The organism is Streptococcus sp. STR1/CE/0325 (assembly GCF_055386095.1).
In genome coordinates this window covers 733070-789809 of record NZ_AP045018.1, presented here as the reverse complement: position 1 = coordinate 789809, position 56740 = coordinate 733070, and the positions used below count along the sequence as shown (strand labels likewise).

The 56740-nt window shown below is 44.5% G+C and carries 58 protein-coding genes, 1 pseudogene and 1 riboswitch (2 of these 60 cut by a window edge); of the genes and pseudogenes, 11 read left to right on the top strand and 48 right to left on the bottom strand.

Annotated elements, in window-relative coordinates; all coding sequences use genetic code 11:
• The 11 genes from gtfA to ACZ49W_RS03870 form a co-directional block, all read right to left on the bottom strand.
• Positions 1-1106, bottom strand: partial view of an accessory Sec system glycosyltransferase GtfA gene (gene gtfA / locus ACZ49W_RS03920; RefSeq protein WP_464814028.1) — the 5' portion only. 397 nt of this gene lie to the left of the window's left edge; 1106 of the gene's 1503 nt are visible here — the first part of the coding sequence; it begins with the start codon at positions 1104-1106; its stop codon lies beyond the left edge, outside the window.
• A 23-nt stretch (positions 1107-1129) separates the two neighbouring features.
• Positions 1130-3514 (bottom strand): accessory Sec system translocase SecA2, encoded by a 2385-nt coding sequence (gene secA2, locus ACZ49W_RS03915; protein ID WP_464814027.1) that lies wholly within the window; start codon positions 3512-3514, stop codon positions 1130-1132.
• A 12-nt stretch (positions 3515-3526) separates the two neighbouring features.
• Positions 3527-4366: an accessory Sec system protein Asp3 gene (gene asp3 / locus ACZ49W_RS03910; protein ID WP_464814026.1), complete on the bottom strand. Its 840-nt coding sequence runs from the start codon at positions 4364-4366 to the stop codon at positions 3527-3529.
• Positions 4363-5928: an accessory Sec system protein Asp2 gene (gene asp2 / locus ACZ49W_RS03905; RefSeq protein ID WP_464814025.1), complete on the bottom strand. Its 1566-nt coding sequence runs from the start codon at positions 5926-5928 to the stop codon at positions 4363-4365. Before asp2 ends, asp3 begins: the two co-directional genes overlap by 4 nt.
• Positions 5918-7480: an accessory Sec system protein Asp1 gene (gene asp1 / locus ACZ49W_RS03900; protein WP_464814024.1), complete on the bottom strand. Its 1563-nt coding sequence runs from the start codon at positions 7478-7480 to the stop codon at positions 5918-5920. The genes asp2 and asp1 overlap by 11 nt, the downstream gene beginning before the upstream one ends.
• Positions 7481-7492: 12 nt before the next feature.
• Positions 7493-8707: an accessory Sec system protein translocase subunit SecY2 gene (gene secY2 / locus ACZ49W_RS03895; protein WP_464814023.1), complete on the bottom strand. Its 1215-nt coding sequence runs from the start codon at positions 8705-8707 to the stop codon at positions 7493-7495.
• A 19-nt stretch (positions 8708-8726) separates the two neighbouring features.
• The gene (locus ACZ49W_RS03890) at positions 8727-8906 is read right to left on the bottom strand and encodes a hypothetical protein (protein ID WP_464814021.1); all 180 of its coding nucleotides are present in this window, start codon (positions 8904-8906) and stop codon (positions 8727-8729) included.
• Positions 8907-9102: 196 nt separating this feature from the next.
• Positions 9103-10938: a thiol-activated cytolysin family protein gene (locus ACZ49W_RS03885; RefSeq protein ID WP_464814020.1), complete on the bottom strand. Its 1836-nt coding sequence runs from the start codon at positions 10936-10938 to the stop codon at positions 9103-9105.
• A 180-nt stretch (positions 10939-11118) separates the two neighbouring features.
• Positions 11119-13233, bottom strand: coding sequence for a type I DNA topoisomerase (gene topA, locus ACZ49W_RS03880; RefSeq protein WP_464814019.1), 2115 nt, complete (start codon positions 13231-13233; stop codon positions 11119-11121).
• Between the two features lie 104 nt (positions 13234-13337).
• Positions 13338-14180, bottom strand: coding sequence for a DNA-processing protein DprA (gene dprA / locus ACZ49W_RS03875; RefSeq protein WP_464814018.1), 843 nt, complete (start codon positions 14178-14180; stop codon positions 13338-13340).
• Positions 14181-14259: 79 nt separating this feature from the next.
• Positions 14260-14451 (bottom strand): hypothetical protein, encoded by a 192-nt coding sequence (locus ACZ49W_RS03870; RefSeq protein WP_464814017.1) that lies wholly within the window; start codon positions 14449-14451, stop codon positions 14260-14262.
• Positions 14452-14685: 234 nt separating this feature from the next.
• Here ACZ49W_RS03870 and spxB point away from each other — a divergent pair, with 234 nt between their 5' ends.
• Positions 14686-16464, top strand: coding sequence for a pyruvate oxidase (spxB, locus tag ACZ49W_RS03865; RefSeq protein ID WP_464814016.1), 1779 nt, complete (start codon positions 14686-14688; stop codon positions 16462-16464).
• A 55-nt stretch (positions 16465-16519) separates the two neighbouring features.
• Here the strand turns inward: spxB and ACZ49W_RS03860 are convergent, their stop codons facing one another.
• Positions 16520-17296 (bottom strand): ribonuclease HII, encoded by a 777-nt coding sequence (locus ACZ49W_RS03860; RefSeq protein WP_464814015.1) that lies wholly within the window; start codon positions 17294-17296, stop codon positions 16520-16522.
• Complete coding sequence (ylqF, locus tag ACZ49W_RS03855) at positions 17283-18137, bottom strand: ribosome biogenesis GTPase YlqF (protein WP_464814014.1); 855 nt, start codon at positions 18135-18137, stop codon at positions 17283-17285. Before ylqF ends, ACZ49W_RS03860 begins: the two co-directional genes overlap by 14 nt.
• A gap of 147 nt (positions 18138-18284) precedes the next feature.
• Here ylqF and ACZ49W_RS03850 point away from each other — a divergent pair, with 147 nt between their 5' ends.
• A complete protein-coding gene (locus ACZ49W_RS03850) occupies positions 18285-19115 on the top strand; it encodes a LysR family transcriptional regulator (RefSeq protein WP_464814013.1) in 831 nt (276 codons plus the stop codon).
• On the opposite strand, the gene ACZ49W_RS03845 is transcribed toward ACZ49W_RS03850, so the two are convergent.
• From ACZ49W_RS03845 to ACZ49W_RS03830, 4 genes are all read right to left on the bottom strand, one after another.
• On the bottom strand, positions 19112-19567 hold the full coding sequence (locus tag ACZ49W_RS03845; RefSeq protein ID WP_464814012.1) for a flavodoxin family protein: 456 nt from the start codon (positions 19565-19567) through the stop codon (positions 19112-19114). The genes ACZ49W_RS03850 and ACZ49W_RS03845 overlap by 4 nt on opposite strands.
• Before the next feature lie 91 nt (positions 19568-19658).
• Positions 19659-20258 (bottom strand): recombinase family protein, encoded by a 600-nt coding sequence (locus tag ACZ49W_RS03840; protein ID WP_464814011.1) that lies wholly within the window; start codon positions 20256-20258, stop codon positions 19659-19661.
• 87 nt (positions 20259-20345) lie between these two features.
• Positions 20346-21257, bottom strand: a complete 912-nt coding sequence (locus tag ACZ49W_RS03835; protein WP_464814010.1) for an alpha/beta fold hydrolase — start codon at positions 21255-21257, stop codon at positions 20346-20348.
• A 65-nt stretch (positions 21258-21322) separates the two neighbouring features.
• Positions 21323-22426 (bottom strand): alpha/beta hydrolase, encoded by a 1104-nt coding sequence (locus ACZ49W_RS03830; protein WP_464814009.1) that lies wholly within the window; start codon positions 22424-22426, stop codon positions 21323-21325.
• A gap of 208 nt (positions 22427-22634) precedes the next feature.
• On the opposite strand from ACZ49W_RS03830, the gene ACZ49W_RS03825 reads away from it, so the two are divergent.
• Entirely contained in the window at positions 22635-23018 is a 384-nt protein-coding gene (locus ACZ49W_RS03825) for a phosphate-starvation-inducible PsiE family protein (RefSeq protein ID WP_464814008.1), read from the top strand.
• 47 nt (positions 23019-23065) lie between these two features.
• Here ACZ49W_RS03825 and ACZ49W_RS03820 read toward each other — a convergent pair whose 3' ends face one another.
• The 5 genes from ACZ49W_RS03820 to ACZ49W_RS03800 all read right to left on the bottom strand — a co-directional run bounded on the left by ACZ49W_RS03820 (position 23066) and on the right by ACZ49W_RS03800 (position 26031).
• Positions 23066-23974: a TDT family transporter gene (locus ACZ49W_RS03820; protein ID WP_464814007.1), complete on the bottom strand. Its 909-nt coding sequence runs from the start codon at positions 23972-23974 to the stop codon at positions 23066-23068.
• A gap of 304 nt (positions 23975-24278) precedes the next feature.
• Positions 24279-24578 carry a bacteriocin immunity family protein gene (locus ACZ49W_RS03815; RefSeq protein WP_464814006.1) on the bottom strand — a complete coding sequence of 100 codons (300 nt, stop codon included), beginning with the start codon at positions 24576-24578 and terminating at the stop codon, positions 24279-24281.
• On the bottom strand, positions 24562-24918 hold the full coding sequence (locus ACZ49W_RS03810) for a hypothetical protein (RefSeq protein ID WP_464814005.1): 357 nt from the start codon (positions 24916-24918) through the stop codon (positions 24562-24564). The genes ACZ49W_RS03815 and ACZ49W_RS03810 overlap by 17 nt, the downstream gene beginning before the upstream one ends.
• Positions 24919-24962: 44 nt before the next feature.
• Positions 24963-25211 carry a hypothetical protein gene (locus tag ACZ49W_RS03805; RefSeq protein ID WP_464814004.1) on the bottom strand — a complete coding sequence of 83 codons (249 nt, stop codon included), beginning with the start codon at positions 25209-25211 and terminating at the stop codon, positions 24963-24965.
• Positions 25212-25458: 247 nt separating this feature from the next.
• Entirely contained in the window at positions 25459-26031 is a 573-nt protein-coding gene (locus tag ACZ49W_RS03800) for a TMEM175 family protein (RefSeq protein WP_464814003.1), read from the bottom strand.
• 145 nt (positions 26032-26176) lie between these two features.
• Between ACZ49W_RS03800 and ACZ49W_RS03795 the strand changes: the two genes are divergently transcribed.
• A complete protein-coding gene (locus ACZ49W_RS03795) occupies positions 26177-27106 on the top strand; it encodes an FAD:protein FMN transferase (protein ID WP_464814002.1) in 930 nt (309 codons plus the stop codon).
• A 61-nt stretch (positions 27107-27167) separates the two neighbouring features.
• A pseudogene (locus ACZ49W_RS03790) lies at positions 27168-27362 on the top strand (NAD(P)H-dependent oxidoreductase); the annotation flags it as partial.
• Between the two features lie 72 nt (positions 27363-27434).
• Here the strand turns inward: ACZ49W_RS03790 and ACZ49W_RS03785 are convergent.
• The 4 genes from ACZ49W_RS03785 to ACZ49W_RS03770 all read right to left on the bottom strand — a co-directional run bounded on the left by ACZ49W_RS03785 (position 27435) and on the right by ACZ49W_RS03770 (position 31337).
• A complete protein-coding gene (locus tag ACZ49W_RS03785; protein ID WP_464814001.1) occupies positions 27435-27773 on the bottom strand; it encodes an ATP cone domain-containing protein in 339 nt (112 codons plus the stop codon).
• A gap of 110 nt (positions 27774-27883) precedes the next feature.
• A complete protein-coding gene (locus tag ACZ49W_RS03780; protein ID WP_464814000.1) occupies positions 27884-28960 on the bottom strand; it encodes an aspartate-semialdehyde dehydrogenase in 1077 nt (358 codons plus the stop codon).
• A 132-nt stretch (positions 28961-29092) separates the two neighbouring features.
• Positions 29093-30619: an ABC transporter permease/substrate-binding protein gene (locus ACZ49W_RS03775; protein WP_464813999.1), complete on the bottom strand. Its 1527-nt coding sequence runs from the start codon at positions 30617-30619 to the stop codon at positions 29093-29095.
• Positions 30612-31337, bottom strand: coding sequence for an ATP-binding cassette domain-containing protein (locus ACZ49W_RS03770; protein WP_464813998.1), 726 nt, complete (start codon positions 31335-31337; stop codon positions 30612-30614). The genes ACZ49W_RS03775 and ACZ49W_RS03770 overlap by 8 nt, the downstream gene beginning before the upstream one ends.
• Positions 31338-31500: 163 nt before the next feature.
• Here ACZ49W_RS03770 and ACZ49W_RS03765 point away from each other — a divergent pair, with 163 nt between their 5' ends.
• Entirely contained in the window at positions 31501-32154 is a 654-nt protein-coding gene (locus ACZ49W_RS03765; RefSeq protein WP_464813997.1) for a hypothetical protein, read from the top strand.
• A gap of 57 nt (positions 32155-32211) precedes the next feature.
• Here the strand turns inward: ACZ49W_RS03765 and ACZ49W_RS03760 are convergent.
• The 3 genes from ACZ49W_RS03760 to ACZ49W_RS03750 form a co-directional block, all read right to left on the bottom strand.
• Positions 32212-33554 (bottom strand): IS3 family transposase gene (locus tag ACZ49W_RS03760; protein ID WP_464813996.1). Its coding sequence is split into 2 segments (ribosomal slippage): positions 32212-33104 and positions 33104-33554, totalling 1344 coding nucleotides; the frame shifts between segments, so codons are not numbered across the junction.
• 72 nt (positions 33555-33626) lie between these two features.
• The gene (locus ACZ49W_RS03755; protein ID WP_464813995.1) at positions 33627-33983 is read right to left on the bottom strand and encodes a DUF1304 domain-containing protein; all 357 of its coding nucleotides are present in this window, start codon (positions 33981-33983) and stop codon (positions 33627-33629) included.
• A gap of 31 nt (positions 33984-34014) precedes the next feature.
• Positions 34015-36300, bottom strand: coding sequence for a YhgE/Pip family protein (locus ACZ49W_RS03750; RefSeq protein WP_464813994.1), 2286 nt, complete (start codon positions 36298-36300; stop codon positions 34015-34017).
• Positions 36301-36434: 134 nt separating this feature from the next.
• On the opposite strand from ACZ49W_RS03750, the gene ACZ49W_RS03745 reads away from it, so the two are divergent.
• On the top strand, positions 36435-36980 hold the full coding sequence (locus ACZ49W_RS03745; RefSeq protein ID WP_464813993.1) for a TetR/AcrR family transcriptional regulator: 546 nt from the start codon (positions 36435-36437) through the stop codon (positions 36978-36980).
• A gap of 30 nt (positions 36981-37010) precedes the next feature.
• Here ACZ49W_RS03745 and ACZ49W_RS03740 read toward each other — a convergent pair whose 3' ends face one another.
• Entirely contained in the window at positions 37011-38057 is a 1047-nt protein-coding gene (locus ACZ49W_RS03740) for a serine hydrolase (protein ID WP_464814950.1), read from the bottom strand.
• 200 nt (positions 38058-38257) lie between these two features.
• On the opposite strand from ACZ49W_RS03740, the gene ACZ49W_RS03735 reads away from it, so the two are divergent.
• Genes ACZ49W_RS03735 through ACZ49W_RS03725 form a run of 3 tightly spaced genes read left to right on the top strand, consistent with a single transcriptional unit; the run spans position 38258 to position 40501 of the window.
• Positions 38258-38995 carry an ABC transporter ATP-binding protein gene (locus ACZ49W_RS03735; RefSeq protein WP_464813992.1) on the top strand — a complete coding sequence of 246 codons (738 nt, stop codon included), beginning with the start codon at positions 38258-38260 and terminating at the stop codon, positions 38993-38995.
• A complete protein-coding gene (locus tag ACZ49W_RS03730; protein WP_464813991.1) occupies positions 38988-39653 on the top strand; it encodes a methionine ABC transporter permease in 666 nt (221 codons plus the stop codon). Before ACZ49W_RS03735 ends, ACZ49W_RS03730 begins: the two co-directional genes overlap by 8 nt.
• Positions 39654-39658: 5 nt before the next feature.
• The gene (locus ACZ49W_RS03725) at positions 39659-40501 is read left to right on the top strand and encodes a MetQ/NlpA family ABC transporter substrate-binding protein (RefSeq protein ID WP_464813990.1); all 843 of its coding nucleotides are present in this window, start codon (positions 39659-39661) and stop codon (positions 40499-40501) included.
• Between the two features lie 205 nt (positions 40502-40706).
• Here ACZ49W_RS03725 and ACZ49W_RS03720 read toward each other — a convergent pair whose 3' ends face one another.
• Both ACZ49W_RS03720 and holA read right to left on the bottom strand, forming a co-directional pair.
• Complete coding sequence (locus ACZ49W_RS03720; protein WP_464813989.1) at positions 40707-41318, bottom strand: superoxide dismutase; 612 nt, start codon at positions 41316-41318, stop codon at positions 40707-40709.
• 75 nt (positions 41319-41393) lie between these two features.
• The gene (holA, locus tag ACZ49W_RS03715; RefSeq protein ID WP_464813988.1) at positions 41394-42431 is read right to left on the bottom strand and encodes a DNA polymerase III subunit delta; all 1038 of its coding nucleotides are present in this window, start codon (positions 42429-42431) and stop codon (positions 41394-41396) included.
• Between the two features lie 87 nt (positions 42432-42518).
• A riboswitch (THF riboswitch) is annotated at positions 42519-42613 on the top strand.
• 46 nt (positions 42614-42659) lie between these two features.
• Between holA and ACZ49W_RS03710 the strand changes: the two genes are divergently transcribed.
• Positions 42660-43214, top strand: coding sequence for a folate family ECF transporter S component (locus ACZ49W_RS03710; protein WP_464813987.1), 555 nt, complete (start codon positions 42660-42662; stop codon positions 43212-43214).
• 46 nt (positions 43215-43260) lie between these two features.
• Here the strand turns inward: ACZ49W_RS03710 and ACZ49W_RS03705 are convergent, their stop codons facing one another.
• The 16 genes from ACZ49W_RS03705 to ACZ49W_RS03630 form a co-directional block, all read right to left on the bottom strand.
• A complete protein-coding gene (locus ACZ49W_RS03705) occupies positions 43261-44307 on the bottom strand; it encodes a D-alanine--D-alanine ligase (RefSeq protein ID WP_464813986.1) in 1047 nt (348 codons plus the stop codon).
• A 142-nt stretch (positions 44308-44449) separates the two neighbouring features.
• A complete protein-coding gene (gene recR / locus ACZ49W_RS03700) occupies positions 44450-45046 on the bottom strand; it encodes a recombination mediator RecR (RefSeq protein WP_464813985.1) in 597 nt (198 codons plus the stop codon).
• Positions 45047-45061: 15 nt separating this feature from the next.
• Positions 45062-47074: a penicillin-binding protein PBP2B gene (pbp2b, locus tag ACZ49W_RS03695; RefSeq protein ID WP_464814949.1), complete on the bottom strand. Its 2013-nt coding sequence runs from the start codon at positions 47072-47074 to the stop codon at positions 45062-45064.
• 161 nt (positions 47075-47235) lie between these two features.
• Complete coding sequence (locus ACZ49W_RS03690; protein WP_464813984.1) at positions 47236-47928, bottom strand: phosphoglycerate mutase; 693 nt, start codon at positions 47926-47928, stop codon at positions 47236-47238.
• Positions 47929-48031: 103 nt separating this feature from the next.
• On the bottom strand, positions 48032-48796 hold the full coding sequence (locus tag ACZ49W_RS03685) for a nucleoside phosphorylase (RefSeq protein WP_464813983.1): 765 nt from the start codon (positions 48794-48796) through the stop codon (positions 48032-48034).
• Between the two features lie 10 nt (positions 48797-48806).
• Positions 48807-48956, bottom strand: coding sequence for a hypothetical protein (locus ACZ49W_RS03680; protein WP_464813982.1), 150 nt, complete (start codon positions 48954-48956; stop codon positions 48807-48809).
• 74 nt (positions 48957-49030) lie between these two features.
• Entirely contained in the window at positions 49031-49306 is a 276-nt protein-coding gene (locus tag ACZ49W_RS03675; RefSeq protein ID WP_464813981.1) for an HU family DNA-binding protein, read from the bottom strand.
• Positions 49307-49385: 79 nt separating this feature from the next.
• Positions 49386-49988 (bottom strand): YpmS family protein, encoded by a 603-nt coding sequence (locus ACZ49W_RS03670; protein WP_464813980.1) that lies wholly within the window; start codon positions 49986-49988, stop codon positions 49386-49388.
• On the bottom strand, positions 49957-50799 hold the full coding sequence (locus ACZ49W_RS03665) for an SGNH/GDSL hydrolase family protein (protein WP_464813979.1): 843 nt from the start codon (positions 50797-50799) through the stop codon (positions 49957-49959). The genes ACZ49W_RS03670 and ACZ49W_RS03665 overlap by 32 nt, the downstream gene beginning before the upstream one ends.
• On the bottom strand, positions 50792-51625 hold the full coding sequence (locus ACZ49W_RS03660) for a DegV family protein (protein WP_464813978.1): 834 nt from the start codon (positions 51623-51625) through the stop codon (positions 50792-50794). Before ACZ49W_RS03660 ends, ACZ49W_RS03665 begins: the two co-directional genes overlap by 8 nt.
• 117 nt (positions 51626-51742) lie before the next feature.
• Positions 51743-53398, bottom strand: a complete 1656-nt coding sequence (gene recN, locus ACZ49W_RS03655) for a DNA repair protein RecN (protein ID WP_464813977.1) — start codon at positions 53396-53398, stop codon at positions 51743-51745.
• A gap of 15 nt (positions 53399-53413) precedes the next feature.
• Positions 53414-54226 carry a TlyA family RNA methyltransferase gene (locus ACZ49W_RS03650; RefSeq protein ID WP_464813976.1) on the bottom strand — a complete coding sequence of 271 codons (813 nt, stop codon included), beginning with the start codon at positions 54224-54226 and terminating at the stop codon, positions 53414-53416.
• Positions 54219-55070 (bottom strand): polyprenyl synthetase family protein, encoded by an 852-nt coding sequence (locus ACZ49W_RS03645; RefSeq protein ID WP_464813975.1) that lies wholly within the window; start codon positions 55068-55070, stop codon positions 54219-54221. Before ACZ49W_RS03645 ends, ACZ49W_RS03650 begins: the two co-directional genes overlap by 8 nt.
• The gene (locus tag ACZ49W_RS03640; RefSeq protein ID WP_464813974.1) at positions 55067-55288 is read right to left on the bottom strand and encodes an exodeoxyribonuclease VII small subunit; all 222 of its coding nucleotides are present in this window, start codon (positions 55286-55288) and stop codon (positions 55067-55069) included. The genes ACZ49W_RS03645 and ACZ49W_RS03640 overlap by 4 nt, the downstream gene beginning before the upstream one ends.
• Positions 55266-56606: an exodeoxyribonuclease VII large subunit gene (gene xseA / locus ACZ49W_RS03635; RefSeq protein ID WP_464813973.1), complete on the bottom strand. Its 1341-nt coding sequence runs from the start codon at positions 56604-56606 to the stop codon at positions 55266-55268. Before xseA ends, ACZ49W_RS03640 begins: the two co-directional genes overlap by 23 nt.
• Positions 56607-56698: 92 nt before the next feature.
• On the bottom strand, positions 56699-56740 hold the end of the coding sequence (locus ACZ49W_RS03630; RefSeq protein ID WP_464813972.1) for a bifunctional methylenetetrahydrofolate dehydrogenase/methenyltetrahydrofolate cyclohydrolase. It continues 813 nt past the right edge of the window; only the last 42 of its 855 coding nucleotides appear in the window; its start codon lies beyond the right edge, outside the window; its stop codon occupies positions 56699-56701.

Sequence of the window (56740 nt, the reverse complement as noted above, 5' to 3'; positions counted from 1 at the left end):
ATTAAGTCTTCAAGTTTAGAGCGCTCCACCCCTTCACCGTAAATGTCAAAGGTAAACTCTGGTAAGACCTTTCTAATCTCGATAGCCGCTAAAACCAGCCAATCGATATGCTTTTCAGAAGCTAGCCTTGAAGCGGTGATGGCTGAAAAAGGCTTTCTCTCAATCGAAGGACGCTTCAACTCGTCTAGACTACCGACTGGAATGGTCACAATCTTTGGCTCTACGCCCTTATACTTGAGGAACTGATCCGCCAAGGTTTTCTTTTGTAAATCCGTTGAAACAATGAAGAAATCCACCTCAGCAACACTATCAAACTCATACTCGTAATAGTTGTTCCATAGAATGGTGTAGTCCGTCACATTGCTAGGACTATAATGTTCGGCATGGACGACAACACCTAAGCGAGCCTCGCCTTTATTTTCAAAAGCAGCCCGTCCAAGACCAGTCGAGCGATCCATGATGAGGACGTCTTCACGCCCTAACTGCAAGCACCTAAAGAAATACCCAATCCAATGTTCCTTGGAATAAAAAATCTGATCCTTGAAGCGATAAATGTTCTCTGTGCCTTCTTGAATCAACTCATCATAAGCGACACTACCGTCACGGTTGAAAAAAGTACGTTGATAGAGGGTAGCTTGATTGTTTTTCGGGATAAAATACTCTGAAAAAGTCTTTTGAAACGAATAATAGTCTTTACGCACCAGGGCACCTTTTGAGACGACCTCTACTCGGTGAACCAACTCTTTACTCCCTCTTTCAAAATAAACCCGCAAGTAGTCCTCATCATTGAAAAAGAGTTTCATGGTCACTCCCTCGTCCACTTCGCGAACGATTGGGTTACGATAAGCGCGCTTGAGCTCTTCTAAGGTATAGGTCGTTGGGGCAATGGGCATATCCGTAAAGAAATTATAGAGCCAGATAATCTCCTCGTCTAAAAATCCAATGTTGCGTGTCAAGGTTGCGATGTTTTCATGGTTGAAAAAATCCATAAAAATAAACTTGCTCTCGACACCTAGCTTTCTCAAGATAGCACCACGATAGGCTTGAGCGTACTCGACACCGCTGCTTGCCCAACCAATCCCTAGGTTAATGTTATAAATGGTCAAATCATTCTCCTTTCACTCAGCCATTAAGCAAAGTAAATCTCCACTTCATCTTTTTCATTGTAGCTCACCTCAGAAAGCAAGAGGTTTCTCACCAAGAGCCTGTGGACTTCCTTACGCATCTCTTGATAAGCCGCCAAGGCTTCCTTGTGGTATTCAAAATAAGGGTTGCGCTGGGCAGTTTGCCTGCTTGCGACCACTGTTCTCAACTGTTGGAGGTAGTCCACTTCCTCAATCCACGCCTCATCAATGGCTTTTAACAAAGCTGCTCTCACAAAGTCATCATAGTCTTCTTTCAGAAAGGCTTGCTTGGCTGCTAAATTATGACTTGCAAGCTCCATCAAAAATTCTCGTAAAGCGTGCTTACTCAAGGGAATCAATTCATGAAAGAAATCCAAATGATAAGTGAGGTTCTCAAAGATAAACTGCCGCACGACAAACTCATTCAAATCCGTTTGGCTATCGATAAAGGCATCAATCTCAGCACCAATCAACTGCAAGGCATCTAACTGCTCATGACCACCAAAAATCAGCTGATTTCTCTCGTTATAGACGAGTTGTCGTTGCACCTTGACACTCTCGTCGTATTCAAGGGTGGTTAAGCGCTGGCGTTTACCGATGCCGTCACTTTTTTCCTGCGCTGCTTTGACCAAACGTCTAAAACGTGCTTGGGTCAATGCTTTAGGGGACTTGTTTTCGCGTTCTTTTTGATGCTTTTTGAAATAGTCCTGTGCCCACTCGTCACCGTTTTTGGTGATAAGGTCGTCCTCTAAAGAGACAAAGAATTGACTAAAACCAGGGTCGCCTTGCCTGCCTGAGCGTCCTCTCATCTGAAGGTCGATGCGCTCACTTTCCATGCGTTCTGTCCCAATGACAGCTAGCCCTCCCAGGGCTTCAACACCCTCTCCTAACTTGATGTCTGTCCCTCTTCCTGCCATGTTGGTTGCGACCGTGACACTGCCTAGCTGCCCTGCTTCTGCGATCATCTCTGCTTCTTTGGCAGCGTGGTGGGCGTTGAGGAGGTTATGGGGAATTTTTTCTAAAAGGAGGAGCTCCGAATAGAGTTCCGACATCCGTACAGAGCCTGTCACCAGAAGGATGGGTTGTTTTTTAGCATAGATTTCCTTGACTAGCTGCATTGATGCCAGCAACTTTTCTGGTAGGGTGGTATAAATCTTATCGGGATAATCTATGCGCTGGATAGGCTTATGGGTGGGAACTTGGATGACTTCCATATTATAGACTTCCACAAATTCATCCTCGGCGACTTTTCCTGTTCCTGTCATGCCAGAAAGTTTTTCAAACATGAGAAAGAGATTTTGGTAGGTGATGGAGGCAACTGCTCGACTTTCGTCTGTGATTTTACAACCCTCTTTGGCTTCTAAGGCTTGGTGTTGTCCGCCTTGGAGCTTATTTCCTTCTAAGATGCGCCCATTGCTCTTATCGAGTAGCTTGATTTCTAAGCCTTCTTTTCCTTTTTCAACCACATAATCCTTTCCTTTTTCAAAAAGATAGTGGGCACGAAGCGAGAGAACCAAACGACGAATCAAGTCAAAATTGTCTTCGCTAAAGAGTTGCTGGTCTGAAAAGTAACGTTCGGCTTGATCGATTCCTTTTTGGGTCAGCCAGATTTCTTGACTTTCCTGATCGTAGTGGAAATCCTCTTCTTCTGTTAAACTCAGGATAAAATCATTGGCATAGGTGTGCAGATTGGACTGCAACCTAGGAGAGCCTGAGATGACCAAAGGAGTCTGCGCCATATCCAATAAAACCGCATCCGCTTCATCAACGATGGCATAGTAGAGCTCTGGCATGTATTTGGTGTCTTTTGAAATGGCGAGGTTATCAATCAAATAGTCAAAACCAAGCGCTGAATTGGTGGTATAGACGATATCTTGCTGATAGATGAGCTTTTTTTGCTTAGCACTCAACTGCTCCTTGTCGTCCTCTGCCACACCAACACCGACGCTTAGCCCCAAAAACTGATAGACAGGCGCCATCTCTGTGGCATCGCGAATGGCGAGGTAACTACTCGTTGTCACCAGAAAGACGCTTTTTTCAGTAAGGGCATTGAGGTAAAGAGGCATAGTGGCAGTCAGGGTCTTGCCTTCGCCTGTTTTCATCTCAGCGAGGTTACCTTCATGTAAAATAATGGCACCAATCACCTGCACATCATAGGGGAACTGCCCCAAAACACGCTTATCCACCTCACGCACCACCGCAAAAGCCTCAGGCAAAAGACTGTCTAGACTCTCGCCTTTTTGCAGACGCTCTTTAAACACCGTGGTTTTTTGACGGAGTTCCTCATCAGATAGTGCCTGCATCTGAGGGGCTAGGGAGTTGATTTTGTCAAGGATTTTTCCAATCCTTTTTAAACGATAATAATCGAGTGAGAAATAATGATGCTTCACTTTCTCCCCTTTCTAACAGAGTTGCGGTTGCTGTAAAAACAAATCAATCGGATTGCGGATAGGCGCAAGAAGCTTGAGCGCCTTGGTTTCTTCGGGGGCTTGAAATGTATAAATCTGGTTGCCTGCCTCTGCCAAATCTCCTTCTTCCTTCATCAGATAGACCTCGCCTCCAGCTAGGGCGCTTCTAGCATAGAGGGCAGCTTGATTTTCTAGATCACCTGTCCCGATAAAAAACAGTCTGGTTTCTGGCATTCGTTCTCGGTCGTATCTCGCCTTAAGTGTTTTGATAAAATCCTCGCTAAAAGCGTCATCTCGTTCTTTTCCTTGTACGATCATAACCCCTTTTTCATTCTTGAGTGAACTGGTTTTCAAATCTTTCTCGTAGCGCTCATTCAAAAATAAAACCTTGAAACTCTTTAATTCTTCTTGCTCAAGCACTTCTTCTAATAGCAAGTGCTGAAAATCCAGCAATTCACAACCGGCATTAATCAGCGAAATCTGGTAAGCATGGGCTTCTTTGGGGTAGGTGAACTGCCCGCTTCCTTCTTTGATGACACTAAAGCCGATTTCTTCTTGAAAGGCATTGTAAAAACCAATGCGCAGATAGAGGCTCTCTTCTGGCAACATCCTTGCTTCTAAGATCAACCGATAAGACTGCCCTTTTTTTAACAAGGGAAGCTGGGCAGCTTTTTTCTCCGCTTGGTAATCGGCAAAAGAGCGCCACTCAAAAAGCGCATTTCCTGCTGGGATCAAGGGATTTGCCAGCTGGGCACGCCCTTCTTCAAAGGTCAAGCGACTGCCATACAAATAAGTGTCTTTTCCATATCCAGTCCAAGTAATGGCGTATCTCATGTGTTCTCCTTACGGTTAAAGCCAAGTTTTAGCAGCTGTTTATACTGATTTAAAAACCAAGGGATGGTAAAGTGCGACCCGTCTGTATGCCGTCCTGTCCAAGACCGCCCAATAATCTGCACGTCCTTGCCGCTCAAGGTTGTCATCAACTGTGAAAAGGCCTTGCTATCGTAGTCATCATTTTTCATATAAGCAATGTAGAATTTAGTGCCGTGATAAGAGGCATCTTGACATTTTTGCCAAAATCTCTCATCTAAGGTCTTAGCTTGCGACAAACCAACTGCCCCCTCCATGGTTAGGAGCAAGTCTAGCGAAGTTGGAAAACCATTGGGTCTGACCCGCTTTTCTAACAAGGCCATGCTCCCCAAGTGAAAAAGCGGCTTTGATAAGACAAAGGCATAGGGGTCTAGTTCCATCCCGTGATACATAGCGCCATAAGTTCCCATAGACATGCCAGAGAGGATGAGGTCTTTATTAGTAAAGCCTAAGAGGTCCAAGTGGTCTTTAATGAGCTTTGGAATGGCTTTTTCCAGCTCGTTCGTCCCCATATAAAAGCTCCCTCCCTCAAGACCTGGGTCGCAAATGAGAAGAAAGGGCGCTCCTAGACCTTTCATCATGCCGTATCCTTCAAAACCATCTGCCGTCCGATACCCTGAAAAATAAACACAAAGTGGCGGCTTGAAATCACCCGGATGAAAGAAATAAGGAATTTCACGTCGCTCTTGATCAACAATCCGCTTGCCACCTAAAACAAACTCTCCAAATCCATGGCGACTCCAGCGGTAATGCAAGGGCCCGACCTTGAGATTTCCCTTTCCCTTGGCAAGAAGTGTCACAAGGAGATAGCCTTTTTGATTGGAGTTGACAATACTGGGTTTCTTGAGAGCGTCGCCTTCAAATTCCCAGACCTGCGACACATCTGAAAGTGTTGCTGAAACGACATGTCTGACCCTCATTTTGAGATCAAGCGTTTCATCAGCGATAAACTCCTGCCAAAGCTCCATCTCCTTGGTCGGATCATAGGCAATCGACTCACCAAATGCTCCGATCACCTGATAATCGCTAGTCTCGTCTATCTCAAGATCCAGATAAGCCGAGCCGATATAGTGGGCGCTTCCTCTAAAAGACGGTGCTGGGAGGAACTCCTTGACATAAATCTTTTGACCAAATAGGCTTGGAAATAAAATTTTTGAAAAGAGAGCCACCACATCTAAAGAACCATCAAGCCTAATGGCTTGAGCAAAGGTGCGCTCGACAAAGCCCGACAAGCCCTTATCTCTCTTATCCCAATCAGTTCTCACAAAAACGTGATGCGGCTCAATCAAAGGCTCAAGCAGACGAAGTGTTTCTGGATAAGTCGTGTCTGATAAAAGGAGTGCTTCTAGCCCTTGAAATTTTTCCTTTGCTGCCTTTGCCGCTTCTTTTTGCGCTTGAAAGGTCGCAACAAATTCTGAAATAGCTTCTGGTTGGATAAAGAACCACTCTAGGCTTTCTGAACTTTCTCGTCCATCCATTAGATTAGCGCTTCCTATCTGCAAGACCTTTGCTGTCTTAGTAGCCATAGCCCACTCCTTCCTTTATCTTTTCAACCAAATGCCCATCGGTATAATCTGAAATCTTATCCACCGCATACATCATAGAGGTATTCCAATTTCTAAGCCCGTCTAAATAGTAATGCAGGGCTTCTGTCAGCTGATTTGAAGCCTGTAAGACATACCCATTTTCAAGATGCGTGACGGCGTCAGAAGCTACTAGGTTAATCTGCGGAACACCTGCGCTCAGCCCTGCAATCTGAGTATAAAGGTCTGGCTCTTGCGATAGGTCAATAATCAGCCTTGCTTCGCTGAGGCTCTTAATAATAGCAAGATCGTTAGGCAGCAATTCCAGCACCGCACGCCTTTGTGGGGGTGATTCTTCTTCCTCGTCATCGTTATCAACCCCTTGGTTTTCACTCACACCTTTTGCTGTTTTTTCCTTCACACTCAAAAATGGCTCCTCAAAAACAGACAAGTGTTGTTCCATTTTTTCTTCTAACTGGGCTTTTCTTGACGGATCTTGGTAGGAAATCAATTTTAGATAAATCCTTGCATCCTTTCTCATCACCTCCACGATCTGCGCCAAAGCCTCATCCAAAACCTCATCGCTCAGCTGATCAATCAAAACATACAGGTATAACTCTCTCAAACGCTGACTTTTTCCCAGACTTAAACGCGTATCAAAAGGGGAAATCTGCAAGACTGGAACCAGTGATTGGTAGGGCAGGTTAGCTTTGGTGCTTTTTTTATCCACCAAAACCAAATCGGTCTGCAATAAGGCAAAATCATCGTTTTCTTCCACACGAAAGCGGTCTCCAAAGAAGGACATCATCAATTTTGCCTGATGTTTGTGCTTGGTCACGAGACTGTTGTGAGCAGGGTGACTCGCTAGCATAAGGACTGTTTCTTGATGAAACTGTTTATGGGCAAATCCAGCTACTTTTTCTTCAATCAAGGCTGCCATATTCGGATAGCTACTTTGGTGAAAAAAGACTTGATAGTCTGGATTGACCTCTATCTGACCCGTCTTTTTATCCTCGCGTATCCGCCAGTTTCCAGCTTGATTGAGGTAATCTTGATGATGTGGACTATTGTCTTTAAAATAAAGCACACTAGACAAAAAACCTCTATCATCAAACATCAATTCATAGTCTTTTTCTCCATCCTTAAAAAAGATGATGCGCATCAAGTGAGCGGCTTCTCCAAAATCAATGTGTGCTAGCTCTTTGCCGTCTTGATAGACAAGGACCAAAAAGGGTGTGTAAACAAACTCAATATTCTCCCCCCAATCAAAATCTCTAAAATCAAGAATCTTTGGCTTGGTCTCTTCTATCCCTTGGATTTGGTCAAAAATCGCGATCGTCTCCACCTCAAACAAGCCATAACGGTGCAAGAAGTAGCGCAGGTGAGGCATGTGATTTAAAACCAAAAGGCCCACATTTTCTTTCACTGCCTGAAACATCTGCAAGTGGTTAATGGTGTCATCAAACTTAATCGGAGAAACACCGTAATACCAAGGCTCGGTCACATCTCCCCAAGGATTTTCTTTGGGATACCAAGCTGGAACAAAGTAAAACATAGCGCCTCCTTTCTAAAAAATCGAGCGGTATTCTTTCTTCAACTGCATGGTGAGAATTTCCTCGTTAATCATCAACATCATGCCAGCTGTCATCATCAACATCCCCACTAGTGAGGCAAGAGGCTTTAAAGCATCATCTGAAAGAGCAAGAAACATGGGCACCACCATGAAAAAGCTGGTCACTACCCCACTAAATAAGCCAAAGAAACGAACATAACGGGTCACATAAGCTTTGGTTTCCTTGCCTGAACGTACGCCAATGATATAATCTCCAGAATTTCTAAACTCACGAGCAATTTTCGTTGGATCCACATTGACAAAAGCAAAAGCATAGGATAGCCCCAAAATCAAGGCACCATAAATCAAGATGCCGCTAGCACTGGTTGTCGCAAAAAACTGGCTAAAGCGCTCAAGAAGAGAAGGACTGAGCACGAAAGAAAACAAGGATAAGAGATACTGCGGCAAAGCCAAAAAAGTATAAGCGTACATAATCGCCATACCGTTAGAGGGGTTGACCCTAATCGGTAGATAAGTTTCTTTGACCAAATCATTGTGAATGGACACCCGTTTCATCGGAATACGGTACTCCGCTCGCTCAAAAACAACCATCATATAAATCGTCAAACAAAGCCAAATCACAGAAAACACCCCATAACCCAGTGTTCTAGGCTCAAAGGATTCTACCAAACCAGATAGCAAACCAAACTGAGAAACGACAATGCTCGCAAGCATCAAAAGGCTCATGCCACCGATGCCATAGCGGCTATTAACTTGGCTTAAAAATGCCAAGACAAATGCCCCTGCCACTAAAATCGCTATCCAAACCACGACAGCCAAGACAACAGCATAGCCAGACAGCAAGTAAGGTGCTATGGTGAGCGCTATGGTGAGCGCTTGTAGTACCGCAATCACAATCATGACAAGATACTGACGTTTGCTTTGCTTTTCTTCTGACTCTTGACGGCGTTTCCTACCTGCGGCAAAGACCCGCAACAAAATCATGGCGTACATCCAAGGTCCAAGCCCCAAAGAAAACAAACCCACCTGTGAGAGATTGCCGCTCGTCACCAAGCCAGAAGCCTGCAAAAAAGCATTCTCAGACTTTAATAAGGCGTTCGTATCTAACAGAGGCAGCGGAATCAAACGCCCCAGCAAGAAAACAGATAATAGCCCCAAAGATACCAGACACTTTGACAACAAGCGATGCTTATAAAAAAATCTTCTCATTTTTGTTCCCTATCTTTCTCTAAAAGTGGAAAAAACCTTTCAGCGCACTCCATACCCCGACCAACAAACCGATCACAATCATCAGGGCAAATAAGAGGGAAAAGAAAGGAAAGGGGTCTTTTTCTTTCTTTGTGCTGATTTGATGCCGTTCTTGATCCAGACGGCTTTGGATGCTTTTTTTCAAATCATGGTTGGCCATACGTTCTCTTCTTTCCATTTTCAAACAGTCTATCCCTTATTATATCAAATATTCAGCAACTTTTCCCCTGTAAGCCTGCATTTTCCCTTAGTTTTTCCTTTATCTTTTCTCCAATTATTTCCGTAAATAAAATTATGTAAAATAAATGGCAAAAAAAGAGAGCATAAGCTCTCTTTAACTGCATTAAACAACTGTATTAAGCGTTTTTCACTGTTTCAAGGAATTTTGGACGAAGGGTCGTTCCCATGTGTTTGATGGTTCTGATTTGCGTGAGCGGAATATCCAACTTCTCATAGACTGTCCGCCAAGGTTCCCATGCAAGACCTGTTGCTTCTTCGATTTTAACGTTGAGGTTACGGACATTGCCGGTAAAGGAAATGGTGGTGCTAAAGCCTGCGGTACGTCCTTTTCCGTTATCTTTCCAAGTCTTATGCGTTAGGATTTCATTGCCATCTTGATCGTAGCTGACTTCATCCCACTCGATATTGTAGCGCGCTACATAAGCCCCGCGGTGTTGGATAACAAGGTCACTGGTCTTATAAGAAGTAATCTTGGTTTCAACATAGTCCGTGCTATTTTGAAGCGTCGCTGTTGAGTTGTCCTTCAAGAAGGCTGTGCGGTAAGAAATTGGCACCCCTGGGTTTTTCTTGTTAAATTGGCTACCTTCTTCTAGCAATTCTTGAAGTTTTTCGATGCCACCGCTCACCACTTTGGCAGCCCCGTTTGGATTTCCACCGATAATCACAGCAGTAATCTTGGTTTCTTTCAAGATTTTGCTGTACTCAGAGCTTGGAGAAAGTCCAACCCCTTGGATAGCTGCGGTGAGAGCTGCGGTAAATTGATCGCTCTTGCTAGTGGTTTCGACCTTGACATACATAGAACGGCCATAAGACACGCTGGACACATAAACTGGCGGCGTTTTTTCTGTCACCCCACGACGTGCCAAGTATTCTGGTGTCACCCCTGCGCCAAAGACGTCGGCTGGATTTTCTGGCAAATCAAAGTCAGCTGTGTAGTAAATTTGCTTAAAGTTGATGACTTTGGTTTGTTTTTCGCCAGAGTGAGTCGCACCAAAATCAATTTTTAGGGGAACAGCAATCTTTTCAAAATCAAGACCAAATTTAGCCTTTAATTGTTGCATGCTTTGAGCATCGACAGAATCGTACTGCATCTTAGCAGGCACGTTGTGCGTGTCGGCATAGTTGTTGTTCCAGTTGGCAACAAGCCCGTTGATGGCATCTCTAACGGTGCTGGCTTTTGGATTTTTCACCACAGCACGGCTCTGACCATTGGTTAGACCGGGCAAATCCACACTCACGCCGATAGCAGATCTTGGAACGATGATCGGATTTGGATTGTTTTCCAAAAGACGTTGATCCGCTTTTAAAAGAGCGCCTGGATAAACACGGTTGTCATTTGCCGTGATGATAGAAATGTCAGGTGTGCTATTTGAGAAGCTCTTCTTCTCTTTTTCAATCACGATAAACTCACCCGGACGTTTTTTCGTTTCTTTAGGAAAGACATTACTGATTTTTTCGCCTTGATGCGCCAAGATTTCATTCTCGTTGTAGGTCATATCCAGCAAGTAATCGTTTAATTTTTGCTTTTCAGGAGACATCACCTCAGCAACTTCTGGTTGTTCCGTCACTACTGGAGCTGAAACTACGGGTTGGGTAACTGGTGCTGCGACACTTGGTGTGGTGGTTTCTGTTTTTGGTACTTCAAGAGTCGCTTCTAGTGCAGGTGTACTCTCAGGTTGACTTTCTGGTGTTGCTACTTCACTCACGCCATCTGGGATGGTCGTTGTTGTGGTGGTCGTCGTAGTCGTTGTTGTGGTGGTGCTGATATGCGTCACCGTGTCGGTCGTTGTTGTGGTGGTCGTGGTGGTGGTCGTGGTGGTCTTGATCTGATCTGCTTCTACCTTTTGGCTAGAGAAAACCCCAGCTGTTAGAAGGAGACTTCCTAAAAGGACAGAACTGGTACCAACAGTAAATTTACGAATAGAAAAACGATCGCGTTTTTGCAAAGACATAGCCTTTCTCCTTAAATAATGGTAAAAATAATTCGGTTTAAGGGATATGTTAACCCTTACAAATAATTATAACATACTTTTTATAAAATTCTAGTCTTGTTTTAAAAAATGCTCTTTTTTTGTTTCTTTTATCGATTATCAAAATAAAAAAGAGAATGAACATTCATTCTCTTTGAAAGACTATTTGACTTTTTCTTCCTTGTAGTCACACTCACTGTTGCTGCAGACGACTTGCTTGCCGCCGCGTCCTTTTTTCTCCACCAGATAGTCACCACTCTTAGGACAATTGCGTCCAACTGGCATATCCCATGAGGTGAAGTCACAGTCTGGGAAGCGATCACAGCCATAAAACAAGCGGTTTTTCTTGCTCTTTCGCTCGATGACCTGACCCTTGTGACATTGCGGACAAGTCACACCGATTTCCTTGGTAATGGCCTTGGTGTTGTGGCACTCTGGGAAATTACTACAAGCGTAAAACTTGCCGTAGCGCCCTAGTTTGATGACCATTTCATGACCACAGACATCACAGAGAAAGCCTGCCGGCTCATCCTTGATCTGGATTTTTTCAATCTCTGTTTCCGCTTTTTCTAGGTCCTTCTCGAAAGGATGGTAAAACTGGTCGATAACCTTTTGCCATTGTTCTTTTCCGATTTCAATCTCATCGAGTTTGCCTTCCATATCTGCTGTGAAGGCAACATTAACAATGTCTGGGAAAAACTCAACAATCAGCTGATTAACAATTTCACCTAGTTCTGTCGGCTCAAAACGCTTGGCTGCGAGCTTAACATAATAGCGTTTTTGCAAGGTATCAAGGGTTGGTGCATAGGTTGAAGGGCGTCCTACCCCATTTTCTTCTAAGGTTTTAATCAGCGTCGCTTCGGAATAACGGGCAGGTGGTTGAGTGAAGTGCTGTTCTGGTGTGGTGTTCACCTTTTTAACTAGCTCTCCTTCTTCCATGTCAGGTAGCATCTTGTTCTTATCTGAGTCGTTATAGACTGCTAGATAACCGTTAAACTTGACCTGACTGCCGTTGGCGATAAAGAGAACACCGTTTTGCGTCAAGGATACCTTCATGGTATCAAAGATAGCTGCGGTCATCTGACTAGCCACAAAACGCGTCCAAATGAGGGTGTAGAGTTTGAGCTGATCCTTGTCTAGGTATTTGGCAATGGACTCAGGGGTCAGATGAACATCAGACGGACGGATGGCTTCATGGGCATCCTGAGCACTGGCGGCATTTTTGACACGATTACCGTGCTTGGAGTAACTTTCACCAAAGCGCTCTGTGATAAAGCGAGCCGCCTCGCCTTGCGCCACAGGGCTAATCCTTGTGGAGTCCGTCCGCATATAGGTAATGAGCCCTTGCTGACCGCTGCTCCCTAGCTTGATGCCCTCATAAAGCTGCTGGGCAACCATCATGGTTTTTCTGGTTCTAAAGTTAATCTTATTTGCCGCATCCTGCTGGAGTGATGAGGTGGTATAAGGCAGAGGCGCTTGGCGTTTGCGCTCTTTTTTCTCCACTTTTTCCACCAAAAAGTCATCGCTATATAGCCTAGAGAGGACAGCCTTCACATCCTCTTGTGTTTTTAGCGGATGTTTTTTGCCATCTACGCCATAAAAACTTGCCTTAAACTGCTTTCTGCCTTTTTTAAAGAGACCATCAATACTCCAATATTCCTCTGGATTAAAGGACTTAATTTCATTTTCACGGTCAATGATGAGCTTTAAGGCAACGGACTGCACCCGTCCAGCCGAGAGACCGCGCTTGACTTTCTTCCATAAAAGAGGGGAAATCGAATACCCTACAATCCGGTCCAAAACCCGTCTAGCCTGCTGGGCATCCACCAAGTCCATATTGATCTGGCGAGGTTCTTTAAAGGCTTGTTTGACCGCATCTTTGGTGATTTCATTAAAGACCACACGGTTCTTGTCATCCAAATCCAGATTTAAAATATGAGAAAGGTGCCAAGAAATCGCCTCTCCCTCCCTATCCGGGTCACTGGCGAGAAAGACTTGCTTGGATTTTTTCGCTTCTTTTTTGAGTTCATTGATCAAAGGACCTTTACCTCTGATATTGATGTATTCGGGTTCATAATTATTGTCAAAGTCAATGGACATGCTAGACTTTTTCAAGTCTCTGATATGACCGACACTGGCTAAGACCTTGTAATTGCGACCGAGATATTTTTCGATGGTCTTGGCCTTAGCAGGTGACTCGACAATGACCAGATTTTTCTTGCTGGTCTTGGTCTTACTGGTTTTTCTTTTGGTTGTCTTTGTTGCGGTTGCTACCATAACATACACTTTCTTCTATAATTTAATCAAAACTGTTAGTATAATAGCCCACTTTTGATTGGCTGTCAAGACTTTACTATCTTTCTCTGAAAAAAAGCTGTCTTTTACAGGGCATATTCCACCAAAATATCCTGCGCAGACATGGTGCACTTGGCCCCGTCTTGGATGAGTTTGTGACAGCCAGCGGATCTGCCATCTAGGATATTACCTGGGACGGCAAAGACATCTCTGCCTTCTTCCATAGCTCGCTCGCAGGTGATCAGACTGCCTGAACGAAGTTTGGCTTCGACAACGACAATTCCCCTAACCAAACCTGCAATAATCCGATTTCTAGCAGGAAAATGGTAGGCTAACGGCTGCTCTTTTGGCCCGTATTCGGTTAAAATCAAGTGATGTTTGGCGATATAGTCCTGAAGTGGCGCATTTTCTTTGAGATAAACCACATCTAGACCTGTTCCGATAACCGCGATGGTCTTACCACCATTTTTAAGACTAGCTGCGTGGGAAGCTGTATCGATGCCTCTGGCTAATCCACTGACAATGACATAGCGATTGCTCAAATCTTGAACCAATTTTTTCACCGAACACACGCCCACTTCCGAACAATTCCTAGAGCCAACGATGCCGAGTTTAAATTCCTGTAAGAGACTGAGGTCTCCTTGGTAAAAAAGAAGAACAGGCGGGTCATAGATTTGCTTCAAATCAAAAGGATAACAATCATCTAAAATCGAAAAGCTGGGAAATGTTTGAAACTCCTGTTTTAGCTGAGGAATGTCAAGAGCACGGTAGCGCTCCATAAAAAGACTGGGACTTTTGCAGTTGGAAACCACCGCCATATCCCGAAGAGACAAGGATTTTTCAGTCTGCTCTTGATAGGCTAAGATACGATTGATACCGAGATTGGTTAGACCTGCTTTTTTTAACTTATATAATTCAAAATTGTTCATACGAAAACCTCCTATCTTTTTATTCGTAGAAGCTAACGTGAACAATAAAAAAGACCGAGAAGCCTCGATCTTTTCCTCATTAGAACTTGTCTTTGATGTCATCAACCAAATCTTTGGCCTTATCAGCGACTTTTTCAGAACCTTCAACTACAGCATTTTTGAGGTCTTCTGCACCGTCTTTAGCTGTGTGAACTGCTGATTCTGCCATGTCTTTTGACTTGTCTAAAACGTCCTTAGCTCCGTCTTTAAGATCTTTTAAGATGTCCATCATCTTGTCCTCCTTTTCTTAATATTTTCATTATGACGGAAAACATTGCCTTTGTCAACTATAAACAGAATCTTTCTATTTTGTGCTGTCTTTCACAAAAACAAGACTTTTTCGAAGGATGTGAAAGTTCCGAGCAAAATACTTGAAAACGAATACACTTTATATTATCATTAGAAAGTAACAATAAGAGACAGACCTTGATTTATAGTCTGCCTAATATTTTTTGGAGGTATTGTTATGTCTGATACAAAAACCATTTCAGCTGCGGCTGCCATGCTCAACGTCTTAAAGACTTGGGGCGTTGAAACCATTTATGGGATTCCTTCTGGAACGCTTAGTGGTGTGATGGATGCCTTAGCTGAAGATGACGACATCCGCTTCTTGCAAGTGCGCCACGAAGAAACAGGTGCCCTTGCTGCGGTTATGCAAGCTAAATTTGGTGGAAACCTTGGTGTCTGTGTGGGTTCTGGTGGACCTGGTGCCACTCACTTGATTAACGGTATCTACGATGCGGCTATGGATGCGACACCAATGCTTGCTATCCTTGGTTCTCGTCCAGTTAACGAGCTTAACTACGACGCTTTCCAAGAGCTTAACCAAAACCCAATGTATAACGGTATTGCTGTTTACAACAAACGCGTGGCAACAGCTGAACAATTGCCAAAAGTTATCGACGAAGCTTGCCGTACAGCTATTGCAAGAAAAGGACCTGCTGTTGTTGAAATCCCTGTTAACTTTGGTTTTGAACAAATTCCAGCAGATTCTTACTACGGTTCTGGAACTTACGACCGTACATTCGTTGCACCACGTCTTAACGAAGTGGAAATTGATAAGGCTGTTGAAATCCTTAACAATGCGAAACGTCCTGTTATCTACGCTGGTTTTGGTGGGGTAAAAGCTGGAGATGTCATCACTGAACTCTCTAAGAAGATCAAAGCGCCAATCATCACAACTGGTAAAAACTTTGAAGCCTTTGAGTGGGACTACGAAGGCTTGACTGGTTCTGCTTACCGTGTTGGTTGGAAACCAGCTAACGAAGTGGTCTTTGAAGCAGACACCATTCTCTTCCTTGGATCAAACTTCCCATTTGCTGAAGCTTACCAAGCCTTCAAAAATACAGACAAATTCATCCAAGTGGATATCGATCCATTCAAACTTGGTAAACGTCATCCACTTGATGCTTCTATCCTTGGTGATGTTAAAGAAGCAACTGAGGCTATCCTTGAAAAAGTTAACCCAGTGGAAGACAGCGCTTGGTGGCGTGCTACCCTTAAAAACAACCAAAACTGGCGTGATTACATGGCTAAACTTGAAAACAAAGAAGAAGGCCCACTTCAATTGTACCAAGTTTACAATGCCATCAACAAATACGCAGACGAAGATGCTATCTACTCTATTGATGTCGGTAACACAACCCTTACCTCTATTCGTCACTTGCATATGACACCTAAGAACATGTGGCGGACTTCTCCACTCTTTGCAACCATGGGAATTGCTCTTCCTGGTGGTATCGCAGCCAAGAAAGACAACCCAGATCGCCAAGTGTGGAACCTCATGGGAGATGGCGCCTTCAACATGTGCTACCCTGATGTCATCACAAACGTTTACTACGATCTTCCTGTTATTAACGTAGTCTTTTCTAACGCTGAATATGGTTTCATCAAAGACAAATACGAAGACACTAACAAACACCTCTTCGGAGTTGATTTTGTCAATGCTGACTATGCCAAAATCGGTGAAGCACAAGGTGCTATCGGCTTTACAGTTGATCGCATCGAAGACATCGATAAGGTCATGAAAGAAGCTGTTGAACTCAACAAGGCTGGTAAGACTGTTGTCATTGATGCACGCATCACTCAAGACCGTCCAATCCCAGTTGAAGTTTTAGAACTTGATCCAAAACAACACTCTGAAGAAGCCATCAAAGCCTTCAAAGAAAAATATGAAGCTGAAGAATTGGTGCCATTCCGCCTCTTCCTTGAAGAAGAAGGACTCGAATCACGCGCAGTGAAATAAGCGCTCATATAAAAATGAACCCCAGATTTAAAGTCTGGGGTTTTTGCGTGAAAGATTAGGACTCCACCATAGACTTAATGGGTTCAAAACTCCTACGGTGAATGGGGGTGACGCCATATTTTTTGAGCCCCTCTAGGTGTTCCTTGGTGCCGTAACCTGCATTTTGCAGAAAACCATAATGGGGATAGGTCTTGGCATAATCTGCCATCATCTGATCTCTTGTCACCTTAGCCACGATAGAGGCCGCGGCGATAGAGAGCGAATTGGCATCGCCCTTGATGATGGCGGTTTGTGGGATGGCAAGATCCAACTCCATGGCATCAATCAAGAGGTGATCTAGAGTGTGACCCTGCTGCTTGATGGCTTGGACTGCCCGTTTCATGGCAAGCTTAGTGGCTTGATAGATATTTAACTGGTCGATTTCCTCCACATCAGCTACCCCTACTCCGATGGCGAGAGCCTTTTCTTGGATGGTCTGATAGAGGGCTTGGTGCTTGCTTTTAGGAATTTTTTTACTATCGTCAAGACCAGCAATCACCGTTTCCTTGGGAAGTAAGACACAGGCTGCCACCACAGGACCCGCTAGCGGGCCTCTGCCGACCTCATCAATCCCAGCAACCCAGTTAGCGCCTTCTTTCCAAAAAGCCCGTTCATAGCGCAGCATCTTTTCTAGACGAGCCGCTTCTTCTTTTTCCTTTAATAGGGCGCGTTTACGCTTTTGGATAGCGGTTTGGACACCTTTTCTAGCGTCCTGTTCAAACACACCCCAGCTCTCATCGTCTAGGCTAGTGATTGTCGCTAACTCTTGTTCGATTTCCTTAATGGTCGCCATCTGCTTCCTCTTTCAAGCGATCTAGCGTATAGGTGCCTAGCTTACCATCTCTTACCTCTTTGATAAAGAGCTGATAAAAGCGGTCATACTCTTCTTTAAAGCCCAATTTTCTGGTCAAATCCATGATGATCTCAGGTGTTTCTGCCTCTAAATCAATGGAAGGAAAACGCTTGGTCAAACGCTCTGGATAGTAGGTTTTAAAATAATCCAATCCAAAAATCGTGACATCATCTAGGGGAAGGACCGTGTCCTTAATCGCACCCGTCAGGGCTAATTTGAGCCCGACTTCACGATCCTCAAACTTGGGCCACAAAATCCCTGGGGTGTCTAGGATTTCCAAATCCTTGTTGGACTTGAGCCACTGCTGTCCCTTGGTTACACCCGGTTTATTACCCACGACAGCGATTTTCTTTCCAGCCAAGCGGTTCATCAGCGTGGACTTGCCGACGTTAGGAATACCGATAATCATGGTTCGCAGGGTTTCTTTTTGAATCCCTCTTTGCCTCAAGCGCTCAAGTCGCTCTTTCATCAAGTGTTTGGCGGCGTCGGTCACTTTTTTGACCGTTGCCTGCTCTTTTGAGTTGATGACCAGAGCTTCCATGCCCTCTTTTCTAAAATGCGCTGCCCATTCTGCGGTGAGTTTGGGATCTGCGAGGTCAGACTTGTTGAGCAACACCAATTTGGGCTTGTCCCCTACAATCTTGGTTAACATGGGATTTTGACTGGAAAATGGAATCCTTGCATCCACTAAAATGGTCACAAAATCCACGAATTTCAACTGTTCTTGCACCTGTCGTCTGGCTTTTGACATGTGACCTGGAAACCATTGAATGGTTGACATCTTTTCTCCTCCTCGTTTTCTCGGTTCTTTTATTATATCATAAATCGGTTCTCTCTTGTTTTAAATGTACAAACCCAGGGAAAAATAGTACAATAACAATAATCAGTTAGTATTCAAATCTTAAATAGTCATTAAGAAAGGACAGCCATGAACCTCCAATATCTCGAACAGCTCATCGCCTTTGAGGAAGAAGGCACGCTCTCAAAAGCAGCCGAGACCTTACTTTTATCTCAACCGTCCCTGACCCGTAACATGAAAACCCTCGAAGATGAGCTAGGTGTGCAGCTCTTTCTTCGCAAGAAAAATAAGATTTCCCTCACAGAAACAGGAAAATACACTGTTAAAGAAGCAAGGAAGCTACTGGTCCATGAGCAGGTGTTTTTTGAAAATGTCCAGCGTTTTTCGCTCCAAGCCACTACCCTTTTTGGCGGCATTTGCGCCCCAGGTGTCGAGTGGGAGCTGAAAAACCGTCTCGCTGATAAAAAACTGCCCCAAACTCTAAAACTCGAACTCCTATCCCATCAAGACTTGGTTGAGGCACTTTTGTCTCAACGCCTCCAATTTATCGTCACAGACCAAAAGGTTACTGATGATCAAGTCCTGTCTTCTGGCTTTTTTAAGGAACAACTCTATCTAGCTGTTCCGCCTGCCCATCCCTATGCCTTAAAAGAAGAGCTGACCCTAGCGGATTTGGCCAACATCACCATGCTACTGCGCTCTGACCTTGGCATCTGGCAACCCTTGGTGGACGGCTTAACCGACACCAAATTCATCGTCCAAAAGGACTGGGAAGCCTTTGAGGAACTGATTTCCGCTTCGGCTTTACCGAGCTTTTCCACCAATATCACCCAGCAAGCCAGAGAAACCGATGACCAAAGGATTCACATTCCTTTTTCAGATGCCATCGCCACCAAGACCTTTTACCTTTCGGTTTTAAAGAAAAATCGCGCTATCCTGACCCAACTCACAACTAACTAGGACAAGTTTCCTAGTTTTTTTATAGTCCTAATGTCAGAAAGATCGCTCACCATTCCCCGATAAGTCATACCAAAGACACTAGCGTAGCGGGTCATGGTATAGTCGCCCATGGCTAGAACCTCCTTGGTCGGCGCTGCCCCTTGGAAGATAAAATAAAGCTCCTTTCCCATCAGCTGGTCTTCGATGATGCCGTATTGGTTATCAAGGAAATTTCGCACCAAACCACTAATGCCATGCCAATAAACAGGCGAGCCAATGACCACGACATCCGCTAGGAGAAGTCTCTCTAAGACCTCATGAAACTGGCTATCTCTAAAGGTTTGACCATAACCATAAATCTTATAATCACACAGATGTAATACCTCATAGGCCTGCCCTTCTAGCAGAGCTTTGGCAAGTCGCATGGTATTGCCGCAAGGATTGGGACTACCGTTAATCACTAAAATACGCATTTCTTTTCCTTTCAAAAAGGGCAAGACTTCCCAGTCCTGCCCTTCGTTTTCTTCACGACGAAAGATTTTCTAAACGCACGCCTTTTGACAACTAAAGACCTAAACTGCCTTCCTTAGTCCAGCGCAAAAACGTTGAAACAGAAATGCCGAGTTTTAGGGCTGCTTCTGAAACGGAGACCTCTCCTTGTTCCCATAAGTGCTTGACGTTGGGATAGTGAGCAGGTTTCTTGATTTTGGGACGACCAAACTTGATGCCCTTGGCTTTGGCAGCACGAATGCCTTCTCTTTGTCTTTTGCGAATGTTTCCGCGCTCGATATGTGAGACATAAGACAAGATTTGCAGAACCAAATCAGATAAAAACTTCCCTGTCAGTCCATGCGGGCGCTCCTTGGTATTTAACAAGGGAAAGTCCAAGACTTGGATATCTATTTCCTTTTGGTGGGACAAAAACTGCCATTCGGTTAGGATATCCTCGTAGTTTCGCCCCAAGCGGTCAAGAGACGTCACCACCAAAAGGTCTCCTCTCTTTAAGCGCTTGATGAGCCGTCTATAGGCTGGTCGGTCAAAATCCTTGCCACTTTTCTTATCAATATAGATGCGCTGCTTGTCTAAGCCTTCTGCTAGCAGGGCAGTGACCTGCCTATCAATATTTTGGTCTCTAGAAGAGACCCTCACATAACCATACTTCATTGTCCTTCTCCTTTCTCTTGAACCATAGGAGATGATAAAAAGAAGGATGGCTCAACGGTTGCCGTCAAGTCATCCACAGCCTTTCTTTTAAGGCTTTAGAAAGGCATCTATGGCTGGAAAAGCCACCTCATTAAAGCGCTGGTCCAACCAGTGCCCACCGCCGTCCACTGTCACTAAGCGAGCAGATGGGATGAGGTCCTTGGCTTCTTGGGCGTAAGTGTAAGGCACCACCTCATCATCTGTCCCGTGTACGATGAGGGTTTGGGCTTGGATTTGGCGGAGCTTTTGCTTCCAATCCACATCTAGAGCATCGGTGAGATAGATTTTGCCCAATCTCGCATTGCGATGAGTGATGACCTCTGGAATGTCGTCTTTATTTGTGACACCAAGGTTTTGATAGGTTTCCCTAACATCATCAAAGAGGACAAAGGCGGGAAAAAGAAGAACTAACTGCTTGACCTCTTTGGGGTGGTCTGCGGCATAGAGGCTTGCCACCACTCCCCCTTGACTCGCTCCAAGTAGGTGAATCACCTGTTCATCAACGAAAGCCTCCTTGGAAAGAGCAGAAACAACACGCGCTAGGTCGTCTTTTTCCGTCATGATAGACATGGAAAGCATATCCTGTCCGCCACTTTTAGAGCGCGTGCTCCCGCCGTAATAGTCAAAGCGATAAACCACATAGCCCAGCCTAGCTAAGTGTTCCGCATAGTCTTCATACATCTCCAAAGTGTTGTTAAACCCGTGAGAAATGACCACCAACGGACGTTTTTCATTTTGATAATCTTTAGGAGCGGTGATAACACCGACCAGATCGCCATGCTGTCCCTTAACCGTGTAGCTCTCTGTGACCAAGTCACGCACAGACCTGCGCTCTTTGGACGTTAAGGTCTGAGATGAGGCGGGGCTACTGCTTGTAGCTGTCCTTTGAGAAGTTTCTTGACAAGCAACTAAACAAAGCAGGCTGCCGAGTAATACGATCCCTTTTACAAATCCTTTCATCCTCACAAAACCTGCCTCCTTTTTTCTTTTGCCCTTTATTTTACCATATCAGAGGTCAAAACCGACTATTTGACTGTTTCTTTGAGCCATTTTTCGACATGCTCTGCCACTTGGTCGCTATTTTTATCTTGGAAGATAAAGTGGGTATTGCCTTTGATGCCTTCTTTTGGCAGATCGACCACGACACCCTTGTTGCCCTTTTCCTTATTGAGTGCTTCTACAAAGTCATAAGCCGTTTGGCGCATACCTTGCCACATGGCAGTTGCTGGGATGTCCTTGTCGCCATTATCGATATAGTCACCATAGTAGAAGGTCACTGGAATCTTTTGCTTAGCGATTGCCTTAAACTCTTCACTATCAGCTGTTGGCGCTCCTCCTGGCTCAATCGCCACAATCGCCCCGATATGATCGGTATAGCGAGCAGCTGTCCAGCCTGCTGCACCACCTTGTGAGTGGGTGACGACAATGGATTTTTTACCTGTGCGTTTGTAAACCTCATCAATGGTCTTAGCCAAGGCTTTTGCGACCACTTCATTGTCATAGTCCGCCCCCATATCTGATTTCATCCCAGTATCTGGTGTCATCTGACGGAAAAATTGGTTAAGGGATTCCTCATCATTTGGAAACTGGGAATCTTTATAGGCTTCTGATTGCCCATTTTCCCAGCGCCCAATCCGGAACTGGGTGTACCAGCGTTGGTCGAGGGTCTTGGTGCTAATGTCACCAGCAACCGAGGTCTGACCAGCTTCCCCACGCCGTGGTTGATCGACCAAGTAAACGCTATGCCCTTGTTTGAGGAAGTAATCTGACCAACCATCACGCCCATCTGGTGTCGTCTGCCAACCCATCCGAGATTGACCATAGCCGTGGAGAAAGACCATTGGTAACTCACTATCCTTTTCAGGAATTTGGAACAAAACATTGGCATGATCCACGTGAGAGGTCTGACCAGCACCTGACTCCTCCCATTGATCACTTGGGTTAAAGGTACCTGGTGAAGTCTTGACCTCACCTCCAGCTGAGAAAATCCCTTGATCCGCTAGGCGAATGACCTTACTATCAGAGGAGGTTGCGGCCTTACTTGAGTTATTACTATTGGTCGTTGAGCAAGCAGCCAGTAAAATGCTGGCAATCGCTGCGGTAGTGACGAGTTTGATTTTTGTATTCATGTTAACATCTCCTTTTTGCTTTTGTCGCTGTTGGACATGTTCTAGTATAAGGGATTGTCTCTTCACTGTAAAATAGGATTTTTTGATGGCAGTATGCGTTTTTTGAATAGTAGAAATACTAAATCTCAAACAGACTGATTTGAAAAGCGCTTGGACTTGTGCTACAATAGAGTTCAATATACCAATTTTAGCCACAAAAAAGGAAATAATGAAAGAAAAACTTCAAATCTTACTCAAACGCAGCACCTATTATATGGAAATCCTAATTGCTATTATCCTTATTTTGGTGATTGTTGTCCTTCTCGGTCGCTTTATTCTAGACTTAGTTGTCGGTATTCCCAAACAGTCTGTCGATACCTTTTTACAAAGCACCATTGACCAAGCCATGAACATCACCATTGCTATTGAGTTGGTCAAGATGATTGCTCAACCCAAACCAGCCACTATCATCGAGCTTTTGCTCTTTGCCACCGCAAGACAAATCGTTATCTTTCATCACAATATGATGGATATCCTCATCGGCGTTGTCGCCATCGCCGTCCTTTTTGCCATCAAGCGCTTTTTAATCCGTGAAAATACGGAAGAAGATTAAAAAATCCCTCTGGAATCTAATCGTCCAGAGGGTGTTTTATTGTTTCTTTATCCTTTTTCCTTAAAAATCAACACCCGATACCGCCAAAGAATGGAGAGGACCAAGATACTGCCGAGCGCAATTTCAAAGTCAGCTAACCAAGCGAGGTGATAGAGATGGAGGAAATGAAGGCCGATTTTGAGCGAATAGGCGGTGCTGACAAAAGGAAAGGTCAGAGCCGAGCAACCCGCTGCAAAGCTGGTTTTGAGAATGATGGGCAAGAGATAAAGCACCAAGAGATAGATGGCTTGCGATAAGATGAGAAGGATCAAAACCGCAGGGTGATAGGCCCGCTCACCAAAGAGGTGCAAATAACCGCTTAACAGCAAGGGAAAAGGAGCTGTGTAAATCGCCATTTGTGGACGTAAGAGATGAGGCAGAGTCTTTTGGAGTAGCTGTTTCAAGAGAAAAGGATAGAGGGTCAGGGTCGCTACTAGACCAATGACCAGTCCGAAAATCCCCAAGACAGGACGTTGCACCACCTGATTGGTCAAAGCTGTCATGGCAATCCCCACATACAAAACCGTCCAACTCGGACTCAGCCCTTCCATGCGTCTTGTCTTGACTTGACGATAGGTAAACCAGAGAATCATGCCAAGATGCAGGAGAAAAGCCCCATACCACATGACCTGAGCCAACAAAACAAAGGGAACAACCCAGCGAAAGACATAGGTGGAGAGTAACATGGTCCCCATGGGGTAAGTACCCATCGCAGCAAAAATCGGGGGCAATTTTAGCTCATCCTTATAGTAAGGAAAATCCACTAAAACACTAATGGTCAGATAGACCCAGAGCAAAAGCGCCAGACCATTAAAAAGATGAACAAATAGTGGATGAATGTCCACCAAGAGATTTCCCAAAGCAGCCAGCCCTAAAAAGAGACCAGACATGACCAAAGGCGGATGTTTGCGTAACATAAGCGTGTCTCCTCGTCATTGATAATTGATAGATGAACACGCTTATTATACTACTTTGCATCCCTTTTGTACGGTTTTTGCTACGGCTTATGCTGATAGCTTTGGTCAAACTACTTTTGGGTCATCAAGTGGCAGTTCGTCACAACGATGACATCGCCTATCTCCAACATGATAAAGAGGTAGGACACCGACATCGTCTTTACTAGGATTTGCTCATTTATTTTTAAGAGCAGGTAGAAACACTCTGACACGCCCCTCTACCCACTCACAATAGCGCACTTTGACTCAATCGGATGAGTTCCTCCTAGTAGCGCACACTAATTAAACCTTGTGCGAGGTTACGGTCTTTTTGCCAAAAGGTCGCATATTGGCTATAAAAGTCTCCTACCTCTCTACTCATGCTTTCTGACTGGGTAATATTTTTCACCGCTAAATGGCGCAAATCTTCAATAAGATTGGAAAAAGCATGCCGGTCATTCCCGCCAGCTTCTACTGTTTCCTTAAAAACCAGTAAGACTTTGCGCTCACTCTCTTTGGTCTCAGGATTTAAGATGAGGTTGTAAACTTGGCTTAGTATTGTTTCTCGCTCAAATCTTTCTATCATCTTTTCTACTTTCTTTCTGAAACTTTGGGCTCAACTCTCTTTTTTTGTAGGGGTTGAGGAAATAAGAACGGGGGACAAGCAAGGGGCTGGTACAGTCAATAGCATCCCCGATTTTAGCACAATCATAGACAGCCTCTCCTAGGAAAACGGGTTTGGCATGGATAGTGTCAATCCTTATTGAGAGCGTGCAGGAGAACCAAAAAACGGGTTCAGTTTCCCTCTCATCAGTCACCTGCCAACGCAAATAGCCCAGCTCAAAGGCTTCTCTCACCCACTCAGGTGAATTGTTCTCATAGCCAACTTCCCAAACCTCAACCAGTCTGCCTTTGTAGTCAAACATTTTGCACCACTTCCTCTACTAAATACCGTGGTATCCTATACTATTTATGGGTGATAGATGACTTTTCCAAAAATGTGTTTTAAGGTTAATGAAACCCAATCGGACTCAAATACCGTACTTTCTCGCTCAAGTGAATGTTTGGCATCGTTGATTTCAAATCTTTCTTTGTCATTTAACTGTTCTAAAGGCTCTAGCAATCGCTTCAAAAAGACTGCCTCAGCCAAATACTTCTTGAGTTGTCGAGAGTTTTTTGTAGAAAGTGCTTCAAATGTGTCCAATGCTGTGTCCGTCATAATCGTTCTCCTCAAAAAATAGTTTTTTGTCTTTTTCTGAATCGACACCTTTAGTTTACCACACTTTCCTGGCTTTTTTCCCATGTCCTGAATGGTCATACTTTTTTGCTTAAACGGTCATTTGGTGAAAAGTCAAGGCGAACCCCTCGTCTAACAGACGTCCTTTCGTCTTACCCCCATTATAGACCTTTTCCCTATCTTTGTCTGAATTTTAGCATCAAAAAACGCTAGAACACTAGCGTTTTCATTAGGAACGGTAGATCCTCGTCACATTTGACACAGCAAAAACTAGCATAATGAGCAAGATACTGTAAGTCGTTGCAGGAGGATAGATGGTCAGCGTCAAGGCGATTCCGATACATTTGACCAAGACATCATAGCGCATCCAGCTACGACCCGCCATAAACTCTCGCATGTGCTCCTGATTTTCGGCAATAGCAAAGAGAGACTTGTACATCTGCGTATTGAAAAAAGTGACAAGAAGGATGACCAAGCCATAAAAGGTCTGTGCTATCCGATTATCAAAATGATCCGACACAATACTGGTCGTGTAGGGAAATAAGGAAGAGAAAAAGAGTAAAAACATGGTGTTCCACACCACCTTATCAGATACCTTTCTCACCTCTTCCCAGCCTCTGTGCATGTTGACCCACATGGTTCCAAGCCAGAAAAAAGAAAGCGCATAAGCAAAATAGCTGGTCCGCAACTCCCAAAATCCTGCTAAGGTCAAGGTTTTCGGATGTTCCAATTCTAAGACTAAAATGGTCATAATAATCGCTAAAACAGCGTCGGTAAAGGCCACTAAACGTTCTTTTGACATAAATCTTCCTTTCTAAATTTTCTTTTTTTATCATAACCTATCTCTATGGATTTGTCTAGTTTTTCTTTGAAAAGATAATTTTCATTTGTGAAAGCGTTATCTTTTTAGTATAATAAAGGTAACTTCTCATGGGAAAGGGGAATGTATGGTCTTTTTACAAAAAGAAAAACGACTGATGGGAACAACCGTTCGAGTGGCGGTGGAGCATCCTCAGGCAGCCCAACTCTTGGAACAGGCTTTTTCACTTCTGTACACCTACGAAAAGCGTTTCAGTGCCAATAGTGAAACGTCTGAACTAGCAGTTGTTAACCAAGCAGCTGGCGTGCATCCCGTCAAGGTGCATCCCGACCTCTTTCGGCTCATCGCTATCGGAAAAGCGCACAGCCTAGCTCCAAACAGTCAGCTCAATATCGCCATTGGACCCTTGATCCAGACTTGGCGCATCGGCTTTTCGGATGCTAGAGTGCCTCAGCCAGATGAGATTGAGCAGGCACTGTCTGTGACGCAGGCTGACAATATCCTTCTTGATGCCGACCAGCAGAGCGTTTTTTTGAGCCAAAAGGGCATGAAACTCGATCTTGGAGCCTTAGCTAAAGGATATAGCTCTGACTTGGTGGCGGATTTTTTGAAAAAATCAGGAGTCACTTCTGCCCTCATTGATCTTGGGGGCAATGTGCTCACTATAGGAAAACACCCTCTAAGGAAAAATCCGTGGCGAGTGGGTATTCAACATCCAAGACAGGCAAGGGGAAATCACCTCGTGACCCTAGCACTTGAAGGACAGTCAGTGGTCACTTCTGGCATCTATGAGCGCAAGCTCACCGTAAACGGCAAGACCTACCATCATATCTTTGACCAACAGACCGGCTATCCTATGGACACACAGATCGCTAGTCTTAGCATCCTCTCTAGGACCTCTCTAGAGGGGGAGATTTGGACGACGAGACTTTTTGGGCTAGCACCTGAGGTGATTTTTGAGCAGGTGGAAAGCCTAGCTGACATTGACGTTCTCCTCGTGACGCGCACAGGGAAAGTGACCTATTCATCAGGACTTTCTCCTTATCTTCATCCCTAACAGAAAGGATATTTTATGCAACAGTTTATCGCTCTTGTGGAAACCAATTCCAAACGATAGCGTCATCAACACCCATAACTATCAAGCCATGTACTATCCAGACGGTTCCTATACAGGGATCAATGAAATCGTCTTTAATTTCAAACCATGGTTGGACTGGTATCTCAAAGAAACTGGTCAACAACTGGTCGGAGGCAAACCAAGTCCCATACCAGCAGCTCATGCAGATGCAACATCTGGAGCCTGCAGCCATTAAGCATTAAAATTTCAATAACTGACTAAAGAAAAGGCCTAGAACGTATTTGTTCTAGACCTTTTTCTATTTAACTTAACGTACCTGTTCAAAATTCAAATGCACGATAATTTTATCCCCATAGCCGCTACGCTCCAAATCACGCTGCAAGCGGTAACCGATATAGTGCTCGGCAATGATGATATAGCCTGCCTCCAAAAGACGGTGCTCCACCAAGGACTGAATCATGCTAATGGTCGGACGCTCGGTGTGTGCTTCTTCAAGGTCGATGACCACTTTTTTGACCACCTGTGCCAAATCCTGACTCAACTTATCATCAATGACATAGACGGTCTTGGCCGCTTTTAACACGGCTTGATAAATCTTATCAGGGTTAAACTCTGTAATTTGTCCATTTCGTTTGATGACTTGCATGGGATTTTTCCTCTCTTTTTGTTTTATTATACCAAATTTTGATAGCTTTGTCACCTGTCTCTGGCTAAAAAACAAGGGCTAGTCGCTTGAGGAAAAAAGATTTACTATCCTTATATCAACTCAAAAACGACTTCATGAGTTGGCTTGACCAAACCTCTTTGATGGAGGGTTTCAGCGATTTGGACCGAGTTCCAAGCAGCGCCTTTTAAGAGATTGTCTGACACGACCCAGAGGTGGATGCCATTTTCTTGATCGAGATCACGTCTAATCCGACCGACAAAGGTTTCTTTTTTGCCAACAGCTTTGATAGCTTGAGGGTAGATTTGCTCCTTTGGATTATCCTCAAGAACAGCTCCTGGGAACTCAGCGATCGCCACCTTGACTTCTTCGATTGGAGCCACTTCCTTGGTCTCGATATAGACGGACTCTGAGTGCCCTGATAAAACTGGAATACGCACACAGGTTGCTGACACCTTGATGCTCTCATCTTCCATGATTTTCTTGGTTTCCTTGGTCATCTTCATCTCTTCGTAGGTGTAGTCATTCTCCGTGAAGAGATCGATCTGAGGAAGGGCATTAAAAGCGATTGGGTAGTGCTTTTTATCCCCACCGCTCGGCAAGATCTCAGCTGTCACCTCAAGAGGAGAAAGGCCATCATTTAAGACCTGGCGATACTGGTTTTTGGTCTCCTCAATAGCACGCGCCCCTGCACCAGATACCGCCTGATAGGTCGAAACGATGATGCGATCTAGGCCCCATTTACGACGAATAGGCTCCAGCGCCACCATCATCTGGATGGTCGAACAGTTGGGACAAGCAATGATGCCCTTGTGGGCATCCAGCGCATGGGCATTGACCTCAGGCACGACCAGAGGCACATCCTTGTGCTGACGAAAATAAGAGGTATTGTCCACTACCACAGCGCCAGCCTTAACGGCATAAGGCGCGTATTTGGCAGAGGTGGAGCCACCCGCTGAAAAGAGGGCGATATCCACCCCGTCAAAGGAATCCTCGGTCGTCTCTTCTATCTCAATTTCCTGTCCCCTAAAGGTCAGGATTTTCCCTTTGGAGCGATATGACGACAAAAGACGCAATTCATCAATCGGAAGACTGCTCTCCTCAAGCATTCTAATCATTTCTGTTCCAACGGCACCCGTTGCACCGACCACAGCTACACAATAACCCATAGCCAATCTCCTTTTTCTTTTTTCCTATTGTACCATATTCTGAGCTGCTTTTCTCGAAATCAACCTAATTTTCTTTCTTTTTTAGAAAATAACGCAAAACAGATGCCCAAAGCGAGCATCTGTTGATTTGGATTATGGGGTAGGAAGCAATTTTTCTTTGACCAAAAAATCATGGGCTACACTCTTAGCAGATTTGCCCTCCACCTTGACGGCGTAGTTCATGGCAATCATCTGATCACTGGTCACTTTTCCTGAGAGTTGGTCGAGGACTTTTTCCAACTCTGGATAGCGTTTCAAGGTCTCCTCACGCAGAAGCGGTGCCGCTTGATAAGGAGGAAAGAGGTGCTTGTCATCCTCTAAAACCCTTAGATGATACTGCTTGATCTCGCTATCGGTGGAGTAGGCATCGATAACCTGCACTTCTCCTGTCTTGATGGCCTCATAGCGTAGAGCCGGCTCAAGCGTCTGAACCTTTAGATGAAGATGATAAAGGTCTTTTAGACCGATATTGCCATCTTCACGGTCATTAAATTCTAGGGTAAAGCCAGCTCTTAACTGGTCTTCATGCCCTTTTAGATCTGAGAGGGTCTTTAGCCCTTGGCTTTTAGCCAAATCTTCGGTCACTGCGACCGCATAGGTATTTTGATAAGCCATGGGCTTGAGATAGACCAGTTTGTTCTGCTGGTAAATCCCCGTCTTTGCGGCTTCATAGACCACCTTGGCATCTGTTGAGTTGGTCGGATTTTGATGCAAAAGACTGGTGGTAATGGTTCCGGTAAATTCTGGATAGATATCGATGTCTTTAGATTTTAGGGCATCGTAGAGAAAGCTAGTTTTACCAAAATTTGGCTTGAGTGAGACCTTGATATCTGTTTGTTCCTCGATTAATTCTTTATACATATTAATCAAGATATCTGGTTCAACGCCTAGCTTTCCTGCGATGACCAAATGTTTGGGACTGCTTTCCTTATGAAAAACATTAGGAGCATAGGACAGAAATAAAACTAGGGCTAACACCACCCAAGACCAAATAAAACGTTTCAAAGACACTTTTTCTAAGCGTTTTAGCAAGGCATTAAACAAAATGGCTAAAATAGCTGAAGAAAGAGCCCCTATCAAAATCAGTGCACTATTGTTGCGGTCAATCCCTAAAAGGATAAAAGAACCAAGACCGCCAGCCCCAATCAAAGCCGCTAGAGTTGCCGTTCCGATAATCAAAACCGCCGAAGTCCTAATCCCTGACATGATAACAGGCATAGCCAAGGCCAGCTCAAAGGTTTTCAACCGCTCCCACTTGGTCATCCCAAAAGCCTCTCCTGCCTCTATCAGACTAGGATCGATACCTGCTAGACCCGTGAGGGTATTTTGTAGGATAGGAAACATAGCATAAATAACCAGCACCACCACCGCTGGTAGAGTTCCAATGCCAAGCAAGGGAATAAAAAGACCCAAAAGAGCTAGAGAAGGAATGGTTTGAAACACCCCTGCTAGCTGCAAAACGACAGCCCCCATGCGCTTTTTACTCGACAAAACTATAGCCAAAGGAAGGGCTAAAAACACAGCGATAAAAAGAGACAAGAGGGAAATCTGAATATGCTCCAACAATGCCTTGACCCAATCCTCATAGCGATCTAAAAAAGTGACAAGTAAATTAGACATGACGACCTCCAAATAAATCTCTGACAAAATCAGTCTTAGGCTGGGCACAAATCACCTCTGGACGATCGATTTGAAGGATTTCTCCATCTTTTAAGACAGCGATTTGATCTGCTAGTTTTAAGGCTTCATCGATATCATGGGTCACAAAAACCACTGTCATCCCAAACTCCTTTTGCAAATCCAAGGTCAAATCCTGTAACTGTTTCTTAGAAATGGGGTCAAGAGCAGAAAAAGGCTCATCCATGAGCAGGATTTTAGGATTGGTGATAATGGCTCGAAGGATACCCACACGTTGCTGCTCCCCACCTGAGAGGTCGCTAGGCATGCGGTAGAGATAATCCTTAGCAGGAAGCCCTACACGATCTAACAGGCTCTTTGCTTTCTTTAGCTGTTTCTCCTTAGACCATCCCTTCATTTTGGGGATGAGGGCAATGTTCTCAAAAACGTTCAAATTGGGAAAAAGAGCAATCTGCTGCAAAACATAGCCCATCTCAAGGCGTAAATCGCGCAAAGGAAGGTCACTCATCAAGGTTCCATCTAGGTAAATGGCACCACTGCTTTCTTTCACCAAGCGGTTGATCATCTTGAGCAGAGTCGTCTTGCCACTGCCACTTGGACCAACCATCACAAAAAATTGCTGGGCAGGAATTTCAAAGCTCACTGCCTTGATGACTTCCTTATCCCCATAGGATTGGCTCACCCTTTCAAATCTGATCATACTATCTCTTTTCTATCTTTTCCTCTTGGTTTCTAAAAACCAAATGCAAGGGGTAACACTTTCAGTATATCACTTTGGCAGCGTTTCCTCAAAAATTTGGTTCCTTTTCATCTTCTCTTTCTCCTTTCTTGCTTTTTACTGTAAAAAAACGTATGATAAAGATATGATAACACAAACGATTTTAGCCCTTTACCAAGAAAGGGATTTACCTTTTTGGCAAAAACTTCAGGATAACCTTCGTGGGTGGCTGGAGCTAGACCTCATTGAAAAAAGTCAGCTCAAGAGCCAAGACCTCTTCTCTTATCCAGCTATCTTCTCCCTAGAGAAGGTTACGACGAACTTGCCTGTCTTGGTTTTAGACGCGCATGCAGACTTCTGTGACACCTTCCGAGACATCGGTCGTTTTCTCCGGCAGCTTTCTTCTCCTTTGGACAATCTGCCCTTTCGCATGACCTTGTATGCACCAACTGGGGCAGTGCGCTGGAGTAACCATCGTTCAGATGGGCAGTTTTTTAGCGAGGATGAGCCTATCTCACCCTTGGAAAACTGGATTATAGAGGCAATCAAGGACAGTCCTCAGCACAGCCTTCATCTGCCCTTGGCTCTGGATCAGGAAAATCAAATCATCTTTCACAGCTACCAAGGGCTCTATGATAAGAACCAGCACCTCACAGGTATCCTCTTTTACGTCCATGATTTGAAGCCGCTCCTTGCCACCTATCTCAATGATAGCGGACAAGCTCTGGTCGGCTGGTCTGACACCACTTCTGGTGCGTCCATCAGCAATCATTTTTTTGAAGAAGATGACTTCTTGTAGAAAAGTAAAAAACACCTTTCCAAATCTGTACTGACCCCCAAAAGTTGGACATTTTATTTATCTAAAGGATTTAGTTCTGTACCCCACAGGACTAAGTCCTTTTAGTTTTGCTTTGATTCGTTTGTTGTTGTAGTAAAAAATGTAATCTGTGATAGCTTGCTCAAGGTCATCAAGGGATTGATAAGACTTCTCAAATCCATAAAACATTTCAGATTTGAGAATGCCAAAGAAGGACTCCATCATCCCATTATCTGGACTATTTCCCTTGCGAGACATAGAGGAACGAATTCCTTTGGTTTTCAAAAAGTGATGATAAGATTGGTGCTGGTATTGCCAGCCTTGATCGCTGTGAAGAATGGTTCCGCTATATGAATCTGCTGGAAAAACCTTCTCAAGCATGGTTTTAATCTGTTTCAAGTCAGGGGAGCGAGATAGGGTAAAATCAATAATCTCACTGTTATAGCCATCAAGAACAGGGGAGAGATAAAGTTTCCCTCCAGGTAAGGCAAACTCCGTCACATCGGTATAGCACTTCTCGTAAGGTTTAGAGCCTTCGAATTGACGTTTAATCAGATTATCAGACTTCTTACCAACCTCACCTTTGTAAGAAGAATACTTGCGCTTACGACGAATACGAGCGGTCAAGCCTAACTCTTTCATCAAGCGCTGCACCTTTTTGTGATTGATGATAAAGCCACGATTTCGTAATTCTAAATGAATCCGACGATAGCCGTAATTACCTTTATGGTCATCATAAATAGATTGTATTTCATCCTTGATAGTTTTCTCCTTATCTGGCTTAGCCAGTCGCTTCACTTGATAGTAATAGGTGGAGCGTGGCAAATCAAGGATTTCGAGTAGCGTTTCTAGGGAAAACTGATTCGTTAATGCTTGAATGATTTCTGTTGCTCTTTGCGCTTTGCTTCGTCCCTCAAGCGGTATTCTCTCAGCTTTTTTAGCACAGCATTCTCCGCTCTAAGGTATTCATTTTCATGTTTTAGTCGTTCTAACTCTGTCATTTGGTCCAAAGTCTTTTTTGGTTTACGTCCCATCTTTGGTGGTCTCCCTCTTGATTTTTCAAGAATAGTATAACCGTTTTTCTTGTATTTGGCTATCCAATTTGGGAGCATCCCTCGATTTGGCAAGGCATAATCAAGGGAAACTGAGAGTTGAGAGCAACCATGAATCAAGACTTTATCCATTATTTCCTGCTTTAATTCGGGTGAATAATACCGATTTTTACCCTTTTCAACAATCTCAACACCATATTTATCCATGAGTTTAACCATGTACTTGAGATTGGAAGGACAGACTTCATATCGCTGACTGATCTGAGGCCATGATACACCTCTCTTTCTCAACTTGTATATACCTCGTTTATCTTCATAACTTAATTTCATAAGAAAAGCACCCCAATCGTTAGATTTTGTGTCTAACTTTTGGGGTGCAGTTCAATCGGAAAGGCGTTTTTCTTATTTAACCAAAAGATTTAAAATCAAAGCGATAATAGCTGGTCCGCCTTGCATGAGGAGGATTCTAGGATTGCTAGAAACCGCTCCGTAAATAGCGACCAAGATGATGTAAACTAAGATGGCTGGAACTAGGCTTGGATTGAAAACCAAACCGTAGAAGATTCCAAGACCAAGAAGACCATTGTAAATCCCTTGATTTTTAAAGAGGGTGTTGAGCGAGTTCATCTGTAACTCCTCACGCTTCATCCCAAAGACCTGCGAGGTCTTGTCGGAATCTGTAATAATGGTTTCTAGATACATGATATAGAAACACTCCAAAGCAACTAAAACGGCAAAGATGGTTGATAAAATAGACATGATATTCTCCTTTACTACATGTGTAATGTGTTTATTCCTCACTTGGACGGTAGAGGACAAGACCAAGCACCATAAAGAGGACTAAGGTTCCAAACAAGAAGGTGACTTGATGGTGGATATTTCCAGTTAGTGAAATCGTCTCACGAAGACCAGACACCGCATAGGTCATCGGCAACCATGAGCTGATGTGTTGATAGATGCGACTGGTCAGCTGAATCGGATAAGTCCCTGCACTCGATGCCAACTGCAAGAGCATCAAAATAAGTGAAGCAAAGCTACCCAGCTTATTATCCAAACTGATAATGGTCGTCACCATAGCCATAAAGGTGGCACTGGTCAAGAGGATAAGACCAAGGGTGGCTCCCTCATGAACGGCACTGAGGCCAAGGAGATGCACCGCCCCGTAAACCAAGACACCTGCCACTAGACTGACGACACCATTGACACTCATGCGAGATAATAACCAATCCCAACGGCTGGTTAGCTTGCGACCAGATGGGAGGGTGCTAAAGACCATATTGGTGGATAGGGCCACAACAAAGAGCGAAACAGAAATCATGTACGGTGCCATACCGACCCCATTTTTATCGACCTTGCTGCTGTCTGAGTGCTTCAAGGTCACTGGCTCAGATAAGGTCTCTGCATTATCCTTAGTGGTGTTTACTAATTTAAGCTTACTATCAGCTTGAGAAAGACCGCTATTCAAGCTATCTGCACCTGTCTCTAATTGGTCAAGACCAGCCGAGAGTTGGGCTGAGCCAGAAAGGAGACGACCTGCGCCTGACGCTAACTGGTCTGTTCCTTGGGACAAACGATCCGCTCCTGAGAGCAACTGACCGCTGTTAGCAGCTAATTGATCAGCGCCTTGGCTCAATCTAGCCACACCGTCGGTATAAGCTCCGATACCTGCTGCTAATTGGTTGCTGCCGGCTACTAATTGAGATTCTAATTGCCCAAGGCCTGCTGCCAACTGACCAGCACCTGGTGCCAACTGCGTGGAGGCTGCCGTGCTGACAGATGATAAACCTTGCCCCAAACGATTAATGGTTGAGCTAGCAGCTGGAAGTAATTGATTAGAGGCTTGTGCCAATTGAGAAAGACCACTGCCTGCTCCTGATAGACCAGAAAGACTTCCCTCCAAGCCCTGTACAGTAGCTAAAATGCTGCTGGCTTCTGCTACGGATGAATTTGAACTAGTGCTAAGAGCTGCTGTTAGTTCAGCTTGTTGATCGCTTGAAAGGCTTTGATAAGCACTGGTTGCAGTCAAGGCATTGAGACTTGCAGCTTGTTCATTTTGGCTATTGGCGATAATGCTTTGGGCAAAGCTAGCAATGCTGGTCAGAGCTGCTTTGACCCCTCCTAAATCTGGTGTTCCAGAAGCCGCGCTGGCTTGGATTTGCTCATTCATGCTGACCAAGCCTTGGCTGAGTTGAGCCATCTGTGCCTGTTGATCGGCTGAAAGGCTACTTTCTTGCGCCAGTTTGTTCAATCCTTGTGCTAGCTGGCTAGCACCTGTGGTTAATTGATTGACCTGAGTGGAGCCACTAGCAAGGCGATTAGCACCAGACAAGAGAGCATCCGAATTAGCATTGAGCTGACCAGCACCAGAAGCTAGAGTCGCCACCCCATTGGTGTAGGTCGCTAAACCACTGGACAAGGCGCCTGTTCCAGCGCTCAACTGATCAGCGCCACTACTAAGGCTAGAAAGACCAGATGATAGAGCAGCGCTACCTTGACCCAGACGTGCTGCACCAGCAGCTAGCTGACTGCTACCAGTGGCAGCTTGAGACAAACCATCTTTTAGTTGGCCCATGCTGCTAAAGAGCGTCGTGCTATAAGTACGGGTGATATTGCTCGAGACCCGTTCTTTTAGCTTATTCACAGCCGTTTCACCCATCTTGCTTGCAATAAAGCTGTGTCCGCTAGAGGTTTCATAGGCAATGGTCGCCTGCTCTGGATGGTCAGACAAGACACTAGATGCCTTAGCTGACAAATCCTCAGGAAGAGTAACGACCATATAGTAATCCCCCTGGTCTAAGCCTTTTTTAGCCTCCTTGGCATCGACAAAATGATAATCCAGAGCATCATTTTTCTCCAAAGACTTGACCATGTCCTTTCCTATGGTCAAGGTCCTACCATTGACACTGGCTGCCTTGTCTTGGTTGACCACAGCAACAGGCAAATCAGAGACTTTCCCATAAGGGTCCCACATGGAACTCAAGAAAATGAGATTATACAGAGCTGGGATACAAGAAACACCCAATAAAACAACTAGAAATTTCGGCTTTTTTAAAATAGCTTTCCACTCTGTTAACATTCTAAACCTCCTTTGTCACAAAATAGTAAAATTCCTGTATAATAGAATAGCAGGCTTTTCTTTATTAAGCAAGCCATAAACTCCCGTTTCTTGACAACATTAGACAGACTGTCCAATTTCATAAGGAGAAAACCATGCCAAATAGTCAAAAACGTATTCAAACCAAAACCTTACTTGAAAATAGCCTTATCACCCTCCTTCAAATCAAACCCTTCGACCAGATTACAGCCATTGAAATTGCAAAGGGAGCCGGCATCAGCAGAGCCAGTTTTTACAACTATTACAAGGATAAATACGACATGATTGATTGCTATCAACATCAATTTTTTGAGCAGATTGAAAGAATTTTTGAAGCGGATCAGCATAATCGTAAAAAAGCCATTCTCGAGATTTTCAAACGACTAGAAACCGATGACCTCCTGACCGCTCTTCTTTCACCAAACGGGACCAAGGAAATCCAAGATTTTCTGCGCCATAAGCTCCAAAGTTTGATTTTAAGTGACATCCAACTCTTTGAGGGACTTACGCCAGCTGAACAAGAATATGGCGTTGTTTTTTTGACCAATGCTTATTTTTCGGTCTGCCAAACTTGGATCGCAAACGGCAAAAAAGAAAGCCCAGCGGAAATGACAGCCCTTCTAGGAAGACTGCGTCACTTTTTTGCCACATTTGACCGTTAAAAAGGCCTTGGAATTCTTCCAAGGTCTCTTTTAGTTCATATTCACCCGATGCCACTCATTGATGACATAAGCCAAACGGCAAAGCAAATCATAACCTTCTGGGTCGATTTCTTCTGAGGTTTCACTAGAATTACCCAAGTGGGCGGTGTAGAGAGCAACCATATAAGGTTTTTCTTCCTCTACGATAGCGTCAATATTGAGCGCCTCTCTCACATAGCCTGGTTTTTGATAGATTTTCACATCAGGCACATAAGTCTTGTAATACTCTCCTGGGAAGGACTCTCCGATAAAGTTTAGCACATCGGCATATTTCTTTTTGTGCTTCCAGAGGTAATCGAGGACTTGGATATAGTAGCTGCTGGTCGTTTTATTGTCCTCTTGATTGATGGTTTTAATCTGACCTTTTCCTTCTCCGTAGCGGTCAAACTGGCTATATGCTTTTTTAAAGCCACCTAACAGTCCTGCAAGGACATGGGCTGGCGTATTTTCAGAATAAACCAGAGAATACTCCTGCATCTCAGGAATGGTCATGGTGTCACCAAACTGATTGCGATAAGCCTGATATTCTCCGATGTACTCATAGTCCGTATGAGTGATGTCATACTCTTCGGTCAAAGAGAGTTTCCCCTTATCCACTGCATCGACGATTAGCATATTGAGTGGCAACTTATAGGTGCTCCCTGCTGTCATAGGCTGGGTGTCGTTCATGGAAAATTCCTCATTGGTCTCGATATTGCGATAAGTAAACGCCACATCCTTATCATCAATCCCGTACTCTTTCATATAAGCCTTGACCGTATCGACCAAGCTCATATTGGCATAATCATAGTAAAGCCCGTAGCTATTCATGGTGTCTAAATCCTTGTCCATGACTGCCTTTTTGGCTGCACTACTTTTTTTGGTTTCCTTGACTACTAGACCTGTCTTTTTCTCGTCTTTTTTCTTGGTCTGCTGCAAGGCCTTCAGCCACTCTGGATGAGTGGAAACGGCATAGGTTGCGCCAATAGATAAGAGACCTAGACCACAACCGATGCCAATACCGATCCACCATTTCTTAGAAATCATATTCTTTTTCATCATCGTCTCACACTCTTACTAAAATTCAGTCACCTTCAATTATAGCAAGTTTTAACCGCTTTTACAATCATAGGTACTCATTATTTTAAGGCTTTTTTGCATCATCAACGAAAGGAGCATTTTTTAGAAAAGAAAGCGGTTTACTTGAAAAATGAAACAGAAAATGATATGCTTGACAAGGAAATACTGGGAGGTGATACATGCTCATTCAACTGGAACACATCCAAAAGAGTTTTGATAAAAAAGGGCAGCCCATCTTGACAGATGTCTCCTTTGGCATTGAACGCGGTGAGGTGGTCGGCTTGATTGGTGAGAACGGCAGTGGCAAGAGCACCATTTTAAAACTCATCAATGGCTTTGTCCAAGCCGATAGCGGCGAGATTTTCTTTCACGGCAAACCGCAAAACGCACAAGATCGCAAAACCCAGCGTGACAATCGGCAAAAACTGCCCTATATCTTTCAAAATGCGAATTTATTAGGCAACAAATCGGTTTTTTATCACCTGAGTTTGGTCTATAAGCTCCAAAAACGCCCCGTCGATCACAAGCAAATCGAGGACATCCTCACTTTCATGGGGATTCCTCACCTCAAGCACAACCTCTGCAAGACCCTGAGTGGTGGTCAAGCCCAAAAGGTCGCGATTGCCATGGCACTGCTAGGAGAGCCAGAACTCCTCTTGTGTGACGAGATTAGCTCTGCGCTGGACTATAAGAGCGAGGTCGAGATTTTCAATCTGCTAAAACACCTCAATCAGGACAAAAAGATTTCAATTCTGATGATTTCTCATAACCTGACCCTCTTAAAACAGATGTGTGATCGGATTTTAGTGCTAGAAAACGGACAAATCCGCCGTGTTATCCAGCCGAAAAAAACAGATCAACCGCTGATTGCCAAGGATTATTATCAATATGTGGAGGAATTTTTGAGTCATGATTGATGCCCTCATAAAAAACAAGGAAGCAATCATCCACGCCTTTTGGGAAACTAACTTTATGATGGCCATTACTATGCTAGTTTGTCTTTTGGTCTCTCTCCCTCTTGGTCTCTTGCTCTATGCACTGAGAAAAGAGGTCTTACTCAAACAACCCTTTTTTTACCATCTCTTAAGCATCAGCCTAAATATGCTGCGTAGTGTTCCCTTTTTGATTTTTATTTTCCTACTCATTCCCCTAAGCCGTTCCATCTTTGGCACTTCTTTTGGGAATCTCCCTGCAACGCTTCCCCTATCCTTGGTATCGATTAGCCTTTATACCCGCTTTATCGAACAGGCCCTTTTAAATGTACCTTCTGCCATTTTGGACCGCGCCATCAGCATGGGGGCTACGCGCCTGCAAATGATTCGCTATTTTCTTTTGCCTTCCATCAAAAACGACCTCATCCTCTCCTTTACATCGGTAGTGATTAGCATGCTATCCTACTCCACCGTCATGGGAGTCATCGGGGCTGGAGGTTTGGGAGAATATGCCTATCGCTACGGCTATCAAGAATACGACTACCCTCTCATGTACGGGATTGTCTTGATTTTTGTGGTCTATGTCTTTATCGTCCAATCCATCGGCTATCTCTTAGCCGGTCGCTATATCAAGGAGAAATAATACCTATGAATATCAAACGCTTGGCAAGTTTCTTTGCCGCAACCGCTCTTACTACCCTCCTTCTAACCGCTTGTGCTTCTAAGACAAGCAGCTCCAAAGAAAGTAGTTCTACCAAAAAAGAAGATAAGGTTATCAAGGTTGCCTCACACACCGCACCCATGACTGATATGTTAGACCTCATCAAGGACGATGTCAAAAAAGACGGTTACACTCTTGAAGTGGTCAAAGTCTCAGACAATGTCCAAGCTAATGTCGCCCTCAATAACAAAGAAGTGGATGCCAACTTCTTCCAACACAAACTCTTCATGGAAGAATTTAACAAAGGCAACAATGCTAACCTCGTCCAAGTCCAACCCATCTACAATGCCATCGTTGCTTTTTACTCTAAGAACTACAAGAGCCTTGATGACCTCCCAGAAGGGGCAAATGTCGCTATCCCATCTGATACCACCAACAAGACCCGCGCCCTACGTCTCCTTGCTTCATCTGGTCTTATCACCCTTGATGACGACAAGAGTTACAGCGTAACACCAAAAGACATCACAGAAAACAAAAAGAACCTCAAATTCACAGAAGTATCCCTCTTAAACCTCAACCAAGCCTATGACGAAGCGGATTTGGTCTTCAACTATCCTGCTTACGCATCTAAAATTGGTCTCACACCAAGTGAAAATGGTCTTCTCTTAGAAAACCCAGTCGATCCAACCTTTGCCGTCTCCCTCGTTGCTCGTGAAGATAACAAGGATAGCGACAAGGTCAAAGAGATAAAAAAAGTCTTGACCAGTGACAAAATTAAAGACTTTATCGATAACAAACTCAAAGGACACGCTGTCGTTGCTTTTAAATAATCAATGACCATCAAAAAAGACGATGCCTTATCGCACAGATAAGCGTCGCCTTTTTTTATTCTAACAAAAACACGAGAATTTCTCCCCGTGTTTATAGTCGTTTCGTTTATCTTTTATGACTTGGTTAACTCGTCTTGCTAACTCCAATTATGTCTGCGACAACGCCACCTCGTCCTAAAAGCAAACGAAACGACTATATCATTGACTAAGCAAGCGCTGCTTGGTAGAGTTCGCTCACCTTAGCCCAGTTGACAATCTCAAAGAAAGCCTTGATGTAGTTTGGACGCACGTTACGATAATTGAGGTAGTAGGCATGCTCCCAAACATCCAAACCAAGAATTGGTGTTAAGCCTTGCATAACCGGATGATCTTGGTTACCTGTTGAGATGACAGAGAGTTTGCCTGCTGCATCCATCACTAACCAAGCCCAACCAGAACCAAACCGAGTCGTTGCTGCTTGGGTGAAAGTTTCCTTAAAGGCATCAAACGAACCAAACGCATCATCAATCGCAGCTGCCAACTCAGCAGAAGGAGCTGTTTTTTCTGGAGAAAGGATTTCCCAGAAAAGAGCGTGGTTGAGGTGTCCCCCACCGTTATTGATCACCGCTTGACGGATGTCTGCTGGTAGATTTTTTTCTGGATCAGCCAGAAGCGCTAATAAGTCTTCGCCGATTTCAGGGTGTTTTTCAAGTGCTGCGTTAACATTTGCCACATAAGTCGCATGGTGCTTGTCATGGTGGAGAATCATGGTCTCCTCGTCAAAGTGAGGCGCTAGGGCATCATAGGCATAGGGTAATTCTGGTAAAATAATAGCCATCTGGTTTTCCTCTTTTCATTTTTTGTTTACCTTTTCATAGTACCGCAAATTTCTGATTCTGACAAGTATTTTGCCCTAGTTACTAAGGCTTGCAACTTTTAAGAGAGCCAGATCAAAAAGATCTTCCTTCTCACTGTATCCGCTTTTAATCTGGTAATCCGTCTCAATTAAGACACGCATGGCAGCTTTAAGTTGAGAAAGAGCGTAAGGTCTAGCATCTCTTAGGGCAAACTTGACACGGTAGGGATTGAGCCGCTGTCCCAGATAGTCAGAGAGTTCTGCGGTGATTTGTCCTTCTGCCCTTCCCATGCCTTGCAGGGTTTTGACTTGGGCAAAAAAACGCAGCTGCGACAACATAATGGCAATGAGTTTGACAACGTCCTCTCCTTGAAGTAAGAGATCATGCACCAGCTCACGCGCTTCTTTTACCTGTCCTGACAAGCTATACTGGGTTAGATCAAAAATGTTGTCTTGCAAACTTTTGGGAATGGCCTCCTTAATATCCCAAAGGCTGATGGAATCGGTGCCTTTATAGCTTTTCAAAAAAGAAAGGTGCTTCATAACCGTTCCAAATTCAAACTGAGAGCGCTCCAGTAACTGCTCCAAAGCACCTCTTTCAAATCGCATCTCTGCCTCCTTGATAAAGCGATGAACATAGCCCTCAAACTCTTTTTCCTTGAGGGGTGTCGCCTCAATAATGGTCGCATCGCGTTTCAAGAGCTTGACCAAGCGGCGTTTCCCGTCCAATTTCCCAGGCGCCAAAAGAATTAACCGTGTCGTTTCGACAGGCTCTTCCAGATAGCGTTCAAATTGTTTGAGCTCTTTTTCGTCAAGGTAATTTTTCTTCTGGGTGGTCACGTCTAAGACATGGTCCAAGATAACAATTTTTTGATCCGAAAAAAAAGGCAGACTCTCCAAATCCAGAGCAACATCCGCATAATTCGCTTCCGCCACATCAAAAAAAGAATAGGTCAAATCACTCGCATCAAAAGCGATTTGCCCAAGCAAAGCCTCTTTCAGATATTGATATTGTCCGAGATCCTCCCCTGTTAACACTAAAATCTGGGGAAGGTGATCCTTGTCTAAGCGTTCCACTTCTTCTATTGCAATCATGCTCCTATTATACCACAAATGATCTTGCCTTTTCCAATAACTATGGTAAAATGAAAAGGTGGCATTGCCACATGTCGACCACTCTTTAACAGAGTAAATGATTCGCGTTAAGTGTGTGTGAATGGGATGTTGTCACACAACGAAGCCAACAAGTGGCGCGGTGAATCATTGCATCCGCTGTTAACTACTTTTACGTTAACAGGTACATCATTTAAGAAGGAGACACATATGTTTCAATTTAAAGTACCTCAACTGACGACCAAACGTTTGGTAACCCTTGCGATTTTGATCAGTTTGTCTATTATCATCAGCAAGTTTTCCATCATTATCATCCCAAACCAATTGGTGCTTAGTTTTACCTTCCTCGTGGATACGATTATCGGCATGATTGCTGGTCCTATCTGGGGTTTTATCAGCTTAGGGCTGATTGATGTGGTGGATTATCTCTCAAGCGGTCAGGGCAATTTCATCATCTGGTGGACCCTGATGGAAGCCATCCAAGGATTTCTCTATGGACTCTTTTTCTACAAGCGTCCTTTGAGTTGGACGAGCAAAAAAGACTGGCTCTATGTGAGCTTGGCTGTTTTTGTCGTCATGCTATTTGGTACCTTCATCATGACGCCGCTTCTCATCCAGATTTATTTCCACGTCCCATTTTGGGCTCAATACGCCGCGGGACGCTGGTTCAAGATCTTTGAGATTCCACTTCGCATTGTGGTCACCATGCTGGTGCTGCCACAATTGCAACGGATTCCTGAGCTCAAACGTTTAATGAATAACTAATCAAAAGGACTGCCCTATCATCCCTAGGGTAGTCCTCTTTTGTTTTTTAAATCAAATGCTTCTCACGCTTGTCAAACACTTCCTTAGCCAAATTCACCAAACGCTCGATTAGCTGGCTATAAGGAAGTCCCATATTCTCCCAAAGCAGCGGATACATGGACCACTGGGTAAAGCCTGGCATGGTGTTAAGCTCATTGAGATAGACCTGCCCATCTGCCGTCACAAAAAAGTCACAACGTGCTAAACCACAGCCACCAATAGCACGAAAGGCTTGTTCAGCATAGTTTCTGACTCTTGCCATTACGGTCTCATCCACCTCAGCTGGAATAGCCATGGTGATTTTATTGTCAATATATTTGGCCTTGTAGTCATAAAAGGCCACGTCCTTGATGACTTCACCAGCTAAGGTGGTTTTGACCTCTTGATTGCCCAAGATACCGACCTCAATCTCACGCGCATCCACGCCCTGCTCAATCAAGATACGGTCATCATAACGGCTGGCTAAATCTAGTGCTGCCTCCAAATCCTCCTCATTTTCCGCCTTGGAAATGCCGACACTAGACCCCATGTTAGCTGGTTTGACAAAGACTGGATAAGTCAAACGTTCAGACACCTGAGCCAGCGTTTCCGTCACACTTTGCCCGTCTAGATGCACCAGATAAGGCACTTGTGGAATCCCTTGGGTTTCTAGCACCATTTTGGTGATAATCTTGTCCATCGCCACACTAGAAGGCAGAACGCTCGTGCCCACATAAGGCAAACGCAAAACTTCAAGAAAACCTTGGATCGACCCGTCCTCTCCCATGGGACCATGAAGAACTGGAAAGACCACCGCTCCTTCCTCTGCGATGTCGCTTGGTTTAATGGCTTTTGACAGATCCACTGTACTATTTGTCATCAAGCGCTCATTTTCTTTGGGTTTATGGTCAAAGACCTGTGTCCGGATGAACTGACCATCTTTGGTAATAAAGTAGGTTTTGACTTGAAAACGTTCATAATTGACCGCACGCATGACGCTCTCTGCGGATAAGACAGACACTTCACGCTCAGCAGAGCGGCCACCGTAGAGTAAAATTAAGGTTTCTTTTGACATGATTGTTCTCTTTTCTCTTAGACTCTTTCCCTTCTATGATAGCACATGCCACGCTTTTTTTCAAAAGAAAGTCGCAACAAAACAAATCAACCAGCCAAGAAATCTGACTGGTTGATACCACATAAAAGAAAGACGGTATTGACTACAATTCTGTTCGATTTTCAATCGCCCGTAGCAGAGTCACTTCATCTGCGTACTCGATGTCACTACCGACTGCAAGCCCTCTCGCGAGGCGGGTCACCTTGATGCCAGCTGGTTTTAAAATCCGTGAAATATACATGGCAGTTGCCTCACCGTCTGCCGTGGCACTAGTCGCAAGGATGACCTCGCTCACTTCGCTATCCATCAAACGGGTCACCAAGGTCTTGAGGTTGATGTCGTCAGGCCCTACTCCATTCATGGGAGAAATAAGACCATGCAAAACATGATACCGCCCTCGGTATTCATTGAGCTTTTCCATCGCAGAAACATCCTTACTGCTTTCAACAATCAAAAGCACTTGGTCATCTCTAGTCTCATCTTGGCAGATGGCACAGGGATCTTGATCCGTCAGATTGCCACAAATAGTGCAGTAAGTCAACTCACGCTTGGCTGAGAGGAGGTTTTTAGCAAAATCATTGACATCTTCATCGCTCATACTCAAGGTATGAAAGGCAAGACGGGTCGCTGTCTTGATCCCAATACCTGGTAACTTGGAAAAAGACTCGATGAGTTTGGCAACTGGTGTTGGATAAAGCATCCGTGTTCTCCTTTCTTAATTGACACCATACATAGAAACATAAAGATTGATGATATCTCTTGTAATTTTATGGCTAGTGCTTCCAACCAAATCTAAACTATGGGGCAAGACCACCGCCACTGCAATTTTGGGATCGCTACTTGGCGCATAAGCGACCACATTGAGATTACTGGTATAAACAGAGCCTCCTGAGGCAGTTTTGACAAAGGCTTCGGCTGTTCCGGTCTTGGCTGAGATACTCACTGCCTCACCCCTAGACATCTCTGAACCTGTGGTGTAAGCAGAGCCACCATGAACCACGTTATAAAACCCATTTTGAATGATACTCATATCATCACTCGATAATTTGACCTCATCTAGCTTTTTCCCTTCAATTGATCTGACCAGCTTACCTAGGCCGCCTTGTTCATTGTTATCATAAACGCCTTCAACCAAGTGAGGGGCAATGCGTGTTCCCCCATTTGCCACCGTGGCTGCGTACTGGGCTAGCTGCAAGGTCGTGTAGTTGTCAAACTGACCAAAGGCTTCTGTCAAAGTATTAGCAAGGCTAAACTCTTTTGGCGTAAAGCCTGCAGATTCGCCAGGAAGGTCAATTCCTGTTTTAACCCCAAGCCCATACTGAGCATAGGTGTCACGCAACTCTTTCATCGCCTTCTCATAAGCAGCTGTTCCAATGCTGGTGGTATCTAGACCGTTTTCTCCCATCAAACGAAGTGCCACCTGCACCATATAGGTGTTGGACGAATACTCCAAAGCCTGCATGGCAGTGATGGGAAGAGCGCCACTAGTGAACCATGACTTGATACCAGCAACTTGCTGGTCATAAAGCACTTGGTTGCCGGTGATGGCATCATGTTCCCAGCCAGCAGATAGGGTCGCTCCCTTGACCACCGAACCTGGGGTAAAGACCTGTGTCATGGTTCCCAAAGCATCTGACGTCACCTCTCCTGTCTCAGGGTCATGAGAAAGACCTGTCATGGCTAAAACGGCTCCATTTTGCGGATTGAGTGCCACGGCATAGACCCCTTCAGAGTAGGTGAGATTGCCTGCTGCAAGGTCGGATTGGAAATAATTTTTTAAAATAGCTTCGACCCCATCTTGGAAGGCCAAGTCAATGGTTAACTTGAGATTATCGCCTTTTTTGCCTTCTTCAGTGACCTTATCTCCGATGATTTTTCCTTTTTTATCAAGTGTAATCTCACGCACACTGCGTTTGCCTTGGAGGTCGGATTCATAGGCTTTTTCAAGGTAGCTAATCCCAACTCGGTCATTGAGTGAGTAACCTTTTTTCAAGTATTCCTTGGCATCTTCTTGGGGCAATCCTGTTTTTTCCGTCGAAACACGCCCAATAATAGAAGCTAGGGAATTGGACACATCCTGACGTTTCCAGTCGGTTTTAATCGAGATACCTTCTAGCTTGGACTTGTTGGCTGTGATATAGGCCAGTTGATCAGCTGTGAGTGGATCCGTCACGAGAGAAACGGTACTAAAACTAGAGGCGGCATTCATCTGCGTAAAGAGAGCGATGATCTTTAGCTCCTCGCCGCTATACTGGATTTTATCCTCTGGCACTGCTTTTAAAGCATTTTTGTAGATGGTGGCTTCTGTTAAGGAATTGCCAAACTGATCGTAGCGCTGATTTTTAGGCAGGCTCTCCACCACTGCCTTATAAACCTTGGGATCGGCTAAATAGTAATCCCGCTTAGACTGGTCGCTGACGTTGACATCACTGATAGAAACATAGTGCAACAAATCTTGTGCCAAGGTTTTGATATACTCTGCGGTCATGGTATTGCTTCTGGTAAAGGCGACCACCTCTTTTTCTTCATTGTTGACCAGAGCTACTCCCTTGGCGTCATAAATCTGCCCCCTCGGCGTTGAGGTTTTGATGGTGTAGTGGGTGGCATCCACTAATTTTTTCTGGTAAAACTCACGATTGACCAGCTGCATCTGGGCGAGTCGCAAGACCAAGAGGCTAAATAGTAGGACAATCACAAAAAAGAGGAGATAAATCCTCCGTGAAATCATATTTGAAAGACGTTTGTTGGGACTTTTTGACTTTGTCACGCTTACGTTCACTCCACTCCAATAGACTATTTTTATTCTACCATATTTTACTAAAAAAAGACTAAACGAGATGTCATCTTGATGAAAATAAAAATGGATGACTCGCATCCATTTTCACCTCATTATTTACCGAGGTAGTATTCGTCCAAGACGTTTAGTTTTTCGTCAAATTCAAAAACAAGTGGTGGGAAGTTAGGGATTTCCACATCCATGATTTCATCGTCTGAAAGACCTTTGATGTGCTTAACAAGGGCACGAATAGAGTTCCCGTGAGCTCCTACAAATACGTTTTGACCTTGTTTAAGTGCTGGCGCAATCTTGTCTTCCCAGAATGGAAGGGCGCGCTCTAGGGTCAATTTCAAGTTTTCTGCGTCTGGCACAACAGAATCGTCAAGAAGAGCATAACGACGGTCTTTGTGAGCAGAGTATTCGCTATCACGTGGCATAAGTGGAGGAAGCACATCGTAAGAACGACGCCAGATATGAACTTGCTCATCTCCAAATTCTGCGGCAGCTTCTGCCTTGTTTTTACCAGTCAAATCACCGTAGTGACGTTCGTTCAAGCGCCATGATTTTTCAACTGGAACCCAAAGTTGATCTGAGTATTCCAAAGCCAAGTTAGTGGTTTTGATCGCACGTTTCAAAACAGAAGTAAAGGCAAGGTCAAATTCAATACCTGCTTCTTTGATGAGTTTTCCAGCTTCGATCGCTTGAGCGGTTCCTTTTTCAGAAAGATCCACATCAGCCCAACCTGTAAAGAGGTTAGCCTTGTTCCATTCTGACTCACCGTGACGTGCAAAAACTAATTTTACCATTTGCGTTCTCCTTTTTCTTTTCGCAACTCAAATTGCATTACCTTATCATTCTACAAAAAAATCCTGAAAAAAGCTAGTCATAAATGAAAAATCTCACAAAAATTTAAGCTTCCAAGGTCAGCGCAAAGGCAATCGCCAAATCAGCATAGCGCGCCTTTTTGTCCAAATCAACGTGATTACCAAGAGCGCCCAAATCCCAGCTATCTTCTAAAAGACTATCCCCTGTATGGAAAAAGTGGAGGTGCTCTATCTCACGAAATTTGGCAAGCGCAGCCACTGCCGAGCACTCCATATCAACGGCAATAGCACCCTCAAAACGCCGTCTTGTCACCTTATCCTTGGTTTCTCGGTAAATACCGTCCGTCGTCCAAACCTTACCCGTCTGATAGGAAATCTGATGTTGGTCGAGAAAATCTTGAAAGGCTTTTCCTAATGTTTCATTGACTGCAATCTCTCGACTAGATGGCTGATAGTGATAGCTCGTCCCCTCATCACGAATGGCAGAGGTCGGTAGGATAATCGATGTCGCCTCCAGATCAATAAGACTGCCACAACTGCCAAAAAGGATCAAGCGCTTCATCCCCATGGCAATCCAGTCTTCCATGATGGCGATACAAGCAGGAGCGCCCACACAGGCGTTGAAAACACCTATTGTTTTACCATCAACAAAAATCCGATAGATAGGCACTTCCAGATTCGCCATCGTCGTTGTTGCCACCCACTCATGAGGGTAACGCTCTAAGATTTTGGCAAAGGTCGTGCGCTCAAAACAACTGATCACTGTTTCTGGGAAATTCTCAACAGGGTCATTTAAGTCTTTGGGATTGATCATAGCGATCGTATTTGGATCAAATTCTTCTAAAATCATGGGCTTTCTCCTAGATGAGGGTGTCATCTTCCTTTTCATCAAACTGCCTTTTCTCCTTATCCTCCATCTCTCGTGGTTTCATGAGGTGACTGGAGAGGACAATCATGCCAATACGCATGATGGAAAAAAGCAATAAGGCTACAAATATGATTGTTTTCATGGGCTACTTCTACTTATCAAAAATGGTTGAGAAACCCTCAACCATTTTAATCTTTATGTAAAGTCGTTGCTAAATTATTTAACAGCGTCCTTGAGTGCTTTACCTGCTTTGAAAGCTGGTACTTTTGATGCTGCGATAGTGATTTCTTTACCAGTTTGTGGGTTGCGACCTTTACGGGCAGCACGTTCACGCACTTCAAAGTTACCAAAACCGATGAGTTGAACTTTTTCACCAGCTTTAAGAAACTCTTCAATTGCTGAGAAAACTGCATCAACTGCTGCTGCTGAGTCTTTTTTTGTAAGTTCAGTTACTTCTGCAACCTTTGCTACTAAATCTTGTTTATTTGCCATTTTGAACAAATCCTCCATTTATTTTTACATGTTATATGATAACCTAAAAACCCACTCGGGTCAAGTATTTTACAGCGCTTTATGGATTTTTCTTGAAAATATCAAAGGTTAACTCATCCTTTGCTAAATCAAGGCTAGTCGCTTTTAAATAAATTCCTTCTTTATTATCTAATTGGTCGAATCTTAGGACAATCGTTGAACTGCTCGGTTTAATCTGAACCATCTTAGGCAGATCGTAACTGCTCTTGACATACTTGAGAACTTCAGAAACAGGAAGAGGCAAGGTCCCTACTGAAAATGAGGTCACTGTTAGTTGGACATTCCCATCTCCTAGACGATTCGGTTCAAAGTAAAGGTAAAGAGGCACATCATAGCCCAGCAACGTATAAGTCCCTTCAAATAAGATAGCCCGTGAGGTCGCATAAATCTGATAGGTCGCCCCCTTACTTTGATAACTTTTTAAGAAAGCCGCAACAGTCTGATTGAGCTGTTCTTTATTAGTGGTAAAACTACCGACCTTGATATCTGTTTTGGTGTTTCTGGTCGTTTGTTTGGTCTGGGTCTCTCTTGGCTGGATCATTCGGCTTGCAATCACACCCCAAAAAGCGAGATTAACTGCAAGAAGGATGAGAAAAGCCCATTTCCAGCTATTACTTTTTCTTCCATTGGTTCTTGGTTTCATTGATTTTCTCCATGACGGCATCACTCATAATCTGATAACCGATATTATTAGGATGGAAATGATCACCTGAAAAAAGGGCATCATTGATAACTGTAGTCTGCTCACCATCGCTTTGCACGATTCCTTCTTGTCCGTCCACGCCCTTATACAAGCGGTCGTTGATGGGCACAAAATAAACCCCATCATATTCCTTGGTAACACTTTCTGTTGCGTCATTCCAAGTCTCAACCACATCCTGCATCTCAGTCAAATCTGGAAAATTTAAATAAAAAGGATTATAGATGCCTAGGATATAAATCGGCAGATTGGGATTATCCTTTCGAGCGAGCTCGATAATCTGACGCAGGCGCTTTTGATAAGCCTTTCGTGGCTCGGTAAACGAGGACAAAGATAAATCAGATAGATTTTTACGAATGACAGCCAAAACATCATTCCCCCCAACCGTTAGGGTCATGAAATCCGCCTGTTTTAAGGCCTTTTGAATGGTCGTTTTTTCTTTCATCCGTGTCAAAATCTGTTGACTGGTATTGCCTGACACACCAAAATTAGAAAACGTGACTTTGTTATCTCCTTTGTCCTCAAGGCTAGATTGAACCAAAGGAACAAAACCACCTTGATTAGTGGAATCCCCTACCCCTTGGGTCAAGGAATCGCCGATTGCCACATAATGAAGTGTCTGGCTTTTTTTCTGTAAAAAATCCTGCTTGGTCAACTGGGGATTGGACTTAGGGATAAGTACAGAAAAGAGGACACTCGCTAAAATCAGGATCAGAATAAAGACAAGTGAGTCCTTGAGCCAGCTCTTAAGCATAGCGCACCATCACCGCAAAGGCATCTTCCCCAGTATGAGTCTGAATGATAGACCCCGTCTCAAGCACCGTAATCTCCTGTTCTAGCAAAGGCTGTAAGGTCTCTTTCATCTGGCGAGCTAAAGTGGAAGCACCCGCATAGGAAATGCCGATTTCAGCTATCTCCTTGCCCGATAGATCTGCTACCAAACCATCTAGCCACTTGGTAAAGGTCTTGTTCCCCCTGCCTTTGACAATAGGATTAAGCTCCGAATCCTTGAGTTCCATAATGACCTTGATATTTAATAGCGAACTCAAAAAACCAGTCACTCGCCCAATGCGTCCCCCTTTGGTCAGATTTTCCAAAGTAGAAATGCCGATATAAAGGCGAGTCTTTTCCTTGACTTCCTCCACTCGGCTAAGAATAGCCTCCATGCTAGCACCAGTCTTGGCTAGTCTCGCGGCTTCCACCACTTGAAATGCCAGTGCTTGATCGGTAAAGGTCGAGTCTAAGACCGTCACAGGAGCTTCTGCAATCAAAGCCCCCTGACGAGAAGCCTCGGCTGTCCCAGACAGGCTTCTTGTGATATGGATGGCTAGGATATCAGTTGCTCCTTCTTGCACCAAACCTTCATAGGTTTCTGCAAACAAACCGACCGAAGGTTGGCTGGTCTTTGGCAAGTCTTTACTATTTCTCATCAGCTCAAGAAACTTACCTTCTTCTTTTAAATCATTATCTGAATAAACCACCCCATCAACTGTCACCGAGAGAGGAACCACTGTAATTCCTAGTTCTTCTACTAAGTGCGATGGGATCGTTACTGACGAATCCGTCACAATTTTAATCATAAGTTCTATCCTACTTTATTTTTTGTGCTTTCTATTATATCAGATTTAACCTTATTTTAGAAATCATTTTTCAACCTAAGCAGCCTCTCATAAGACCATCAGTTACTTTTCTATTCTCTAATCCTTGTTCAACAATGCTCTCGCCTGCACCCGAGCGGCTTCTGTCACGTCTTGACCTGCCAACATCTTGGCAATCTCTTCTACGCGCTCTTCTGGCTCTAGCAGACGCACCAAGGAAACCGTCGAAGAGGCGTTGCTTCTTTTTTCTATAAAAAACTGATAGTCCGCAATCGCAATCACCTGTGGAAGATGAGAGATAGCGAGCACCTGACCGTGTTGCCCGATTTTATAGATTTTTTGAGCAATCGCCTGTGCCACTCGCCCAGACACGCCTGTATCCACCTCGTCAAAGACGATACTGGTCTTGTCTTCCTTTCTAGAAAAGGCGGACTTGATGGCCAGCATCAAGCGGGACAATTCCCCACCCGAAGCCACCTTAACCAAGGGTTTAAAGCCTTCTCCAGGGTTGGTTGAAATGTAGAATTCCACCGTTTCATTGCCCTCACGGCTAAATTTGCCCTTGGTGAATTGGACTTGAAAATCAGCCTTTTCCATATAAAGCTCAGTCAATTCCTGCTTGATTTCCTGCTCCAATAATTGAGCCAACTGATGACGTTTCTCGCTTAGCTGGACGCTGGCTTCTAGCAATTCTTTCTCCAAACGTTTGAGCTCTGCTTCCATATCCTCATCTGAGAGGTCACTACCGGTCAGCTCATTGTACTCGGCTAAAATGGTTTGATAGTAAGCCAAAACATCGCTGACATCTTCCCCGTATTTTTTGGTAATGCCATAGATGATGTCCAGCCGCTCCTCAATCTCTGCTAGACGATCCCCATCAAAGGAAAGGCTGTCCATCCGGTCTGCAAGGCGCTGGGTGATGTCCTCTAAAGCATAGTAAGTCTCACTCAACTGGGCACTCAAGCGCTCTAGGTCCTCATCTTCTTGCTCCTCTAATTCATTAAGGGCGGAGCGGATATTACCAAGGCTAGAGAAATCCTCGTCATCCAAGAAATGATAGGCACGGCTCAGACTCTCAGCCAATTCCTTATCTGTCAAGAGTTTATCACGTTCTTGATTGAGGATTTTATCCTCATCCATCTGCAAGTCCACCGCTTCAATCTCAGCCAGCTGATCTGACAAGCGTTCAATCCTTGCCTTGTGTTCCAAAGCATTCTTACGCTTGGTGACCACCCGCCTTCTCAGAGATTTATAGGCATCAAAAACGGTTTGATAATGCGCTTTGGACTTTTGAAAGGCTTCATCACCAAAAGCATCCAACATGCTGATGTGGCGCTTAGGTTTCATCAGTTCTTCTTGATCATGTTGACCATGGATATCAACCAAAAACTGCCCCACCTGACGCAGGAGACTGAGATTGACCATTTGCCCATTGATACGGCTGATGCTTCTACCATTGGCAAAAATCTCCCTGCGAATAATCAGCTCATCACTGCTATCAATACCATTTTCCTCCAAGACCTGAATCAAATCAGGGTGCTTATCCACAGAGAAAAAACCTTGAATCTCAGCCTTGGGTGCTCCATGACGAATGACCTCAACACTCGCACGCGCTCCCAGCATCATATTCATCGCATCAATAATAATCGACTTCCCTGCTCCAGTCTCTCCGGTCAGCACGGTCATGCCATTTTCAAAATTTAAAGAAATCTCCTCAATAATGGCGAAATTTTTAATGGAAATATCTAATAACATGGTATCCTCTTCTGCTTATTTTAATGTGGTATTGGCTTCTTCCACCACTTGAGAAATCCTCGTTTCGCTCACTAAGCTAGGCTCCTTAGTTTTTTCTAAAAGCAACAAAAACTCAATATTACCGTGTCCACCTTGGATGGGAGAAAAATCCAGATGCTTGACACTAAAGCCTAGTTCTTCCGAACGCTTGCAAACCTTTTGGATCGCCGCTTGATGGACCTTGGGATCTTTTATGATACCGTTTTTCCCAACGTGTTCACGACCTGCTTCAAATTGAGGCTTGATGAGAGCCACCACCTGACCTTGGTCAGCTAACAGCTCATACAAGGGCGGCAAAATCAAATCCAACGAGATAAAACTCACATCAATAGAGGCAAAGGTGGGCTGGCCTTGTGTGAAATCTTCTGCCTTGGCATAGCGGAAATTGTACTGTTCCATACTGATGACTCTAGGATCTTGACGCAATTTCCAAACCAACTGATTGGTCCCGACATCAACGGCATAGACCAGCTTTGCCCCATTTTGCAAGAGTACATCGGTAAAGCCACCTGTTGAAGCACCAATATCTAGCGCAATTTGCTCCTCTACCGAGAGGTTAAAGACACTTAGCGCTTTTTCGAGCTTCAAGCCACCACGACTCACATACTTCAGTTTCTCCCCTTTGAGTTTGAGTTCGGTGCTGCTGTCGATTTTTTCACCCGGCTTATCATAACGGTGACCATCCAAAACCGCCACCACTAAGCCTGCCATCACACCGCGTTTGGCTTGTTCTCGTGTGTCAAAGAGTCCTTGTTGGTAGGCAAGGACATCCACTCGTTCTTTAGGCATCTAGTCTCAACCTTTCTAAAAGCGCCTGAATCTCTTGACCGTCAAAGGACGTTTGAAGCGTCAAACCCTGCAATAGGGCTTGTGCCTTGTTCAAACTATTCTCTAGGAAAACATAGGACTGGTCCAATCCAAGGAGACGAGGGTAGGTGGATTTTTCCACAGCCTCATCCTTGTTAGGGGTCTTACCTAGACTATCAAAATCTGCGGTCACATCCAAAATGTCATCCCTGATTTGAAAGGCAAGACCGACCCACTCCCCGATTTGACGACATAAGTCCACGACTGCTGCTTTTTTTTGCGCCATCAAGGCCGCTGCGACAAAAGGAAAGGTCAAAAGACAGCCTGTCTTATGGGCATGAATCTGACGCAAATCCTCTAGTGAAATAGCTTTACCCTCGCTCATCATATCTAAGCTCTGCCCAAGAACCATCCCACGACCGCCGGAAGCTTTTGACAGTTCCTTAATCAAAGACAAGCGCACGCTTTCAGGCAATTCAAGCTCCGCAAGAAAACCAAAAGGGTCAAGAAAAAGCGCATCTCCAGCCAAGATAGCGGTCGCTTCATCAAATTGCTTATGGTTGGTCGCACGCCCTCGCCTAAAATCATCATTGTCCATAGCAGGCAGATCGTCGTGGATAAGGCTGCCTGTGTGAATCATCTCCAGACAAGCCGCCACTTGATAGTGTGCTTCTCTAAGCGCCATACCAAAACCTTTGGTCATCTCAAGACACAGCAAGGGACGAATGCGCTTGCCACCTGCTGTGATGGAGTAGCGCACCGCCTCATTTAATCGATTTTTCTCCGGATAGTAGCCCAAAAGGGTCGCTTCTAATTGTTCTTTCATCCCAAATCATCCATTTCTAGGCTGCTACCATCTGCTTGCATGACCTTGACCAATGTTTTTTCTGCTTCTTGCAAGGTTTTTTGGAGTTCTTTTGACAGCAACATGCCTTTTTGAAATTCAGACAAGGCCTCCTCCAAAGGCACATCACCATTCTCCAACTTGCTCACAATAGCTTCTAGGGTTTCTAACCCTTCTTCAAAACTCTGTTTTTTTGACATGTTTTACCTCAACTTCTATTTGTCCATCTTTTAAAACCACCGTCAGCTGGTCGCCTTTTTTGACGTCTTGGGTCGAACTCACCAGATGATCATCTGCCTTGATATAAGCGTAACCGCGCTCGATAATCCGATGCATATCCAAGGACAAGAGAGCCTCTTGTGCCTTTTCTAGACGTGCCATTTTACGGTCATAGAGATTTTCCATTTGACTGTTTAAAAGGCGCTCGAGATGGCTGATGCGCTCTTGATTTCTCCCCACTCTAGCTGCGACATCTAAGGAAAGCAGACGACCCACCAACTGATGATGGGCTTCTTTTGCCCTAGTCAAGCGCTTTTGCCCTAATTCTGACAGATTAGTCGTCAGAACATCCACTTTCTGGAGGGCTGGTTCATATAAACGAGCTGGCTGGCGAAACATCACCGACTGACTCAGCATACTCAAATGTTCATCTGCTCGATTCAAGAGTTTTTCCATAGCTCGATAAGCCCTTTGATTTCGGTCTAACAACCAAACTAAGAGATCTTGCTTGGTGACTGGAGTGACCAGTTCCGCAGCAGCTGTTGGGGTCGCTGCCCGCTTATCTGCTACAAAATCCGCCAAGGTGGTATCCGTCTCATGCCCAACGCTAGAAATAACTGGCAGCTTAGAGGCGAAAATCGCCTCCACCACCGCCTCTTCGTTAAAAGCCCAAAGGTCTTCAATCGAACCGCCCCCCCGACCGACAATCAGGGCATCCACCTCTTTATGCTCGTTAGCTCGCTCGATTTGAGCAACAATCTCCTCACTGGCTCCTTGTCCCTGCACCTTAGCTGGAAATAAGAGAATCTCCACTCCTGGAAAACGCCTAGCGATGGTGGTGGCAATATCTCTGATAACGGCTCCGCTAGGACTGGTCACCACACCTACTTTTTTCACAAAGCGTGGCAGAGCTTGCTTGTGCTTGGCATCAAAATAGCCCGCCTCAGACAATTTTTTCTTGAGTTGTTCAAATTGCAAGGCCAAGGCCCCTTGACCATCTGGCTCTAACTTTTCAATAATCAAGGAATAGCTACCGTTTGGCTCATAGAGTTGGACACGACCAATCGCATTGACCTTGAGCCCTTCTTCAAGCTCAAAGCCCAGCTGACGATAAACACCAGACCAAATCGTGGCTTGAATCACCGCCTTTTCATCCTTGAGGGAAAAATACTGATGGCTCGGCCGTTTTCTAAAATTGGAGACCTGACCCGTCACATAAACACGTTCCAAATAAGGATCACGGTCAAATTTCATCTTCAGATAACTGGTCAAAGTGGCTACCGATAAGTAATCTGACATCGCCATCTCCTTTCTTTGTATCCTCTATTATATCAAATTATCCTAAAAAAGGGGAGCTGGACCCATTGCCCGCTCCCTCGTCTTCTAGGATATTAGGATATGACCGAACGCTCAGCCGCCTGATAGGTCTGCTC

Coding starts and splice junctions, on each gene's coding strand:
- ACZ49W_RS03820 (WP_464814007.1), bottom strand. CDS start 23,974: ATGTTACGCAAACATCCGCCTTTGGTCATGTCTGGTCTCTTTTTAGGG.
- ACZ49W_RS03710 (WP_464813987.1), top strand. CDS start 42,660: ATGTTTCAATTTAAAGTACCTCAACTGACGACCAAACGTTTGGTAACC.
- ACZ49W_RS03840 (WP_464814011.1), bottom strand. CDS start 20,258: ATGAAGTATGGTTATGTGAGGGTCTCTTCTAGAGACCAAAATATTGAT.
- spxB (WP_464814016.1), top strand. CDS start 14,686: ATGTCTGATACAAAAACCATTTCAGCTGCGGCTGCCATGCTCAACGTC.
- topA (WP_464814019.1), bottom strand. CDS start 13,233: ATGGTAGCAACCGCAACAAAGACAACCAAAAGAAAAACCAGTAAGACC.
- ACZ49W_RS03800 (WP_464814003.1), bottom strand. CDS start 26,031: ATGTCAAAAGAACGTTTAGTGGCCTTTACCGACGCTGTTTTAGCGATT.
- ACZ49W_RS03850 (WP_464814013.1), top strand. CDS start 18,285: ATGAACCTCCAATATCTCGAACAGCTCATCGCCTTTGAGGAAGAAGGC.
- ACZ49W_RS03785 (WP_464814001.1), bottom strand. CDS start 27,773: ATGCAAGTCATCAAACGAAATGGACAAATTACAGAGTTTAACCCTGAT.
- ACZ49W_RS03675 (WP_464813981.1), bottom strand. CDS start 49,306: ATGGCAAATAAACAAGATTTAGTAGCAAAGGTTGCAGAAGTAACTGAA.
- ACZ49W_RS03845 (WP_464814012.1), bottom strand. CDS start 19,567: ATGCGTATTTTAGTGATTAACGGTAGTCCCAATCCTTGCGGCAATACC.
- ACZ49W_RS03730 (WP_464813991.1), top strand. CDS start 38,988: ATGATTGATGCCCTCATAAAAAACAAGGAAGCAATCATCCACGCCTTT.
- dprA (WP_464814018.1), bottom strand. CDS start 14,180: ATGAACAATTTTGAATTATATAAGTTAAAAAAAGCAGGTCTAACCAAT.
- pbp2b (WP_464814949.1), bottom strand. CDS start 47,074: ATGATTTCACGGAGGATTTATCTCCTCTTTTTTGTGATTGTCCTACTA.
- ACZ49W_RS03670 (WP_464813980.1), bottom strand. CDS start 49,988: ATGAAACCAAGAACCAATGGAAGAAAAAGTAATAGCTGGAAATGGGCT.
- ACZ49W_RS03720 (WP_464813989.1), bottom strand. CDS start 41,318: ATGGCTATTATTTTACCAGAATTACCCTATGCCTATGATGCCCTAGCG.
- holA (WP_464813988.1), bottom strand. CDS start 42,431: ATGATTGCAATAGAAGAAGTGGAACGCTTAGACAAGGATCACCTTCCC.
- ACZ49W_RS03835 (WP_464814010.1), bottom strand. CDS start 21,257: ATGAAAGGATTTGTAAAAGGGATCGTATTACTCGGCAGCCTGCTTTGT.
- xseA (WP_464813973.1), bottom strand. CDS start 56,606: ATGTCAGATTACTTATCGGTAGCCACTTTGACCAGTTATCTGAAGATG.
- ACZ49W_RS03795 (WP_464814002.1), top strand. CDS start 26,177: ATGGTCTTTTTACAAAAAGAAAAACGACTGATGGGAACAACCGTTCGA.
- ACZ49W_RS03735 (WP_464813992.1), top strand. CDS start 38,258: ATGCTCATTCAACTGGAACACATCCAAAAGAGTTTTGATAAAAAAGGG.
- ACZ49W_RS03815 (WP_464814006.1), bottom strand. CDS start 24,578: ATGATAGAAAGATTTGAGCGAGAAACAATACTAAGCCAAGTTTACAAC.
- ACZ49W_RS03665 (WP_464813979.1), bottom strand. CDS start 50,799: ATGCTTAAGAGCTGGCTCAAGGACTCACTTGTCTTTATTCTGATCCTG.
- ACZ49W_RS03805 (WP_464814004.1), bottom strand. CDS start 25,211: ATGACGGACACAGCATTGGACACATTTGAAGCACTTTCTACAAAAAAC.
- ACZ49W_RS03885 (WP_464814020.1), bottom strand. CDS start 10,938: ATGTCTTTGCAAAAACGCGATCGTTTTTCTATTCGTAAATTTACTGTT.
- asp1 (WP_464814024.1), bottom strand. CDS start 7,480: ATGTTTTACTTTGTTCCAGCTTGGTATCCCAAAGAAAATCCTTGGGGA.
- ACZ49W_RS03640 (WP_464813974.1), bottom strand. CDS start 55,288: ATGTCAAAAAAACAGAGTTTTGAAGAAGGGTTAGAAACCCTAGAAGCT.
- asp3 (WP_464814026.1), bottom strand. CDS start 4,366: ATGAGATACGCCATTACTTGGACTGGATATGGAAAAGACACTTATTTG.
- ACZ49W_RS03740 (WP_464814950.1), bottom strand. CDS start 38,057: ATGAAAAAGAATATGATTTCTAAGAAATGGTGGATCGGTATTGGCATC.
- ACZ49W_RS03765 (WP_464813997.1), top strand. CDS start 31,501: ATGATAACACAAACGATTTTAGCCCTTTACCAAGAAAGGGATTTACCT.
- ACZ49W_RS03705 (WP_464813986.1), bottom strand. CDS start 44,307: ATGTCAAAAGAAACCTTAATTTTACTCTACGGTGGCCGCTCTGCTGAG.
- ACZ49W_RS03645 (WP_464813975.1), bottom strand. CDS start 55,070: ATGAAAGAACAATTAGAAGCGACCCTTTTGGGCTACTATCCGGAGAAA.
- ACZ49W_RS03755 (WP_464813995.1), bottom strand. CDS start 33,983: ATGTCTATTTTATCAACCATCTTTGCCGTTTTAGTTGCTTTGGAGTGT.
- ACZ49W_RS03650 (WP_464813976.1), bottom strand. CDS start 54,226: ATGCCTAAAGAACGAGTGGATGTCCTTGCCTACCAACAAGGACTCTTT.
- ylqF (WP_464814014.1), bottom strand. CDS start 18,137: ATGTCAACCATTCAATGGTTTCCAGGTCACATGTCAAAAGCCAGACGA.
- ACZ49W_RS03780 (WP_464814000.1), bottom strand. CDS start 28,960: ATGGGTTATTGTGTAGCTGTGGTCGGTGCAACGGGTGCCGTTGGAACA.
- ACZ49W_RS03775 (WP_464813999.1), bottom strand. CDS start 30,619: ATGTCTAATTTACTTGTCACTTTTTTAGATCGCTATGAGGATTGGGTC.
- ACZ49W_RS03745 (WP_464813993.1), top strand. CDS start 36,435: ATGCCAAATAGTCAAAAACGTATTCAAACCAAAACCTTACTTGAAAAT.
- ACZ49W_RS03660 (WP_464813978.1), bottom strand. CDS start 51,625: ATGATTAAAATTGTGACGGATTCGTCAGTAACGATCCCATCGCACTTA.
- ACZ49W_RS03680 (WP_464813982.1), bottom strand. CDS start 48,956: ATGAAAACAATCATATTTGTAGCCTTATTGCTTTTTTCCATCATGCGT.
- ACZ49W_RS03860 (WP_464814015.1), bottom strand. CDS start 17,296: ATGGCGACCATTAAGGAAATCGAACAAGAGTTAGCGACAATCACTAGC.
- ACZ49W_RS03810 (WP_464814005.1), bottom strand. CDS start 24,918: ATGTTTGACTACAAAGGCAGACTGGTTGAGGTTTGGGAAGTTGGCTAT.
- ACZ49W_RS03750 (WP_464813994.1), bottom strand. CDS start 36,300: ATGTTAACAGAGTGGAAAGCTATTTTAAAAAAGCCGAAATTTCTAGTT.
- asp2 (WP_464814025.1), bottom strand. CDS start 5,928: ATGGCTACTAAGACAGCAAAGGTCTTGCAGATAGGAAGCGCTAATCTA.
- recN (WP_464813977.1), bottom strand. CDS start 53,398: ATGTTATTAGATATTTCCATTAAAAATTTCGCCATTATTGAGGAGATT.
- ACZ49W_RS03830 (WP_464814009.1), bottom strand. CDS start 22,426: ATGAATACAAAAATCAAACTCGTCACTACCGCAGCGATTGCCAGCATT.
- ACZ49W_RS03825 (WP_464814008.1), top strand. CDS start 22,635: ATGAAAGAAAAACTTCAAATCTTACTCAAACGCAGCACCTATTATATG.
- ACZ49W_RS03690 (WP_464813984.1), bottom strand. CDS start 47,928: ATGGTAAAATTAGTTTTTGCACGTCACGGTGAGTCAGAATGGAACAAG.
- ACZ49W_RS03685 (WP_464813983.1), bottom strand. CDS start 48,796: ATGATTTTAGAAGAATTTGATCCAAATACGATCGCTATGATCAATCCC.
- ACZ49W_RS03890 (WP_464814021.1), bottom strand. CDS start 8,906: ATGGCCAACCATGATTTGAAAAAAAGCATCCAAAGCCGTCTGGATCAA.
- ACZ49W_RS03870 (WP_464814017.1), bottom strand. CDS start 14,451: ATGATGGACATCTTAAAAGATCTTAAAGACGGAGCTAAGGACGTTTTA.
- recR (WP_464813985.1), bottom strand. CDS start 45,046: ATGCTTTATCCAACACCAGTTGCCAAACTCATCGAGTCTTTTTCCAAG.
- ACZ49W_RS03770 (WP_464813998.1), bottom strand. CDS start 31,337: ATGATCAGATTTGAAAGGGTGAGCCAATCCTATGGGGATAAGGAAGTC.
- ACZ49W_RS03725 (WP_464813990.1), top strand. CDS start 39,659: ATGAATATCAAACGCTTGGCAAGTTTCTTTGCCGCAACCGCTCTTACT.
- secY2 (WP_464814023.1), bottom strand. CDS start 8,707: ATGAGAAGATTTTTTTATAAGCATCGCTTGTTGTCAAAGTGTCTGGTA.